Origin of the sequence: Streptomyces sp. CB01635, assembly GCF_002803065.1 — a bacterium.
Taxonomy (GTDB): Bacteria; Actinomycetota; Actinomycetes; order Streptomycetales; family Streptomycetaceae; genus Streptomyces.
The window spans coordinates 1-55989 of sequence record NZ_NNBL01000018.1 but is presented as its reverse complement, the minus strand read 5'-3'; the positions used below and the strand labels follow the sequence as shown (position 1 = coordinate 55989).

At 70.5% G+C, this 55989-nt stretch carries 55 protein-coding genes and 7 tRNA genes (1 of these 62 only partly in view); 45 read left to right on the top strand and 17 right to left on the bottom strand.

Annotated elements, in window-relative coordinates; genetic code table 11:
* A protein-coding gene (locus CG723_RS32285) for a GNAT family N-acetyltransferase (RefSeq protein ID WP_100597038.1) crosses the window boundary here: on the top strand, nucleotides 1-342 show its 3' portion. It extends 156 nt beyond the left edge of the window; only the last 342 of its 498 coding nucleotides appear in the window; its start codon lies off the left edge, out of view; its stop codon occupies nucleotides 340-342.
* Between the two features lie 30 nt (nucleotides 343-372).
* Here the strand turns inward: CG723_RS32285 and CG723_RS32280 are convergent, their stop codons facing one another.
* Nucleotides 373-798, bottom strand: coding sequence for a hypothetical protein (locus tag CG723_RS32280; protein ID WP_100597131.1), 426 nt, complete (start codon nucleotides 796-798; stop codon nucleotides 373-375).
* A gap of 7 nt (nucleotides 799-805) precedes the next feature.
* Nucleotides 806-1165: a hypothetical protein gene (locus CG723_RS32275; RefSeq protein WP_100597037.1), complete on the bottom strand. Its 360-nt coding sequence runs from the start codon at nucleotides 1163-1165 to the stop codon at nucleotides 806-808.
* 540 nt (nucleotides 1166-1705) lie between these two features.
* On the opposite strand from CG723_RS32275, the gene CG723_RS32270 reads away from it, so the two are divergent.
* The 9 genes from CG723_RS32270 (at nucleotide 1706) to CG723_RS32230 (ending at nucleotide 13440) form a co-directional block, all read left to right on the top strand.
* Nucleotides 1706-2752, top strand: coding sequence for a methionine ABC transporter ATP-binding protein (locus CG723_RS32270; protein WP_199841982.1), 1047 nt, complete (start codon nucleotides 1706-1708; stop codon nucleotides 2750-2752).
* Entirely contained in the window at nucleotides 2749-3501 is a 753-nt protein-coding gene (locus tag CG723_RS32265) for a methionine ABC transporter permease (protein WP_100597035.1), read from the top strand. The genes CG723_RS32270 and CG723_RS32265 overlap by 4 nt, the downstream gene beginning before the upstream one ends.
* Before the next feature lie 72 nt (nucleotides 3502-3573).
* Nucleotides 3574-4404: a MetQ/NlpA family ABC transporter substrate-binding protein gene (locus CG723_RS32260; protein WP_100597034.1), complete on the top strand. Its 831-nt coding sequence runs from the start codon at nucleotides 3574-3576 to the stop codon at nucleotides 4402-4404.
* 8 nt (nucleotides 4405-4412) lie between these two features.
* A complete protein-coding gene (locus CG723_RS32255) occupies nucleotides 4413-5246 on the top strand; it encodes a MetQ/NlpA family ABC transporter substrate-binding protein (protein WP_100597033.1) in 834 nt (277 codons plus the stop codon).
* Nucleotides 5247-5376: 130 nt separating this feature from the next.
* Nucleotides 5377-6024, top strand: a complete 648-nt coding sequence (locus CG723_RS32250) for a GNAT family N-acetyltransferase (protein ID WP_100597032.1) — start codon at nucleotides 5377-5379, stop codon at nucleotides 6022-6024.
* A gap of 80 nt (nucleotides 6025-6104) precedes the next feature.
* A complete protein-coding gene (gene cbiE / locus CG723_RS32245) occupies nucleotides 6105-7316 on the top strand; it encodes a precorrin-6y C5,15-methyltransferase (decarboxylating) subunit CbiE (RefSeq protein WP_100597031.1) in 1212 nt (403 codons plus the stop codon).
* Between the two features lie 355 nt (nucleotides 7317-7671).
* Entirely contained in the window at nucleotides 7672-11121 is a 3450-nt protein-coding gene (cobT, locus tag CG723_RS32240) for a nicotinate-nucleotide--dimethylbenzimidazole phosphoribosyltransferase (protein WP_100597030.1), read from the top strand.
* A gap of 167 nt (nucleotides 11122-11288) precedes the next feature.
* Entirely contained in the window at nucleotides 11289-12524 is a 1236-nt protein-coding gene (gene cobA / locus CG723_RS32235) for a uroporphyrinogen-III C-methyltransferase (RefSeq protein WP_100597029.1), read from the top strand.
* An 88-nt stretch (nucleotides 12525-12612) separates the two neighbouring features.
* Complete coding sequence (locus CG723_RS32230) at nucleotides 12613-13440, top strand: TrmH family RNA methyltransferase (protein WP_100597028.1); 828 nt, start codon at nucleotides 12613-12615, stop codon at nucleotides 13438-13440.
* A gap of 10 nt (nucleotides 13441-13450) precedes the next feature.
* Here the strand turns inward: CG723_RS32230 and CG723_RS32225 are convergent, their stop codons facing one another.
* Complete coding sequence (locus CG723_RS32225) at nucleotides 13451-14716, bottom strand: serine/threonine-protein kinase (protein ID WP_100597027.1); 1266 nt, start codon at nucleotides 14714-14716, stop codon at nucleotides 13451-13453.
* Nucleotides 14717-14912: 196 nt separating this feature from the next.
* Between CG723_RS32225 and CG723_RS32220 the strand changes: the two genes are divergently transcribed.
* The 4 genes from CG723_RS32220 to CG723_RS32205 all read left to right on the top strand — a co-directional run bounded on the left by CG723_RS32220 (nucleotide 14913) and on the right by CG723_RS32205 (nucleotide 17105).
* The gene (locus CG723_RS32220) at nucleotides 14913-15200 is read left to right on the top strand and encodes a hypothetical protein (RefSeq protein WP_100597026.1); all 288 of its coding nucleotides are present in this window, start codon (nucleotides 14913-14915) and stop codon (nucleotides 15198-15200) included.
* 197 nt (nucleotides 15201-15397) lie between these two features.
* The gene (locus CG723_RS32215) at nucleotides 15398-15604 is read left to right on the top strand and encodes a hypothetical protein (protein WP_100597025.1); all 207 of its coding nucleotides are present in this window, start codon (nucleotides 15398-15400) and stop codon (nucleotides 15602-15604) included.
* A gap of 199 nt (nucleotides 15605-15803) precedes the next feature.
* The gene (locus CG723_RS32210; RefSeq protein ID WP_100597024.1) at nucleotides 15804-16751 is read left to right on the top strand and encodes an aminoglycoside phosphotransferase family protein; all 948 of its coding nucleotides are present in this window, start codon (nucleotides 15804-15806) and stop codon (nucleotides 16749-16751) included.
* Between the two features lie 69 nt (nucleotides 16752-16820).
* Nucleotides 16821-17105 (top strand): TFIIB-type zinc ribbon-containing protein, encoded by a 285-nt coding sequence (locus tag CG723_RS32205; RefSeq protein ID WP_100597023.1) that lies wholly within the window; start codon nucleotides 16821-16823, stop codon nucleotides 17103-17105.
* A gap of 54 nt (nucleotides 17106-17159) precedes the next feature.
* Here the strand turns inward: CG723_RS32205 and CG723_RS32200 are convergent.
* The 5 genes from CG723_RS32200 to CG723_RS32180 all read right to left on the bottom strand — a co-directional run bounded on the left by CG723_RS32200 (nucleotide 17160) and on the right by CG723_RS32180 (nucleotide 17645).
* A tRNA-Val gene (locus CG723_RS32200) sits at nucleotides 17160-17231 on the bottom strand.
* Between the two features lie 42 nt (nucleotides 17232-17273).
* Nucleotides 17274-17345: transfer RNA gene (locus CG723_RS32195), tRNA-Val, on the bottom strand.
* Between the two features lie 43 nt (nucleotides 17346-17388).
* Nucleotides 17389-17460, bottom strand: a tRNA-Val gene (locus tag CG723_RS32190).
* A 1-nt stretch (nucleotide 17461) separates the two neighbouring features.
* Nucleotides 17462-17535, bottom strand: a tRNA-Cys gene (locus tag CG723_RS32185).
* A 37-nt stretch (nucleotides 17536-17572) separates the two neighbouring features.
* Nucleotides 17573-17645 (bottom strand) — tRNA-Gly (locus CG723_RS32180).
* A 145-nt stretch (nucleotides 17646-17790) separates the two neighbouring features.
* On the opposite strand from CG723_RS32180, the gene CG723_RS32175 reads away from it, so the two are divergent.
* The 3 genes from CG723_RS32175 to CG723_RS32165 are packed head-to-tail and all read left to right on the top strand — an operon-like array spanning nucleotide 17791 to nucleotide 20547.
* Nucleotides 17791-18846: a chorismate-binding protein gene (locus CG723_RS32175; protein WP_100597022.1), complete on the top strand. Its 1056-nt coding sequence runs from the start codon at nucleotides 17791-17793 to the stop codon at nucleotides 18844-18846.
* Nucleotides 18843-19664: an aminotransferase class IV gene (locus CG723_RS32170; protein WP_100597021.1), complete on the top strand. Its 822-nt coding sequence runs from the start codon at nucleotides 18843-18845 to the stop codon at nucleotides 19662-19664. Before CG723_RS32175 ends, CG723_RS32170 begins: the two co-directional genes overlap by 4 nt.
* A gap of 58 nt (nucleotides 19665-19722) precedes the next feature.
* Nucleotides 19723-20547: a GNAT family N-acetyltransferase gene (locus CG723_RS32165; protein WP_100597020.1), complete on the top strand. Its 825-nt coding sequence runs from the start codon at nucleotides 19723-19725 to the stop codon at nucleotides 20545-20547.
* Between the two features lie 24 nt (nucleotides 20548-20571).
* Here the strand turns inward: CG723_RS32165 and CG723_RS32160 are convergent, their stop codons facing one another.
* On the bottom strand, nucleotides 20572-21093 hold the full coding sequence (locus tag CG723_RS32160) for a DsbA family protein (protein ID WP_199841981.1): 522 nt from the start codon (nucleotides 21091-21093) through the stop codon (nucleotides 20572-20574).
* 209 nt (nucleotides 21094-21302) lie between these two features.
* On the opposite strand from CG723_RS32160, the gene CG723_RS32155 reads away from it, so the two are divergent.
* The gene (locus tag CG723_RS32155) at nucleotides 21303-21740 is read left to right on the top strand and encodes a hypothetical protein (RefSeq protein WP_100597018.1); all 438 of its coding nucleotides are present in this window, start codon (nucleotides 21303-21305) and stop codon (nucleotides 21738-21740) included.
* 169 nt (nucleotides 21741-21909) lie between these two features.
* Nucleotides 21910-22089 carry a hypothetical protein gene (locus CG723_RS32150; protein WP_100597017.1) on the top strand — a complete coding sequence of 60 codons (180 nt, stop codon included), beginning with the start codon at nucleotides 21910-21912 and terminating at the stop codon, nucleotides 22087-22089.
* 13 nt (nucleotides 22090-22102) lie between these two features.
* Here CG723_RS32150 and CG723_RS32145 read toward each other — a convergent pair whose 3' ends face one another.
* A complete protein-coding gene (locus CG723_RS32145) occupies nucleotides 22103-22663 on the bottom strand; it encodes a CGNR zinc finger domain-containing protein (protein WP_100597016.1) in 561 nt (186 codons plus the stop codon).
* Nucleotides 22664-22910: 247 nt separating this feature from the next.
* Nucleotides 22911-23324, bottom strand: coding sequence for an SsgA family sporulation/cell division regulator (locus CG723_RS32140; RefSeq protein WP_003959770.1), 414 nt, complete (start codon nucleotides 23322-23324; stop codon nucleotides 22911-22913).
* A 190-nt stretch (nucleotides 23325-23514) separates the two neighbouring features.
* Between CG723_RS32140 and CG723_RS32135 the strand changes: the two genes are divergently transcribed.
* From CG723_RS32135 to CG723_RS32120, 4 genes are all read left to right on the top strand, one after another.
* Nucleotides 23515-23961, top strand: a complete 447-nt coding sequence (locus CG723_RS32135; RefSeq protein WP_100597015.1) for a TIGR02611 family protein — start codon at nucleotides 23515-23517, stop codon at nucleotides 23959-23961.
* Between the two features lie 84 nt (nucleotides 23962-24045).
* Nucleotides 24046-24117 (top strand) — tRNA-Val (locus tag CG723_RS32130).
* A 325-nt stretch (nucleotides 24118-24442) separates the two neighbouring features.
* On the top strand, nucleotides 24443-24889 hold the full coding sequence (locus CG723_RS32125) for an SRPBCC family protein (RefSeq protein ID WP_100597014.1): 447 nt from the start codon (nucleotides 24443-24445) through the stop codon (nucleotides 24887-24889).
* A 53-nt stretch (nucleotides 24890-24942) separates the two neighbouring features.
* A tRNA-Val gene (locus tag CG723_RS32120) sits at nucleotides 24943-25014 on the top strand.
* A 75-nt stretch (nucleotides 25015-25089) separates the two neighbouring features.
* Here CG723_RS32120 and CG723_RS32115 read toward each other — a convergent pair.
* Nucleotides 25090-25815 (bottom strand): 3'-5' exonuclease, encoded by a 726-nt coding sequence (locus CG723_RS32115; protein WP_100597013.1) that lies wholly within the window; start codon nucleotides 25813-25815, stop codon nucleotides 25090-25092.
* Nucleotides 25816-25984: 169 nt separating this feature from the next.
* Between CG723_RS32115 and CG723_RS32110 the strand changes: the two genes are divergently transcribed.
* The 3 genes from CG723_RS32110 to thrS all read left to right on the top strand — a co-directional run bounded on the left by CG723_RS32110 (nucleotide 25985) and on the right by thrS (nucleotide 29988).
* Nucleotides 25985-26551, top strand: a complete 567-nt coding sequence (locus tag CG723_RS32110) for a DUF4365 domain-containing protein (protein ID WP_100597012.1) — start codon at nucleotides 25985-25987, stop codon at nucleotides 26549-26551.
* A 78-nt stretch (nucleotides 26552-26629) separates the two neighbouring features.
* A complete protein-coding gene (locus CG723_RS32105) occupies nucleotides 26630-27847 on the top strand; it encodes a hypothetical protein (protein ID WP_100597011.1) in 1218 nt (405 codons plus the stop codon).
* Nucleotides 27848-28011: 164 nt separating this feature from the next.
* The gene (gene thrS / locus CG723_RS32100) at nucleotides 28012-29988 is read left to right on the top strand and encodes a threonine--tRNA ligase (protein ID WP_100597010.1); all 1977 of its coding nucleotides are present in this window, start codon (nucleotides 28012-28014) and stop codon (nucleotides 29986-29988) included.
* A gap of 31 nt (nucleotides 29989-30019) precedes the next feature.
* Here the strand turns inward: thrS and CG723_RS32095 are convergent, their stop codons facing one another.
* A complete protein-coding gene (locus CG723_RS32095) occupies nucleotides 30020-30688 on the bottom strand; it encodes a potassium channel family protein (RefSeq protein ID WP_100597009.1) in 669 nt (222 codons plus the stop codon).
* Between the two features lie 66 nt (nucleotides 30689-30754).
* Between CG723_RS32095 and CG723_RS32090 the strand changes: the two genes are divergently transcribed.
* Complete coding sequence (locus CG723_RS32090) at nucleotides 30755-31321, top strand: HIT family protein (RefSeq protein ID WP_100597008.1); 567 nt, start codon at nucleotides 30755-30757, stop codon at nucleotides 31319-31321.
* Nucleotides 31322-31374: 53 nt separating this feature from the next.
* On the opposite strand, the gene CG723_RS32085 is transcribed toward CG723_RS32090, so the two are convergent.
* Entirely contained in the window at nucleotides 31375-33042 is a 1668-nt protein-coding gene (locus CG723_RS32085) for a hypothetical protein (protein WP_100597007.1), read from the bottom strand.
* A 191-nt stretch (nucleotides 33043-33233) separates the two neighbouring features.
* A complete protein-coding gene (locus CG723_RS32080) occupies nucleotides 33234-35441 on the bottom strand; it encodes an elongation factor G-like protein EF-G2 (RefSeq protein ID WP_100597006.1) in 2208 nt (735 codons plus the stop codon).
* A gap of 269 nt (nucleotides 35442-35710) precedes the next feature.
* Between CG723_RS32080 and pgsA the strand changes: the two genes are divergently transcribed.
* From pgsA to CG723_RS32005, 15 genes are all read left to right on the top strand, one after another.
* Nucleotides 35711-36385, top strand: coding sequence for a phosphatidylinositol phosphate synthase (pgsA, locus tag CG723_RS32075; protein WP_100597005.1), 675 nt, complete (start codon nucleotides 35711-35713; stop codon nucleotides 36383-36385).
* A complete protein-coding gene (locus CG723_RS32070) occupies nucleotides 36382-37287 on the top strand; it encodes a phosphatidylinositol mannoside acyltransferase (protein ID WP_100597004.1) in 906 nt (301 codons plus the stop codon). The genes pgsA and CG723_RS32070 overlap by 4 nt, the downstream gene beginning before the upstream one ends.
* Nucleotides 37284-38444, top strand: a complete 1161-nt coding sequence (locus CG723_RS32065; protein ID WP_100597003.1) for a glycosyltransferase family 4 protein — start codon at nucleotides 37284-37286, stop codon at nucleotides 38442-38444. The genes CG723_RS32070 and CG723_RS32065 overlap by 4 nt, the downstream gene beginning before the upstream one ends.
* Before the next feature lie 99 nt (nucleotides 38445-38543).
* On the top strand, nucleotides 38544-39089 hold the full coding sequence (locus tag CG723_RS32060) for a hypothetical protein (RefSeq protein WP_100597002.1): 546 nt from the start codon (nucleotides 38544-38546) through the stop codon (nucleotides 39087-39089).
* A 204-nt stretch (nucleotides 39090-39293) separates the two neighbouring features.
* Nucleotides 39294-40142: a pyridoxal 5'-phosphate synthase lyase subunit PdxS gene (pdxS, locus tag CG723_RS32055; protein ID WP_234374648.1), complete on the top strand. Its 849-nt coding sequence runs from the start codon at nucleotides 39294-39296 to the stop codon at nucleotides 40140-40142.
* The gene (gene pdxT, locus CG723_RS32050) at nucleotides 40142-40747 is read left to right on the top strand and encodes a pyridoxal 5'-phosphate synthase glutaminase subunit PdxT (RefSeq protein ID WP_100597000.1); all 606 of its coding nucleotides are present in this window, start codon (nucleotides 40142-40144) and stop codon (nucleotides 40745-40747) included. Before pdxS ends, pdxT begins: the two co-directional genes overlap by 1 nt.
* 75 nt (nucleotides 40748-40822) lie before the next feature.
* Nucleotides 40823-41575 (top strand): YebC/PmpR family DNA-binding transcriptional regulator, encoded by a 753-nt coding sequence (locus CG723_RS32045; RefSeq protein ID WP_100596999.1) that lies wholly within the window; start codon nucleotides 40823-40825, stop codon nucleotides 41573-41575.
* A 104-nt stretch (nucleotides 41576-41679) separates the two neighbouring features.
* Entirely contained in the window at nucleotides 41680-42228 is a 549-nt protein-coding gene (gene ruvC, locus CG723_RS32040; RefSeq protein ID WP_100596998.1) for a crossover junction endodeoxyribonuclease RuvC, read from the top strand.
* Entirely contained in the window at nucleotides 42225-42833 is a 609-nt protein-coding gene (ruvA, locus tag CG723_RS32035) for a Holliday junction branch migration protein RuvA (protein ID WP_100596997.1), read from the top strand. Before ruvC ends, ruvA begins: the two co-directional genes overlap by 4 nt.
* Before the next feature lie 52 nt (nucleotides 42834-42885).
* Nucleotides 42886-43959 (top strand): Holliday junction branch migration DNA helicase RuvB, encoded by a 1074-nt coding sequence (gene ruvB, locus CG723_RS32030; RefSeq protein WP_100596996.1) that lies wholly within the window; start codon nucleotides 42886-42888, stop codon nucleotides 43957-43959.
* A gap of 165 nt (nucleotides 43960-44124) precedes the next feature.
* Complete coding sequence (gene yajC, locus CG723_RS32025; protein WP_100596995.1) at nucleotides 44125-44625, top strand: preprotein translocase subunit YajC; 501 nt, start codon at nucleotides 44125-44127, stop codon at nucleotides 44623-44625.
* Between the two features lie 139 nt (nucleotides 44626-44764).
* Complete coding sequence (gene secD, locus CG723_RS32020; RefSeq protein ID WP_100597130.1) at nucleotides 44765-46546, top strand: protein translocase subunit SecD; 1782 nt, start codon at nucleotides 44765-44767, stop codon at nucleotides 46544-46546.
* 1 nt (nucleotide 46547) lies between these two features.
* The gene (gene secF, locus CG723_RS32015; protein WP_100596994.1) at nucleotides 46548-47669 is read left to right on the top strand and encodes a protein translocase subunit SecF; all 1122 of its coding nucleotides are present in this window, start codon (nucleotides 46548-46550) and stop codon (nucleotides 47667-47669) included.
* Nucleotides 47666-48205, top strand: coding sequence for an adenine phosphoribosyltransferase (locus CG723_RS32010; protein ID WP_100596993.1), 540 nt, complete (start codon nucleotides 47666-47668; stop codon nucleotides 48203-48205). Before secF ends, CG723_RS32010 begins: the two co-directional genes overlap by 4 nt.
* Nucleotides 48206-48374: 169 nt before the next feature.
* Entirely contained in the window at nucleotides 48375-50966 is a 2592-nt protein-coding gene (locus CG723_RS32005) for a RelA/SpoT family protein (protein WP_100596992.1), read from the top strand.
* 66 nt (nucleotides 50967-51032) lie between these two features.
* On the opposite strand, the gene CG723_RS32000 is transcribed toward CG723_RS32005, so the two are convergent.
* Together CG723_RS32000 and CG723_RS31995 are read right to left on the bottom strand one after the other, a co-directional pair.
* Nucleotides 51033-52265: a DUF349 domain-containing protein gene (locus tag CG723_RS32000; RefSeq protein WP_100596991.1), complete on the bottom strand. Its 1233-nt coding sequence runs from the start codon at nucleotides 52263-52265 to the stop codon at nucleotides 51033-51035.
* 134 nt (nucleotides 52266-52399) lie between these two features.
* A complete protein-coding gene (locus CG723_RS31995) occupies nucleotides 52400-53212 on the bottom strand; it encodes a peptidylprolyl isomerase (RefSeq protein ID WP_100596990.1) in 813 nt (270 codons plus the stop codon).
* A gap of 216 nt (nucleotides 53213-53428) precedes the next feature.
* On the opposite strand from CG723_RS31995, the gene CG723_RS31990 reads away from it, so the two are divergent.
* The 3 genes from CG723_RS31990 to CG723_RS31980 form a co-directional block, all read left to right on the top strand.
* Nucleotides 53429-54139 (top strand): MBL fold metallo-hydrolase, encoded by a 711-nt coding sequence (locus CG723_RS31990; protein ID WP_100596989.1) that lies wholly within the window; start codon nucleotides 53429-53431, stop codon nucleotides 54137-54139.
* A gap of 12 nt (nucleotides 54140-54151) precedes the next feature.
* The gene (gene hisS / locus CG723_RS31985) at nucleotides 54152-55414 is read left to right on the top strand and encodes a histidine--tRNA ligase (RefSeq protein WP_100596988.1); all 1263 of its coding nucleotides are present in this window, start codon (nucleotides 54152-54154) and stop codon (nucleotides 55412-55414) included.
* 216 nt (nucleotides 55415-55630) lie between these two features.
* Nucleotides 55631-55989, top strand: a 359-nt coding sequence (locus CG723_RS31980) for a vitamin K epoxide reductase family protein (protein WP_199841980.1), incomplete at its 3' end; no start/stop codon positions are given.

Below are 55989 nucleotides of genomic sequence, written 5' to 3'. Positions count from 1 at the left end.
GCGGGCGGCACGGTCCTGGTGGCCCGGCTCGGGGAGGAAGTCGTGGCCGCGGTGCGGGGCGCCGTGGATGCGGACGGCACGGCCCGGATAGGCAAGCTCGTCGTGCACCCGCGCATGCAGCGCCACGGCCTGGGTGGACGGCTCCTCGACGCCGTCGAGGCGAAGCTCGGCGTCGACGGCGCCGCCAAGCGCTTCCAGCTGTTCACCGGCCACCGCAGCGAGCACAACCTGCGGCTCTACCGGAAGCACGGCTACGCGGCCGTGTCCACGAAGCGCGTCGACGAGCGGCTCACCGTGGTGACGCTCACCAAGGAGGCGGAAGCGGGCGCCTTCGTCGCCTAGTTGCTGTCGCCCGGTTCCTGTCGGCAGGCGCTAGCGCGTAGCCCGGCGCGCCTTGTTGAGCCAGAACATCGCGGTCACCGGGAGCAGTACCGGAATGAACAGATAGCCCATGCCGTAGTCCGACCAGACCGTGGCGTCCGGGAACGCCGACGGGTCCGCCAGCGTCCAGGTCCCCACGGTCAGTACGCCCACGAGCTCGGCGGCGCAGCACACCAGCGCCGCCTTGCGGGCCTTCTCCCCGCCGCGCACGAGCGAGTACGTGATGAAGCCGTACACGATGCCCGCGAGCGCCGACAGCGAGTAGGCGAGCGGCGCGTGGTCGAACTCCGTGGAGATCTGGACGGCCGAGCGCGAGACCGCGCCGACCACCATCACGCCGTACAGCCACACCAGCAGCGTGCCGGGGCCGCTGGTCAGTTTCTGCGGCTTGCCGCCGCTCTCGCTCTGTGAGGTCACGGACACCTCAGCCTCCCCAGATGTCGTAGAGCCGCACTTGCAGGACGGCCAGCACGATGCCGCCGGCCGCCACCGTCACCGAACCCCAGCGGGTGCGCTCGGCGAGCGACATGAAGCCGGCCGCCGGGATGCACGCGAACGCGCCGATCAGGTAGGCCACGAAGATCGTCGTGCCCTGGTCGGGCTTCTCGCCGCGTGCCAGGTGCACGATGCCGACGATCAGCTGGACCGTGGCGAGCAGCGACACCACCGCCATGCCGATGAAGTGCCAGTCCTTGGTCGGCTGGTCGCGGTAGGCGGCGAAGCCGCACCAGGCGGCGAGCGCGAGCGCGGCAACAGCGGTCGCGACCGTCAGGGCATCAAGCATGCCGAGACCCTATTACGGCCGAAAAGGCCCGGTGCGCGCGGCCCCGCCACCGTGGCGTTGGCCACAGCGCGCCGGGTTCCGGGCCCGGCTCGTACGAGGGCGGGAACCACCTCCTGCCCCTGTCCGCACTGGCCGCACGGGGTACCGGGTGCGGCTCGGACCGGGGCGGGCACCGTCCAGGGCTGTCCGCTATTCGGACAGCGGTTCGGGGATCCCGGCGCACTTCTGCTTTACTTTTCGCATGACCACGACGAGCAGCCGCACCCTTGCGACCGAGGCGACGATGACGCCCGGTGCTCGTTGTATGTGTCGAATGTGCGCCTTCTGAGGGCCCCCGCACCGCCTGTTTCTCGCGCCCCGAAGCGAAACGCCGTGCCCAGTACGTACTTACGCCGTACGTGACCGGGCCGCCCCGCGCACAGTCTCCCCCCGGTTCCACCGCCACAGCGAGAACCGTGCTGCGTCCAGGCCGATCCCGACCATGAATGCCCGCCGCAGGCGCTCACCCGCGCCGCGCAATCGACAGTGACGGAATCCCACGTGATCACCACCCAGGGCCTCACCAAGGTCTACCGCTCGCGCGGTCGAGAGGTCACCGCCCTCGACGGCGTCGATCTGCACGTCCGCGAGGGCGAGGTGTACGGCGTCATCGGCCAGTCCGGCGCCGGCAAGTCCTCGCTCATCCGCTGCGTCAACCTCCTGGAGCGTCCCACCTCCGGCACGGTGACGGTCGCCGGTCAGGACCTCACCGCCCTCGTCGGCCGCGGCTCCCGCGCCGGCAAGGAGCTGCGCGAGGCACGCAGCCGCATCGGCATGGTCTTCCAGCACTTCAACCTGCTGTCCTCGCGCACCGTCCAGGACAACATCGAGCTGCCGCTCGAAATCCTCGGCAAGTCGGGGAAAGAGCGGTCCCGCAAGGCGCTGGAGCTCCTCGACCTGGTCGGCCTCGCCGACAAGGCCAAGTCCTACCCGGCCCAGCTCTCCGGCGGCCAGAAGCAGCGCGTCGGCATCGCCCGCGCCCTGGCCGGCGACCCGAAGGTGCTGCTCTCCGACGAGGCCACCAGCGCCCTCGACCCCGAGACCACCCGCTCCATCCTCCAGCTCCTGCGCGACCTCAACCAGCAGCTCGGCCTGACCGTCCTGCTCATCACGCACGAGATGGACGTCGTCAAGACGGTCTGCGACTCCGCCGCTCTCATGGAGCGCGGACAGATCGTCGAGTCCGGCACGGTCAGTGAGCTCCTCGCCACTCCGGGATCCGAGCTCGCCGCCGCGCTCTTCCCGGTGAGCGGCGACGCCAGCGGCGCGGACCGCACGGTCATCGACGTCACCTTCCACGGCGAGTCGACGACCCAGCCGGTCATCTCCCAGATGTCGCGCACGTACAACATCGACATCTCGATCCTCGGCGCCGCTATGGACACCGTCGCCGGCAAGCAGGTCGGCCGCATGCGTATCGAGCTGCCCGGCCGCTTCGACGAGAACGTCGTGCCGATCGGCTTCCTGCGCGAGCAGGGCCTCCAGGTCGAGATCCACGGACATCAGGGCGGCGCGCCCGTACTGCTGAAGGAAGGTGTCACCAAGTGACCTGGTCGGAGATGCAGCCGCTGCTGTCCCAGGCATGTTGGGACACCCTCTACATGGTCGGCTGGTCCACGCTGATCGCCGTCGTCGCGGGCCTGCCCCTCGGCGTCCTGCTGGTCCTCACGGACCGCGGCGGTCTGCTGCAGAACGCCGTGGTGAACAAGGTCATCGGGCAGATCGTGAACATCGTCCGCTCGATGCCCTTCCTCATCCTGATGGTCGCCCTGATGGGCTTCACCCGCTGGATCGTCGGCACCACCATCGGCCGTGAGGCCGCCATCGTGCCGCTGGCGATCGGCGCCATCCCGTTCTTCGCGCGGCTCGTCGAGACCTCCGTACGCGAGGTGGACGGCGGGCTGATCGAGGCCGTGCAGTCGATGGGCGGCAACACCTGGACCGTGGTCCGCAAGGTCCTCGTGCCCGAGTCGCTGCCGTCGCTGATCTCGGCCACCACCACGACGATCATCGCGATCATCGGCTACTCCGCGATGGCCGGCACGGTCGGCGCGGGCGGCCTCGGCGACCTCGCGATCCGCTACGGCTACCAGCGCTTCGAGGCCGAGCTGATGTGGATCATCGTGGCGGTCCTCGCCGTCACCATCGCCGTCATCCAGTTCGCGGGCGACAGCGGAGCCCGCGTCCTGCACCGCCGGGCAGGCAAGGGCGGCGAACCGCTCCGCTTCCGCGCCTTCACGGGCCTGCTGCCCGGCGGCCCCGTCACCGCGGACGCCACCCCGGCCAAGACCCGCTGACCCGCTGACCGCTGTCCCTGTCTCCCCGTCCCACCCGGCGGGTTGCACCACCCATGGAGAAAGGCACTTTTCGTGCGTAACACCACCAAGATCACCGCTGCTGTCCTCGCCACCGGCGCCCTCACCCTGGGCCTGACCGCCTGCGGCTCCGACAAGGGCGACACGAAGGCCAAGGCGTCCGACCCGCTGGTCGTCGCCGCGACGCCCGTCCCGCACGCCGAGATCCTCGAGTACGTGAAGGACCACCTGGCGAAGAAGGCCGGCCTCAACCTCGAGGTCAAGGAGTTCACCGACTACGTCACGCCGAACACGGCGACCGAGGACGGGTCGGTGGACGCCAACTACTTCCAGACCCAGCCGTACCTGGAAGACTTCAACAAGAAGAACGCCACGCACCTCGAGTCGGTCGCCACGGTCCACCTCGAGCCGCTCGGCCTCTACTCCCAGAAGGCCAAGAAGCTCGGCGACCTGAAGAAGGGCGGCACCATCGCCCTCCCGAACGACGCCGACAACGAGAGCCGCGCCCTGCGCTTCCTCGCCGCCAACAAGCTCATCACGCTCAAGAGCGGCTCCGAGGCCACCGCGACCCCGCAGGACATCGCGAAGAACCCGAAGGACCTCCAGTTCAAGGAGGTCGAGGCGGCCCAGACCCCGCGCTCCCTGCAGGACGTCGACGCCGCGGTGATCAACGGCAACTACGCGATCGGTGCCCACCTCAACCCCGCCAAGGACTCCCTCGCCCTGGAGTCCACGAAGAACAACGCGTACAACAACGTCCTCGCCGTGAAGAAGGGCAACGAGGACGACCCGCGAGTGGAGAAGCTCGCGAAGCTGCTGACGTCGCCCGAGGTGAAGAAGTTCATCGAGGACAAGTACGCCGGCTCCGTCCTTCCCTCCTTCTGATCGCCGCGATGCGCACCGCCACGATTCCCGCCGCCGTCATCGCCGGAGCCCTCGCGCTCGGCCTGACGGCCTGCGGGTCCGGCGACTCGGGGTCCGGCTCCGGCGACACGAGCGGCAAGCTCGTCGTCGGCGCCACCCCGACGCCGGCCGGTGAAGTCCTCACGTACGTACAGCAGCACCTGGCGAAGAAGGCCGGACTCGACCTGGAGATCAAGGAGTTCACGGACTACGTCCTGCCGGACACCTCTCTCCAGGACGGCTCCCTCGACGCCAACCTGTACCAGCACAAGCCCTACCTGGACGACTTCAACAAGTCCAAGGGCACCACCTTGAGCGCGGTCACCGAGGTGTACCTGCCGCCCATGGGGGTCTACTCCAAGAAGGTCGACGACGTCACGAAGCTCCGCAACGGAGCGACCGTGGCACTGCCGAACGACACCACCAACGAGGGCAGGGCGCTCGAACTCCTCGCCTCCAAGGGCGTCATCGGGCTCAAGAAGGGCGCCGGCGCGAACGCGAGCCCGCAGGACATCGCGTCCAACCCGAAGAAGCTCGTCTTCAAGGAGCTCGAACCGGCCCAGCTGCCGCGCTCGTTGGCCGACGTCGACGCGGCCGTCATCAACAACAACTACGCGCTCGACGCGAAGTTGAGCCCCAAGAAGGACGCCATCCTCGTGGAGTCCGTGAAGGGCAACCCGTACAACAACGTCCTCGCCGTCAAGAAGGGCAACGAGGACGACCCCCGGGTCAAAAAGCTTGCCACGCTGCTGACTTCACCCGAGGTGAAGAAGTTCATCGAGGACAGGTACCAGGGCTCGGTACTTCCGGTCACCGCCGGCTGACACCACCCGCAGCGACCGCACCTACACGGGGTCCTCTTCCGCACCGGGAGAGGACCCCGTGGTGCAGTTACGTGCCTTCATGCTGCATGCTGGGCACTTCACCAGGCCATGAAGGTTACGGAGCGGCGCCATGACTACTGGTACTCGGGGCTTCCCGGACATCTCCATCAGCACGGATCGGCTGGTCCTGCGCGCCCTCGAGGAGGACGACGCCCCCGCCCTCGCCGAGATGATGAACGACGAGATGGTCGCCGCCTGGACCTCCGTGCCCCAGCCCTTCACCGAGGACCAGGCCCGCACCTGGATCACTCAGTACGCCCCCACCGAGCGCATCGCCGGCCGCGGCCTCGACCTGGCCGTCACCGAGTTCCTCACCCAGCGCCTGGTCGGCATCGTCCAGCTCGGCAAGACGAACTGGCACGTGAGCTCCACCGAGCTGTCGTACATCATCGCGCCCTGGGCCCGCGGCGAGGGCTACGCGTCCGAGGCGGCGCTCGCCACCGCCCGCTGGCTCTTCCGCGAGCAGGGCCTCGAGCGCCTGGAGCTGCGCACCGCGGCCGACAACACCGCCTCCCAGCAGGTCGCCCAGAAGATCGGCTGCATCAGCGAGGGCGTCCTGCGCAACGCGTGCATAGCGCGCACCCGTACCGAGGACGGCGGCTGGGAGGACCTGCGGACCGACTTCATCGTGTGGAGCCTGCTGCCCGAGGACCTCGACGGCGTCTCCGACGAGTTCGCCGAAACCAGTGGATACACGTCCTTCTCGGACTGGAACTGACCCCCAAGGTCGCACCCAGGTACACCAGGTACGCTCACCGAGCCCGTTCGACCCGCAAGAACCCCCAGGAGACTGACACGATGGCCGACCGGGTCACGGTGATCGGCTGGGACGGCTCGCCCCTGACCGCGGCGGCACGCTCCGCCCTCGGTGCCGCAACTCTCGTGGCGGGCGCCGGCCACCACCTCGCTCTTCCCGAGGTTCCGGGCCGCGCCGAGCGGATCAGGCTCGGCAGCGTCTCGCTCGCCGCCCGCCGCATCGCCGCCCACCGCGGCACCGCCGTCGTCCTCGCCGACGGAGACCCCGGCTTCTTCGGTGTCGTACGCACGCTGCGCGCGCGCGAGTTCGGCCTCGAGGTCGAAGTGGTCCCCGCCGTCTCCTCCGTGGCACAGGCGTTCGCCCGCGCCGGCATGCCCTGGGACGACGCCCAGGTCGTCGTCGCCCACCGCCGCACCCTGCGCCGCGCCGTCAACGTCTGCCGCGCCCACCCGAAGGTCGCCGTCCTCACCTCGCCCGGAGCCGGCCCCGCCGAGCTCGGACTGCTCCTCGAAGGCGTCCACCGCACCTTCGTCATCTGCGAGGAACTCGGCACCGACCGCGAGCAGGTCACCGTCGTGACCAGCGACAAGGCAGCCGATCACACCTGGCGCGACCCGAACGTCGTCATCGTCATCGGCGGCACCACCGCCCCGTCCGACGAAAGCGCCTGGCTCGCCGGAGGCGCCCCCTCGGCCGGCGTGCGCGGCTGGGCCCTTCCCGCCGCCGAGTACGGCGGCGGCCTCGGCGAGGGCGAGACCGAGCCCCTGCGCGCGGCTCAACTCGCCCGCACCGGACCGCGCGTGGGCGACCTCGTCTGGGACATCGGCTGCGGCAGCGGAGCCTTCACAGCGGAGGCCGCCCGCTTCGGCGCCGCCGTCATCGCCGTCGACCGTGACCCCGACGCCTGCGCCCGCACCCTCGCCACCGCTCGCCGCTTCGGCGTGCAGCCGCAGATCGTGCACGGCACGGCGCCCCACATCCTCGAAGACCTGCCCGAACCCGATGTCGTACGCATCGGGGGCGGGGGAGCGGCCGTCGTCTCCGCCGTCGCCGACCGGCGTCCCGAGCGCATCGTGACGCACGCCGCGACACGCGATGCCGCCGAACTCATCGGCAGGGACCTGACGGAGCACGGCTACCGGGTCGAGTGCTCGCTCCTGCAGTCCGTCGAGCTGGACACTCGCGCCTGGACCGAGAAGGAGCGGACCGTGGGGTTCCTGCTCTCCGGGGAGTTGCCCGACCGCAACCCGTGACCCCGTCGCTCCGGGGCGCGCGGTAGGCTGGCCGATCGTTGTACTGCACCCGGACGTCCGGCTTTCCGTCGGTCAATGTCCGGAAAACGCGCCACTTTTGGGGTACGTGTGGTACGGCAGGACCGGAGGACGCGCAACGTGGCGCAGTCCACAGCGGGCCGTGCCCGATCCAGGTGCGGTGGCAGCCGGCCGACCGGGACAATACCTGTTGTCCTCAGCCGGCTCGTGCCGCACGGCACTCACGCTCGTTCTTCATGACGGGCGGTCGGTGCGCCGCTCCGGTCACTGGGGTCGCATCCCCGGCCGACGGCCGGGGGCTGCCGAAGAAGCACTAACCGATGGGCGAGGGGTACGCATGACCGACACCGGCCAGGTTCCGGGCGAGGGGCTGCCGGAGAACGCAGGCACGGTGGAACAGCCGGGCGTCCCCGCCCCGGGTGCGTACACCTTCCTCGACCCCTCCGAAACCCCCACCGAAGAAGACGATCTGCTGCTGATGCCGGGTTCGCAGGGAGCCTGGGGCGAGCCGCAGGCCGCCCCGATGCCAGCCCCGCACGAGCCGGGCCCGCACGAGACGGCGGGCCGGGACAGTGGCCACGTCGACCTGAACGGCGTCCGAGTGCCGGGGCCCTCGCCCGCCCCGCACCCCGGGCCCGCGCGTCGCCCGCTGCACATGGGCCCGCCGGTGCCGGACGGCACGGGCAGCCCCGTCCGCTCGCTCGCCGACCGCGGCCCCGCGCACACACCGCCGAACCCGATGCCGGTACGTCAGGCGGGCCCGCCCACCACGGAACCCGAGTACCTCGACATCCCGCGCGACGAGACGGGCGCCCCGGCGCCGCAGCTCGGTGAGATCCCGCCGCTGGGTGCCGCTGCCTGGGGCGCACAGCCGCCGCAGCAGGGCTTCGAGGCGCCGGCCGCAGTAGCGGAGACCGCCGCGGAGGCAGCCCCCGACGTCGCAGCAGAAACGGTCGTCCCGGACGCCACTCCTGTCGCACCGGCCGCCCCGACCCAGCAGACCGTCGGCGACGCCCCCGTGTTCGCCCAGGCGCCGCAGCATCCGCAGGACGTGCATGCCGCGCAGGCCGAGCCGGCTGAGCTGACGCCGGAGGCCTTGGCGGCCCCGGAGTTCGCCGCACCCGAGGAGGTGCCGGTGTACGCCGCGGCTCCCGACGGTGGCCTGTTCGCCGAGGAGCAGGCCGCGCCGGCCGAGTACGCCGTCGACTACTCCTCCGCTCCGAACGGTGTGCAGTTCGCGCCGGTCGCGCAGGGCCCCGAGGGCGCCCAGTTCGCGGTGCAGCCCGAGCCGGTGGCTGCCTATGCAGGGCACCAGCGCGTGGCCGCGCACCCCGGTGAGCTGCCCCTCGACCCGCACTCCGGCCAGTTCGCCATGGCGCCCGAGGCGGTCCAGGGCCAGCACTTCCCGCAGGCGCCCGCCGAGGGCCAGGCGGACCAGGCGCCGCAGCCGCTCGGCCAGTTCGTGCCCGTCGAGGGGAACATCCCCACCACGCCGCACCTGGCGCCGACGCCGCCGCAGCACATGGTCGTGCCGCCGCTGCCCGAGCCCGCGGCCGAGCTGCCCGAACCGGCGGCGCCCGCCGCCCCGGCCCCCGTCCTCATCGACGAGACCCCCGAAACACCCGCCGCGGACCAGGTCCCCCAAGCGCAAGAAGCACACGAAGTCCACGTGGTACCCGAGACACACGAAGCGCACGCGATGAACGACGCGGCGCACGCGATGAACGAAGCGCACGCGATGAACGAGCCGCAGCTGACGCACGAGACCGCTGCCATCCCCGAGGCCACCGAGCTCTCCGGGACCGCTGAGGCGCCCGAGGCGCCCGCCGAGCCCTCGCCCGTACTCGCCGAGACCCCCGTCCCGGCCGAAGCGGACGCGGCGGAGCGGGAGATCGCTCCCGAAGCCGCCGAGCCCGTCACCGCCGAGGCGGAGCAGGCGCTCGCAGTGTCTGAGCCGGAAACCCTCGTCCCCGCCCCCCGCGAGTCCGAGCCCGCCATCCAGGACATGGCGGACGCGGCCCCCGAGACGCTGGCCCCGGCCGACGACCTCGCGGGCCCGGCCGCTCCCGGCTACGACGAGGCCGAGCGCGAGGCCGTCCTGCGCGTCATGCGCGAGCGCCGCGACATCCGTAACGGCTTCCGCAGCGACCCGATCCCGCACGACGTGCTGCTCCGCGTCCTGGAGGCCGCGCACACGGCGCCTTCCGTCGGCCACTCGCAGCCCTGGGACTTCGTCGTCATCCGCTCCGCGGAGACCCGGCGCACGATGCACGAACTGGCCATGCGCCAGAAGGACGCGTACGCCAAGTCCCTGCCCAAGGGCCGTGCGAAGCAGTTCAAGGAACTGAAGATCGAGGCCATCCTCGACACCCCGGTGAACATCGTCGTCACCGCCGACCCGACGCGCGGCGGCCGCCACACCCTCGGCCGCCACACGCAGCCGCAGATGGCCCCGTACTCCTCCGCGCTCGCGGTCGAGAACCTGTGGCTCGCGGCCCGCGCCGAGGGCCTCGGCGTCGGCTGGGTCAGCTTCTTCGACGAGCGCGAGATGGTCCGCACCCTCGGCCTGCCCGACCACCTCGAGGTCGTCGCCTACCTCTGCGTGGGCTACGTCGACGAGTTCCCGGACGAGCCCGAGCTGATGCAGGCCGGCTGGTCCAAGCGCCGCCCGCTGTCGTGGGTCGTCCACGAGGAGACGTACGGCCGCCGCGCCCTGCCCGGCGAGGACCCGCACGACCTGCTCGCCGAGACCGTCTCCAACATCCGCCCGCTGGACGCCAAGGCGCTCGGCGAGGCGTGGGAGCGGCAGAAGCGGATGACGAAGCCCGCCGGTGCGCTCGGCATGCTGGAGATCATCTCTGCCCAGCTCTCCGGCCTGTCCCGGATGTGCCCGCCCCCGATCCCGGAGCCCGCGGCCGTCGCGATCTTCGCGGGTGACCACGGCGTGCACGCCCAGGGCGTCACCCCGTGGCCGCAGGAGGTCACGGCCCAGATGGTCGCCAACTTCCTCGGCGGCGGCGCGGTCTGCAACGCGTTCGCGAACCAGGTCGGCGCCGAGGTCTGCGTCATCGACGTGGGCGTGGCGAGCGAACTCCCGGCCACCCCCGGCCTGCTGCCCCGCAAGGTCCGCGCCGGCACCGCCGACATGACCACCGGTCCCGCCCTCAGCCGCGAAGACGTCAAGGCGGCCATCGAGGTCGGCATCGAGACGGCCCGCGACCTCGTCGCGGCCGGCAACAAGGGGCTCCTCACCGGCGAGATGGGCATCGCCAACACCACGGCGTCGGCCGCCCTGATCTCGGTCTACACGGGCGTCGACCCGTCCGAGGTGACCGGCCGTGGCACGGGCATCAACGACGAGACCCACGCCCGCAAGGTCGAGGTCGTCCGCCGCGCGCTCGACCTGCACCAGCCGGACCCGGCCGACCCGATCGGCGTCCTCGCCGCGGTCGGCGGCCTGGAGCACGCGGCGATGGTCGGCCTCCTCCTGGGCGGCGCGTCGCTGCGGACCCCGGTGATCCTGGACGGCGTCAGCGCCGGAGCGGCCGCCCTGGTCGCCCGCGCCATCGCCCCCGAGGTCCTCGCGGCCTGCATCGCGGGCCACCGCAGCGCGGAGCCCGGCCATGTGGCGGCCCTGAACAAGCTGGGTCTGCGCCCCCTGGTCGACCTGGACCTCCGCCTCGGCGAGGGCACGGGAGCACTCCTCGCCCTGCCGATCGTCCAGAGCGCGGCCCGTGCGATGCACGAGGTGGCGACGTTCGACTCGGCGGGCGTCACGGAGAAGTAGCAGGGCCGAGGGCGGCAGCCCTCAATGCCACAGGGGCGGGCCGGGACAGTGGTCCCGCCCGCCCCGTACGCTGAACCCGCACGTCAAAGGCCCGCTCCAGCGCCGAAGCGAGCCCCGTACAGGCATCACCCGTCACACGCGCCACCCGCACGAGGAGCCGCACGCCCATGGCCGCAGAACACCCCGCGTACCCCGTAGGCCTCCGTCTCACCGGCCGCCGCGTAGTCGTACTCGGCGGCGGCCAGGTGGCCCAGCGCCGCCTCCCGGCCCTCATCGCGGCGGGCGCCGACATCCACCTGGTCTCGCCCACCGCGACACCCTCGGTGGAGGCCATGGCGGACGGCGGTGAACTCACCTGGTCGCGGCGCCCGTACGCGGACGGAGACCTCGCCGACGCCTGGTACGCCCTCATCGCCACCGGCGACCGCACCGCGAACGAGGCGGCCTCTGCCGAGGCCGAGCGCCACCGTGTCTGGTGCGTCCGCTCCGACGACGCCGACGCGGCCACCGCCTGGACGCCGGCCACCGGCCGCTCCGAAGGCGTCACGGTCGCCGTCCTGACCACCGACGCCGCCGGCCGCGACCCCCGCCACACGGCGGCCGTGCGCGACGCGATCGTCGAGGGCCTGCGCGACGGCACGCTCGTCGCCCCGCACCACCGCAAGCGCACCACCGGCGTCTCCCTGGTCGGCGGCGGCCCCGGCGACCCCGACCTGATCACGGTCCGCGGCCGTCGCCTCCTCGCCGAGGCGGACGTCGTCATCGCGGACCGGCTCGGCCCCCGCGACCTGCTCGACGAACTCCCGCCGCACGTCGAGGTGATCGACGCGGCGAAGATCCCGTACGGCCGCTACATGGCCCAGGAGGCCATCAACAACGCGCTCATCGAGCACGCCAAGCAGGGCAAGGCCGTCGTACGCCTCAAGGGCGGCGACCCGTACGTCTTCGGCCGCGGCATGGAAGAGGCCATCGCGCTGGAGGCCGAGGGCATCCCGTACACGGTCGTCCCCGGCATCTCCAGCTCGATCTCCGTGCCCGGCGCGGCCGGCATCCCGGTCACCCACCGCGGCGTCGCTCATGAGTTCACCGTGGTCAGCGGCCATGTCGCGCCCGACGACGAGCGCTCGCTCGTCGACTGGCCCGCACTCGCCAAGCTGCGCGGCACCCTCGTCGTCCTGATGGGCGTCGACAAGATCGGCAGGATCGCCGAGACCCTCATCGCGCACGGCAAGTCCGCGCAGACGCCGGTCGCCCTGGTCCAGGAGGGCACCACGGCCGCCCAGCGCCGCGTGGACGCGACCCTGGAGACCGTCGAGGACGCCGTCCGCACCCACGAGGTGCGGCCCCCGGCCGTCATCGTCATCGGCGACGTCGTCGCGGTGGGCCCGCAGCACACCGCGTGACCCGTCACCAACCCCCACACGTAACCAGCGGTAACAGAACTCGCTCCGAGCCGTTGGCACCGCACCCAGGACAAGGCAGTATCAACCTGTGGCTGAAGCTCAAGGTCTCATCACCATCGAAGATCCCGACGACCCGCGCCTGCGCGACTACACGGGCCTGACCGACGTCGAGCTCCGCCGCAGGCGCGAGCCCGCCGAGGGCCTGTTCATCGCCGAGGGCGAGAAGGTGATCAGACGGGCCAAGCAGGCCGGGTACGAGATGCGCTCCATGCTGCTCTCGGCCAAGTGGGTCGACGTCATGCGCGACGTCATCGACGAGGTCCCGGCCCCGGTCTACGCCGTGAGCCCGGACCTCGCCGAACGTGTCACCGGCTACCACGTGCACCGCGGTGCTCTCGCCTCGATGCAGCGCAAGCCGCTCCCGACCGCCGACGAACTCCTCGCCACGCAGCGCCGCGTCGTCGTCATGGAAGCGGTGAACGACCACACGAACATCGGCGCCATCTTCCGCAGCGCGGCAGCGCTCGGCATGGATGCGGTCCTGCTCTCCCCGGACTGCGCCGACCCGCTCTACCGCCGCTCGGTGAAGGTCTCCATGGGCGCGGTCTTCTCCGTCCCGTACGCGCGCCTCGAATCCTGGCCCAAGTCCCTGGAGTCGGTGCGCGAGGCGGGCTTCAGCCTGCTCGCGCTCACCCCCGACGAGAAGGCGAAGAGTCTCGACGAGGTGGCCCCGCACAAGATGGACCGCGTGGCCCTGATGCTCGGTGCCGAGGGCGACGGCCTCTCCACCCAGGCCCTGGTCGCCGCCGACGAATGGGTCCGCATCCCGATGGCCCACGGCGTCGACTCGCTCAACGTGGGAGCGGCGGCCGCCGTCGCGTTCTACGCGGTGGCCACCGGCCGCCCCCAGTCCTGACCTCGGAACCTCAGAGGTAGGGACGGGGCAGGGTCTCCTGCGCGTGCACGCCGTCGCGCGGCTCGCCGAGCCCGCGCGACGGCCCCTGACAGCCCTGCGCGGCCGCGATCGCCAGCGCCACGAGCAGCGTCACCACCACGAACACGAACAACCGCTGGCGCAGCAGCCGCGGATTGGCGGGCCGGCGCTTCCCGGTCCCCGTCGTACGCGGCCCCTGCCGCCCGCCGTTGCTGCGGGGCGCGGGGCGCGAGCCCGAACGCGTCGTGTTGCGGGGCGTACCCGGGCGCGTGTTGCTGCCGGTCCGTGAGGAACCGTTGCTCGGCCGCGGCGGGGGAGTGCCCTGTGGTGCCCGGCGCTGCGTGCGCTGCTCCGCGTACTGCTCGGCGAGCCGCCCCGTGGGCCGGTCGGTGTCGGCGCGCGGGGCGGGCGGCCTGGCGTCGCCGAGGCCATGCGCCTCGCGGGCCGCGATCTCCTTGAGCCGCAGCGACAGTTGAAGCGTGCTGGGCCGCTCCCCGGGATCCTTGGCGAGGCACGCCCGGATCAGCGGGGACAACGCGTCCGGTACGCCGTGCAGCTGGGCCTCCTCGTGCACGACCCGGTACAGCATCACTTCGGAACTGCCTTGCCCGAAGGGCGAGTCGGCCATCGCGGCGTAGGCGAGGGTGGCGCCGAGCGCGAAGACGTCCGTGGCGGGCGTGACGGCCGCGCCCCGCACCTGCTCGGGAGCGAGGAACCCGGGGGAGCCGACCGCCGTCCCGACATGGGTGAGCGTGGAGGCGCCGGTCGCCCAGGCGATGCCGAAGTCGATGATGCGCGGGCCCTTGGGCGACAGCAGGATGTTCGACGGCTTGAGGTCGCGGTGCACGACTCCCGCCTCGTGCACGGCGACGAGCCCCTCGGAGAGCGCCGCACCGACCGAGGCCACGTCGGAGGCGGCCAGCGGCCCCTCCTCCGCGACCTTGTCGTGCAACGAGGGCCCGGGAACGTACTGGGTGGCGAACCACGGCTTGTCGGTGTCGAGATCGGCCGCGACCAGGCGAGCCGTGCAGCCACCCCTGATCCTGCGGGCCGCGGAGACCTCACGCGCGAAGCGCGACCTGAACTCCTGGTCCTCCGCCAGATCGGGCCGGATCACCTTCAACGCGACTCGCTGGCCACGGCGGTCGGAGCCCAGATAGACGACGCCCATCCCGCCCGCGCCGAGCCGCCGGTGAATCCTGAACGAGCCGACGACACGCGGGTCCTCGCGCCTCAGGCGCATCATCGCCATGTCCATCCCCGCTGCCCGGTCCGTTTGACGAGCGACAGCTTACGTTTCCACGGCCGGGTGCGCGCATAGGCCGCGCCCTCGCGATCCGATCGATTGTCAGTGCCCGGTGGGAAACTTGAGAGGTGATCAGGGAAAGCGGGAGCGGTGCGGCCCGCAGCGGCCCTGATCGCCAACCATCCGTCGTAGAAGGGGGATTGGGCCTGTGAAGGGTGACCGAGTGGAGATAGTCGTGGACGCGGGGGACACGACGCGCACGTACGAGGTGGTGGCGAGCCGGGCGGGCCGCCGGGTCGAGACGGCGGTCCGCAGAGGCGTGGTGGAAGTGAGCGAAGTCACCCGCTCCGGCTCTGTCGTACGTACGGCACGTTTCATGGCGACCCGGGTGCTCGCCCTGGTCGAGCAGCCAGTACCCAGGGAGGAGCCCTCGGAGGCGGCGGCCCGCGCCGCACGTCCCCTCCGGGAAGACCCCGAGATCCAGCCCAGGACCTAGGTCCTCTTCTCCACCCAGGGGAGTAGGCGAGGGGGCGGCGGTCATCCTCCGGGAGGCCCGGCAATCGGTACGAGGGCATGACGACCGTGGCTCCCCACGCGCCTAGATTTGAGGTCAAGCGGCGGGTGCAAGCACTCGTCCCCCGAGGTCAGGTACCCGCCGCTGCCAAACCGAAAATCTTGACCGGGAGAGGAACCATGGCGGACACGGCACCGCGGACGATGGTCCGCACGCAGGGACGCAGGGCATTCGCCGCGTTCGGCGGCCGTCGTTCCGAGCGCCGTCACCCCTTGGTGGCGGCGGCCATGGTTCTTCCCCTGGCGGCCCTGCTCGTAGTCGTTTTCGGCGGCTGGGAAGCAGTGGTCACACAAGCGTCGTCCGTGGGCGTGATGCTGGGGCGCTGAGCGGCGCCCCAGGCCCGGAAGAGCGGTCCGGGCGGGGACATCCGGCCATGAAACCCCGTGGGGACGGGGGTGCGGCGGACGGCACATGATGGCCGCGCAGCTGGGGAGCTGCGCGGCCATTGTTCTGCCCGCGCACCGGTAAGACCCATTGCCGGTTTCTGCGTACGCTCGCGGTGACACGACCCGGGGGGATCCACCGATGACCGCACCCGTCCTGCTGCCCGCGCTCACCGCCACGGCACGCGGCGCGGCGCACCGCACCCAGGGCCCCTGCGCCTGCCCGGCACCAGGCGCCGTACTCGCCGACCGCGCGGACGGGACGGTCGTCCGCCACGGAGACATCGTCGCCAAGGCCCACGCCCCGGGCACGGATCCCGCCGAGCTCAACGCCCGCCTCGCCGCGGCGGCCGCACTCCCCGGCGTCCTGCTGCCGCCGCTCACGCCGGTCGCGGCGGATCTGCACGACCGGCTCGTCACGTTCTGGCCGCACGGCAGCCCTGTGGACCCCGACGCCCCCGAACACGCGCCGTGGGAGGACGCGGCCACGCTCCTGGCCCACCTCCACGCGGTGCCCGTGGCGGAACTCCCGGGCCCGCTCCCGCCGATGCGCGGCCCGGCCAAGGCGGCCCTCGCCGTCGCGCGCCTCCTGGCAGCCGGTCCCCATCCGGCGTCCGCGCCGATCCTGCGCGCCTGGTCGGGCCTGCCGCCCTGGGCCCGCGCCGAGGCCCCCGGAGGTCACGCGTCCGCCCTGTGCCACGGAGACCTGCACCTCGGCCAGCTCGTCCGCCGCCCCGCCGGCACCGGCCCCTGGCTCCTGATCGACGTCGACGACCTCGGCACCGGAGACCCGGCCTGGGACCTCGCGCGGCCCGCCGCGTGGTTCGCGTGCGGCCTGCTTCCGGCACAGGAGTGGACGAGGTTCCTCACCGCGTACCAGGAGACAGGCGGCGCTCCGTCGCTCCAGGGCGACCCCTGGCCCGCCCTGGACGTCCCGGCCCGCGCCCTCACCGTCCAGACCGCGGCCCTCGCCGTGGCCAAGGCAGCCGCGGCCGGCCGGGCGCTCGACGAGGCGGAGGAGGCGTTGGTCGATGCCTGCGACCGAATGGCAGCGGTACCGGCCGAGTTGGCACACGGCGCCGCGAAGTAGGGTGCAACGGACCGATGCCGGGAAGTGTTCCGGCGAAGAAGTGCCGAACGGCGAGGAGTTGAGCCGACCATGCAGTGCCCCAAGTGTCATGCACCGATGCACACGTACAACCGCAATGGCGTCCAGATCGAGCAGTGCAGCGGCTGCCGGGGGATATTCCTCGACTACGGCGAGCTGGAGTCCCTGACCCGGCTCGAGTCCCAGTGGCAGCAGCAGGCGCCGCCGGCGCCTCCGGCCCCGCAGGCGTACCCGTCGGCTCCCGCCCCGGCCTGGGGTGCCCCGCACCACGGCGGGCACCACGGTCACCACGGCCACCACAAGGGCGGCTTCGGCCGGATGCTCTTCTCCTCCTGAGCCGCCCAGCACATGAAGAAGCCCCCGGCCGAAAGGCTGGGGGCTTCTTGAGTGTGCGCGATACTGGGATTGAACCAGTGACCTCTTCCGTGTCAGGGAAGCGCTCTCCCGCTGAGCTAATCGCGCGGGACGGGCCAGACTGTATCAAGACCCGTGAGTCGTACTGCGTGCGCGATACTGGGATTGAACCAGTGACCTCTTCCGTGTCAGGGAAGCGCTCTCCCGCTGAGCTAATCGCGCGGGGTTTCGGACCGTCGGGAAGGTGACCTTCGCGATGATCCAGTGGACGATACTGGGATTGAACCAGTGACCTCTTCCGTGTCAGGGAAGCGCTCTCCCGCTGAGCTAATCGTCCTTGGAGGTGGAGACGGGATTTGAACCCGTGTAGACGGCTTTGCAGGCCGTTGCCTCGCCTCTCGGCCACTCCACCAGGAGTGTGGGGGTTCGGGAAGATCCCCCACTTCCTGAGCGGACGACCAGGTTCGAACTGGCGACCTCAACCTTGGCAAGGTTGCGCTCTACCAACTGAGCTACGTCCGCTTGTCGTTTCCGATTCGCTTGCGCGTCCCGGCGACGTGTTGAACTCTAGCGGATTCCCGGGCCAGTACAAAAACGCGTTTGCGCAGCGTGCTGCGGTGCGACCGCCCCAGGTCACACGGGGGACACCCGCCATAGACTCGAAGACGTGCGCGACCTCCCTCACGACCTGCCCCCTCTGGCCCGCTTCGGCGGTCTCGTAGCGACCGAGTTGCGCGACGTGACCAGCGATCCCGAGGCCCTGGACTCGGCCGGCTTCTGGGCCGTGTCCGCCGACTTCGAGGGGCGTCTCGTGTGCGCCCGCTTCGACTCCGTGCGGGAGGAGCCCGTGCCCGCTCCGGTCCCCGGCGCCTGGCAGGGGCCCGCGGCCGGTGACTGGACGTCGTCCCTCGACCGGGCCGCGTACACCGAGGGTGTGCGCAGCATCCGCACCCACATCGCGGCCGGCGAGGTCTACCAGGCCAACCTCTGCCGCGTCCTGTCCGCGCCCCTTCCCCCGGGCGCGGACGTGGACGCCCTCACAGCGCTCCTCGCGCGCGGCAACCCGGCCCCCTACGCGGGGACCGTCCGCCTGCCCGCGCACGGCGTGGAGATAGCCACCGCGTCCCCCGAGCTGTTCCTGAGGCGCACCGGGCGGACCGTCGAGTCCGGGCCCATCAAGGGCACGGGCCGCACCGAGGCGGACCTCCTGGAGAAGGACTACGCGGAGAACGTGATGATCGTGGACCTGGTCCGCAACGACCTCGGACGCGTCTGCGCGACCGGTTCCGTGACCGTCCCGGAGCTGTGTGTGGTCGAGAAGCATCCGGGCCTTGTCCACCTTGTCTCCGCCGTCCGCGGGGAACTGCCCGAAGGTGCCGGCTGGCGCGACCTGCTCGACGCCGCGTTCCCGCCCGGCTCCGTCACCGGAGCGCCCAAGTCCAGCGCCCTGCGCATCATCGGGGCCCTGGAGACGGCGCCCCGCGGTCCGTACTGCGGCGGCATCGGCTGGGTCGACGCCGACCGCGGCACCGGCGAGCTGGCCGTCGGCATCCGCACGTTCTGGGCCGACCGGGCCGAGGGCGTCCTGCGGTTCGGCACCGGCGCCGGCATCACCTGGGGCTCCGACCCCGAAGGTGAGTGGCGGGAGACCGAACTGAAGGCTTCCCGGCTGCTGGCGGTAGCGTCGGGTACGTACGAGGAAAGTGAAGGGATCCCTACGTGAAGATCTGGCTCGACGGCGCACTGCAGGAACCCGAGGCCGCCCGTGTCTCGGTGTTCGACCACGGCCTGACCGTGGGCGACGGCATTTTCGAGACCGTGAGGTCGGTCGACGGGAAGCCGTTCGCGCTGACCCGCCACCTCGACCGGCTCGCCCGCTCCGCGCGCGGTCTCGGTCTGACCGAGCCCGACCTCGACGAGGTGCGCAGGGCCTGCGACGCCGTCCTCGAGGCCAACCCGATGCCGCTCGGCCGGCTGCGGATCACGTACACCGGAGGGCTGTCCCCGCTGGGGTCCGACCGCGGTGAGCACGGGACGACGCTGGTGGTCGCGCTCGGCGAGGCCGGCCGGCGTCCCGACTCCACCGCCACGGTCACGGTCCCGTGGACGCGCAACGAACGCGGCGCGCTCACCGGCCTGAAGACCACCTCGTACGCGGAGAACGTCGTCGCGCTCGCCCGCGCACGCGAACAGGGCGCGTCCGAGGCGCTGTTCGCCAACACGGTGGGGCAGCTCTGCGAGGGCACGGGGTCGAACGTCTTCGTCGTCCTCGACGGTGAGGTCCACACCCCGCCGGTCGCCTCCGGCTGTCTGGCGGGCATCACTCGCGCGCTGGTCGTCGAGTGGACCGGCGCCAAGGAGACCGACCTGCCGCTGGACGTACTGGAGCGCGCCGACGAGATCTTCCTGACGTCCACGCTGCGCGATGTGCAGGGCGTGCACCGGGTCGACGGACGCGAGCTGCCGGGCGCGCCCGGGCCCGTCACCGCCAAGGCGATGCGCGTCTTCGACGAGCGCGCGGCGGACGACCTCGATCCGTAGTCCGGGCGACTCCTAATCCGGGTGACGGGGTGGTCACAGGGCGGGTAGAACACCTCTGATGACCACCACTCTGCGGCCGACCGAGCCGCTTCAGCGCGACGCCGACGGGACGCGGTCACGCCACTACCAGGTGTGTGTGAACAGCCGCCCTGTCGGCGAGCTGCGCCTGGGCACCCATCCCGTCTACGGCGAGCGGGTGGCCCGGATCCGTGATCTTCGGATCGACGAGCCGGACCGCGGGCGGGGCCGCGGCACCGTCGCCGCCCTCGCCGCCGAGGAGGTGGCGCGCGGCTGGGGTTGCGGCCGGATCGAGGTCTCGATCCCCGCACCGGCCGAGCGTGCCCTCGCCCTGGCCACCGCCCTCGGCTACGTCGAGCGCAACCGGAACATGGAGAAGGACCTCCCCGCCGAGCCCTCCGCGCTTCCCGCGGGCAGCGCGGGGCGGCGTATGACCGGCCCCGAGTTCACGGCGTGGGAGGCGCATACGCGCGTCGGGTACGTGCGCAGCCTGGTCGAGCGCGGTGTCCCGGAAGCCCAGGCGCGCGCCAAGGCCGAGGTCGATCACGCCGCGACGCTCGGGGAAGGGCTCGCCACGCGGGACACCGTCCTGAGCGTGCTCGAGGCGGACGGCGCGGTCGTGGGCACGCTGTGGGTCGCGCTGCGCGGCGAGAGCGCCTACGTCTACGACGTCGAGGTCGCGGCCGAGCACCGAGGGCACGGCCACGGACGCTCGCTGATGCTCCTCGCGGAGGCCGAGTCGCGCGCCGCGGGCACCGCCCGCCTGGGGCTCAACGTCTTCGCGGGCAACACCCCGGCCGTCCGCCTGTACGAGTCGCTCGGATACCGGGCGACCGAGTTCCACCTGTACAAGCCGCTGCTCTGAGCGGCTCGCGGGCAAGGGCTGGAGCTACGAGCCGAGCAGCCGGTCGGCGATCTCCTCGACGCGCTCGCGCAGGCCGTCCTGGCTCTTCCCGCCGTCGAGCCGCTCGCCGTCGATGACGTACGTGGGTGTGCCCGTCACACCGATCGCCTTGCCCTCGGCCTGGTCGGCGTCGACGATCAGGATGTGCCGGCCGTCGACGAGCGCGGTGTCGAACTCCTCGGCGTCCAGACCGAGTTCACCCGCGACCTCGACGAGGAACGGCTCGCCCTTGCGGCCCAACTCCTCGACGCGGCCGAGCACCGCTTCCACGTACGGCCAGCCCTGCCCCTGCTCGAAGGCCTCCTCCGCGGCCTGCGCGCCGGCGAAGGCGTGCTTGTGCTTCTCCAGCGGGAAGTGCCGCAGACGCAGGTCGATGCGGTCGCCGTAGCGGGCCCGCAGCGCGCGCACGTCGTCGAGAGCGGTGCGGCAGTCGGGGCACTGGAGCTCGCACCAGACGTCGAGGACGGGGCGGCCCTGAGGGGCGGAGGCGGGAGAGGCGTCGTTCATGCGACCAGTCTTCCAGTCAGGCGCCGGGGACCCCAACCGGCACCTGCTGAACGCGCCCCCTGATCAGACCCCGGACCGGGACCTGCGGAGGAGGCCGTACCCGGAAATGTCCCTGAGGTCCGCCCGGATCGTGGCCTCCGGACCCCAGGCGGTGCACGATGGAGGGGACGGAATGCTCCGTCGCCCGCTGCCTGTGCCAGGAGGACCGGATGATTGCCGAGACCGTCTGTTCCGCCGTTTCCGTGGCCGGGCTGGGCATCGCCGCGGTCACGGCGTACCGGAAGCGTTTCCTCGCGGCGGCACGCATAGCCGCCTATTCGCTGGTGCCGATCGGTCTGGTGATGACCGGTGCGGTCGGCTGGCTGGCGGACACTGCGTTCAGCCCGACGGCGTGGGCCGGCTTCGTCGTGCTCGGCGGCTCCTGGCTCCTGTTCATGGTGACCCGCGCGCTCGAGCGCCGCAGCGGTGGCACCCGTAAGGAGCGCAAGGCGGCCAGGGCCGCCGCTGAGGCCCAGGCCGTCGCGCCCGCCGCCTCGGCCCCCTCGTTGGGCCAGACCACCCGGCCCGCGGCGGCCCGCCCCGCCGCGAAGCCCGCCTCCGAGGACTTCAGCGACATCGAGGCGATTCTGAAGAAGCACGGGATCTGACCCGAGGACCCCTGGACCGCGGTCGGTCGGCCTCGGCCCGAAAACGGAAGCTGCTGGACTCCTTCCGGTCGACCTCGTACCACCCTCGTCACGAGATCCGGCGAACCCCCGCTTCTTTTGAGCGTGTTGATCGACTGCGGTGCGCCGACTGCGTCATCATCGCCGCGAGATGCTGGACACAACACAGGGCGGTTCCGCCCCGCAGGCCGACGAGCGACACGACGCCTTCACGGCCGACGAACGCCGAGGCTGCCTCTTCGCACTGTCGCAGCCGCCCTTGATGATCTTTCTGGCGGTGATCGGCTGCCTGCTGCTCCTGGCTTCGCTGCACGATCTGTTCGTGCTGTGAGAGCGCGGGCGGGTCAGCCCGCCGCCTCCTTGCGGCGCGCCCGGTACGCCGCCACGTGCAAGCGGTTTCCACAGGTGCGGCTGTCGCAGTACCTGCGGGACCGGTTGCGCGAGAGGTCCACGAAGGCCCGCCGGCAGTCCGGGGCCTCGCAGCGCCGCAGCCGCTCCTGTTCCCCGGCGACCACGAAGAAGGCGAGCGCCATCCCGCAGTCGGCCGCGAGGTGGTCGGCGACGGTCGCGCCAGGCGCGAAGTAGTGCACGTGCCAGTCGTAGCCGTCGTGGTCGGTCAGACGCGGCGTGGTGCCCGCGGCGGCGACCAGCTCGTTGATGAGCGAGGCCGCGGCGTGCGGATCGGGCGCCGCGAACACGGCGGCGAACCGTCCCCTCACGCTCTGTACGGCGTCGAGGTCACGCTCTGCGAGCATCCCGACGTCGCTGATGTCGTTCTTTCGTACGAATTCGCCCAGGGCTGCCAGATCGGCCAGCCCGTCGGCGGCCTGTTCGTCGTCCGGTGCGGTGTTCACCAGATCGACCACGGTGTCGAGGGCGCACCGGGTGTCGTGGGTGATCAGCACGATTTGCTCCCTGGCCTGGGGGGTCGGGCCTGTGCCCGCCGATGCTGGCCGATGTTATAGGTCCGGTCGGCCGTGTGGCGCCTGTCCGCGGACGCGCCGACGCCGCCCCCGTGGAAGATCCCACGGCGGCGGCGCCGGTGTATGCCATATGCAGTTGTTGTGGCTCGGTCCGTCTCCCCGAGTGGACGGCATCGAGCGGCTCTCGCGGTGCGTGACTCCGGCGGTGTGCCGGCGTCGGCTCCAGGCCTTAGCTTTCGGCCAGGATGTGTGAGAGCTCCGTGTCGAGATCGAAGTGGCGGTGTTCCGTGCCGGGTGGCACGGCCGCGTCGGTCCTCTTCAGGAACGACTCCAGCGCCCTCGCAGGGGCTTCGAGCAGAGCCTCGCCCTCAGGAGAACTCAGAGCGATGCAGACGACGCCTTGGCCGTGACTACGGGATGGCCAGACTCGGACGTCGCCGGTGCCGGTGGGCCGGTGTAGGCCCTCGGCGAGCAGATCGCGGGCGAACACCCACTCGACCGTCTCTTCTGCTCCGGTGTGGAAGGTGGCGTGCACGGCGTAGGGATCGGCCGTGTCATACCGCAGTCCTGCGGGTACAGGCAGTGAGGACTCGCTCGACACAACGAGGCGCAGGTGCAGCTCGCAGCTGACCGTGGTGTTCATAAGCGCCAGGGCCTTTCGCTCAGTGTGCGCTCGGGGATTCGCACGTCGGCGAAATCGACATGCCACCTACGGTGCCGTTGTAAACCCCTCTGAGTGTTTTGAGTGCCTTTAGGTAGCTCGGACGGCGGAGTGTTTCTTGTTCCGGAGCGTCCATTCCGGTGACGGGATTCCGTCGGGTAGGTTTGGTTGTATGAATACGGGGAGTGACGAGGCGGCCGAGTCTGAATCCGTGTCCGCGACGACGGGGGACGGGGCGAAGGCCGAGCCGGAGCTCGGTTCGCGGGCGCCGGAGTTCATCAAGGCCCGCAGGGCCCTGCACCTGAGCTGGCAGGTCGGCGTCTTCGTGGTCGGGCTCGCGGTGGTGGTGGCGGGCGTGATCATGCTGCCGCTGCCGGGTCCGGGCTGGCTGGTGATCTTCGGCGGCATGGCGATCTGGGCGACCGAGTTCGTCTGGGCGCAGCTCGTGCTCCGCTGGACGAAGCGCAAGGTCACCGAGGCCACGCAGCGCGCACTCGACCCGGCGGTGCGCCGGCGGAACATCATCCTGACGTCGATCGGCGTGGTGATCATCGCGGTGCTCGTGGGGATCTACGTGTGGAAGTTCGGCTTCGAGATGCCGTGGAAGATCAAGGAGTGAGCGGGGTGGCCCGCGAGGGTCGTACCCGGGTGTCAGGGCTGGTCGGAGCACCTGCTGACATGCGGTAATGTTCTCTCTGCGCCCGGGCGATTAGCTCAGTGGGAGAGCGCTTCGTTCACACCGAAGAGGTCACTGGTTCGAACCCGGTATCGCCCACCCCGGACCGAGGGCCCCGGAGGCTTCAAGCCTCCGGGGCCCTCGGCGTTTCCGTGTGTGGCCACCATGATCGGCAAGCGCTTTCTGGTGGCGGACGCCCCTGGTGTCCGGCGACCGGAACAGGAATCCCATAATCCATTCGGATGCATGGGATAACCCGGCGAGACCCCTTGGTCAATTCCAAGACCGGACGAACCTGACCCCGTTTCAGAGTTCCCGGACTTCGCTCGCGGAATCCGGAAGTTCTGACGGTGAATCAATGACCGGCGCCATCGTGCCAATTCACGTTCACGTGAGCCGCCGCGTATCGGGGGAGACTCGCACCATGGACTGGAGCCACTACCGCTTCCGCAGTGTCTGGGATCTGCCCGCACGGCCCGCCGACGTGTTCGCGGTCCTCGAGCGCGGCGAGGACTACCCCCTGTGGTGGCCCCAAGTGCGCGAGGCGACCCCACTCGACGAGCGGCGCGGCACCGCCCGCTTCCGCTCGCTCCTGCCGTACGACCTGTTCGTGACGGCCACCGCCCTGCGCGGCGACCCCGGGGCCGGGGTCCTGGAGATCGCCATGTCCGGCGACCTGGAGGGCTGGGCGCGGTGGACCATGCGCGCGCACGAGGGCGGGACGCGTGCGCAGTACGAGCAGGAGGTGGAGGTGTGCAAACCCCTGTTGCGGCGCTTCGCCCTCGTCGGCAGGCCGGTGTTCCTCGTCAACCACGCGCTCATGATGCGGGCCGGGCGGCGCGGACTCGTCGCGTATCTGCGGCGGCGCTGACCGAACCGGTTTGATGGAAACCCGCCGGGGCCTGTATGGTTCAACCCGTTCCCGGGCGATTAGCTCAGTGGGAGAGCGCTTCGTTCACACCGAAGAGGTCACTGGTTCGAACCCAGTATCGCCCACCCGGAAGAAAGCCGGTCCGTCAGCAGACGGACCGGCTTTTCTGTGCCCCGGGCCCGAGCCCGGACGGGCAACTCTCAGGCGGCCTCCCGCAGTTCCGTGCGCATCGGCCACGCCGGATCCACCGTCTCGGGATTGCCGCTGCGCGCGAACCACGCCTGCAGCCCACGCGCCTGCGCGGCGTGCCAAACCGCCTGAAGGGTGTGCAGTTCGGCAGGGGACAGCCGCTCCAGACGGGACGCGAAACGGCGCCCCACAGCCCGTACGACATCCAGGGAGGCCTGCGCGTCAGCGGCCGCATCGTGTGCGCCTTCCAGCTCCACCTCGTACTGCGCGCACAGGTCCGTCAGGGTGCGGCGGCCCTTGCGGTAGCGGTCCAGGTGTTTGTCGAGGACGCGCGGATCGAGAACGCACAGCGATGAGCTCTCCATGTAGCGGCCGAGCGCGGACGCGCGATGGCGCCGCAACTCCCGGTCCAGGAGCGTCAGATCGAACGGCGCGTTCATCACCACGAGCGGGCGGCCCGCCGCGGCCTGTTCGCCCAGCAGCCTGGCTATCTCCTCCATGACGGGGGCCGGCCAGCGGCCGTTGCGCTGGAGGTGCTCGTCCGTCAGGCCGTGCACCTCCGTCGCCCCGGCCGGCACCGGCACCCCCGGATTCACGAGCCAGCGTGAGACGCGCGGTCGGCTGCCCGCAGCGTCCTGCACCACTATCGCGGCCGACACGATGCGGTCGCTCTCCACGTCCACGCCGGTGGTCTCGGTGTCGAAGGCGGCCAGAGGACCCTCATACCAGCACGTCATGTCAATGCAACTCCTCGTTCACACCTGGCAGATGGCCCCTCGCGGCTGCCCGTTTCGGTGATACCCGGGCTGTTTGCGTCGTACGCCGACCGGAGACAACACAGATACGGGTCACGGCAGTTCAGAGACCCGCCCAGGGGATTCACCTGTTTCGGAAGGTCAGTTGGACATGGCGCTCGCGCAGCCCGAACAGGGTGGGCTGCTGCCCGAGCGGATCGCACCGCCGCGCGGCACACTCGCCACCACCGCCTGCATGGAGACACTCCAGGTGGGCTATCTGCACGCCGTAGCGGCAGCCGCGGGCTGTTCGCTCTCTCAGCCATTCCCCGACAACGGAATCGACTGGCACGTCAGCCACAGTGCCCCCGGGCACACGGTCGACGACGAGGTCACCATCAAGGTGCAGCTCAAGTGCACGTACCAGATCCCGCCGAAGCCGCCGGGGCCGTCCTTCTCCTTCACGCTCGACAACGCGCATCTGGAGAAGCTCGCCCGCACACCGGTGTCGGTGCACAAGATCCTGGTCGTGATGATCGTGCCGCGCTCGCAGGACGACTGGCTGCGGGCCGGCCACGACCGGCTCGACCTGCGGCACTGCTGCTACTGGATCAACCTGGCCGGCCAACCCGTGACAGGCCGGCGCCGCACCACCGTGCGCATCCCGACCTCGCGGATATTCGACGACCGTGCGCTCTGCGAGATCATGACGCGGATCGGGACGGGTGGAAGGCCCTGAAACGCGTGACGCCCTGAGGGCGCGGGACGCCTGAAGGCCACACGCGGGAGGCCCTGACGGACAGGGAGGGAGACCCTGATGCAGCACCGCCCGACCGACGAGCGCCTGCGCGCCCTGAACACCGCCCGATCCCACCCCACCGACCTCGAAGGCCCCGGCCCGGAGCAGGTCGACCCGGTCGTGCTCAACGCACTGCTCGACCGGCACGGCTGGGAGCGCCGCGGTGGCGCCACCGGGCGCTATGTGCGCTGGACGCTGCCCGGCGCCTCGGGACGCACCAGCCTGCTCGTACCGGAGAGCCGCGCCTTCCCCGACAGCGACGACCTGCTCGGCGAGGCGCTCGAGGCGCTGGAGCGCAGCGGGTCGCACTCCGCGCGGGAGGTCCTCGTCTCGCTCGCCGTGCCGAGCGACGAGATCCGCTGGTGGCGCGATGTGCCGGCCGGGCCCGCGGGAAGCGCCGCATGGCCGGTGGAGGAGCAACTGCGCGCCGCCGCCCGGCGGATGCTGCTGGCCGCCGCCCTCGCCGCCCGGGGCAAGGCCGGGTACTACGGCGCGCGCCACCGCAGGCCCGCCGCCGCGTCGCTGGAGACCGTCCTCGTCGGTGACGCCCCAGGCGGCCGCAGGCTCACCGCGTTCGTCCCCGTCGCCGCGGGCCGCACGCTCGCCGTCCGTCTCCACCAGGCGCTGTACGCGGCCCGCGAGGCCATCGACTACCGACGGGCCACCGGCGGCATGGACGCCTTCGACGGCGCCGTCGAGGCGGGGGTGAGCCACGAGCTCGTCGAAGCGCTCGTCGCCCTCGTCCGCGGCACGGAGGGAGCCCGGGTCGGCGTCGAGTGGTCACCGGCGGCCGGAGTGCCCGACGAGTGCACGGCCGGGGACGAGCCCGTCGAGTTCTCGCCAGGCGACCTGACAGTGCTGCGGGAGGCGAGCGCCCGCTATCTGCAGTCCGAGCCGTCCATCGCCGTCCGCATCACCGGCACCGTCGTGCGCATGCGCAGATCACGGCCGCGCGGCGAGGGCACGGTGCGGCTGCACGTCATAGCGGGCGCCGATGTGCCGCACGTACGGATGACGCTGGACGAGGAGGCGTACCGGACGGCGGGGCACGCGCATCTCGTGGGGCTGCCGATCAGGGTGCACGGGAGGCTGGAGAGCCGGGGCGGCTTCCGGCGGCTGACCGGGGCGAGCGGCGTGGTGCCCGTACAGGTCGAGGAGGCCGAGCGGGACCGGCTGATGAAGTCGCTCCAGGAGAATCTGGACTTTTTCGAGGAGGCGTGCAGCGGGGACGACTGAGTTCACGGGCTCGTGAGCAGGGGGGTTCCCGGCGTGTGCGCGGGGAACGTGGCGCGGGCGGTGACGATACCGTTTCGCTAGTCGGGCCCCGGGCTCGGTACGATCCCCTGTGTATTGCGCGCGTGGCCAGAACATCGCGCGCCCCCTTCAGGCAGGAGAGTCCGGTGTCAGACGTCCGTGTGATCATCCAACGCGATTCCGAGCGGGAAGAGCGCGTGGTGACGACGGGCACTACGGCGGCCGAGCTCTTCGCCGGCGAGCGCACCATCGTCGCCGCCCGTGTGGCCGGCGAGCTGAAGGACCTCGCGTACGCCGTGCAGGACGGCGAGGAGGTCGAGCCCGTCGAGATCTCCTCCGAGGACGGCCTCAACATCCTGCGCCACTCCACCGCGCACGTGATGGCGCAGGCCGTGCAGGAGCTGTTCCCCGACGCCAAGCTGGGCATCGGCCCGCCGGTGAAGGACGGCTTCTACTACGACTTCGACGTGGAGAAGCCCTTCACGCCCGAGGATCTCAAGGCCGTCGAGAAGAAGATGCAGGAGATCCAGAAGCGCGGGCAGCGGTTCTCGCGCCGCGTCGTCACCGACGAGGCCGCCCGCGAGGAGCTGGCCGACGAGCCGTACAAGCTGGAGCTCATCGGCATCAAGGGCTCCGCGTCCACCGACGACGGCGCGAATGTCGAGGTGGGCGGCGGCGAGCTGACCATCTACGACAACCTCGACGCCAAGACCGGTGACCTGTGCTGGAAGGACCTCTGCCGCGGTCCCCACCTGCCCACCACCCGTAACATCCCGGCGTTCAAGCTCATGCGGAACGCGGCGGCGTACTGGCGCGGCAGCGAGAAGAACCCGATGCTCCAGCGCATCTACGGCACCGCCTGGCCGTCGAAGGACGAGCTGAAGGCGCACCTGGAGTTCCTCGCCGAGGCCGAGAAGCGCGACCACCGCAAGCTGGGCAACGAGCTGGACCTGTTCTCGATCCCCGACCAGATCGGTTCCGGTCTGGCCGTCTTCCACCCCAAGGGCGGCATCATCCGCCGGGTCATGGAGGACTACTCGCGCCGCCGGCACGAGGAGGAGGGGTACGAGTTCGTCTACACCCCCCACGCCACGAAGGGGAAGCTCTTCGAGACCTCGGGCCACCTGGACTGGTACGCCGACGGCATGTACCCGCCCATGCAGCTCGACGAGGGCGTGGACTACTACCTCAAGCCCATGAACTGCCCGATGCACAACCTGATCTTCGATGCGCGCGGGCGGTCCTACCGTGAACTGCCGCTGCGCCTCTTCGAGTTCGGCACCGTGTACCGGTACGAGAAGTCGGGCGTCGTGCACGGCCTGACCCGCGCCCGTGGCTTCACGCAGGACGACGCGCACATCTACTGCACCAAGGAGCAGATGGCGGAGGAGCTCGACAAGACGCTCACCTTCGTCCTCGGGCTGCTGCGCGACTACGGCCTGACCGACTTCTACCTGGAGCTCTCGACCAAGGATCCGGAGAAGTTCGTCGGCTCCGACGAGATCTGGGAAGAGGCCACCGAGACGCTGCGCCAGGTCGCCGAGAAGCAGGGCCTCCCGCTGGTCCCGGACCCGGGCGGCGCCGCCTTCTACGGCCCGAAGATCTCCGTCCAGGCGAAGGACGCCATCGGCCGTACCTGGCAGATGTCGACCGTGCAGCTCGACTTCAACCTGCCGGAGCGCTTCAACCTGGAGTACACCGGCCCCGACGGCACCAAGCAGCGCCCGGTCATGATCCACCGCGCGCTGTTCGGCTCCATCGAACGGTTCTTCGCGGTGCTCCTCGAGCACTACGCGGGCGCCTTCCCGGCCTGGCTGGCGCCGGTTCAGGCGGTCGGCATCCCGATCGGTGACGCGCACATCCCGTACCTGGAGGAGTTCGCGGCCAAGGCGAAGAAGAAGGGCCTGCGCGTCGACGTGGACTCCTCTTCGGACCGCATGCAGAAGAAGATCAGGAACGCGCAGAAGCAGAAGGTGCCGTTCATGATCATCGCGGGCGACGAGGACATGGCGGCCGGCGCCGTCTCCTTCCGCTACCGCGACGGCTCGCAGGAGAACGGCATCCCCGTCGACGAGGCGATCGAGAAGATCGTCAAGGTCGTCGAGGAGCGCGTGCAGGTCTGACGCCCGCCGCTCACGGCACGGACGTACGACATCAGGGGGCCCCCGGGAAGTTTCCCGGGGGCCTCTCGTCGCCGTCGCGCCGGAACACCTGGAACATCCAGGACGAGAACGAGCCCGTGATCGCGCCGAGCAGCGCCAGACCGCAGGCCATCAGCGCCACCGCCACCAGGCGCCCGGCCGGGGTCACCGGGACCATGTCGCCGTATCCGACGGTCGACAGCGTCGAGCAGGCCCACCACACGGAGTCCCCGAAGGTATGGATCGTGGCGTGCGGCCGTCCGCGCTCGACCTGGTACATGGCCAGGGATGCGGCGAATCCGAGCAGCAAGGCGGACATGCCCGCATAGGTAGCCACGCGCGCGTGCAGGCTGAGCCGCGGCTGTTCGTGCCGGCGCTGCACGGCGTCGTAGGTCCGCACGACCTGCAGCGGGCGCAGCAGAGGCAGCACCACGACCACCGCGTCCAGCCAGTGGCGATGCACGAACGAGAACCCCTTGCCGCTGTGGCGCCACCTGACGGCGAAGTCCAGCGCGAAGACGGCCCAGGCGGCGGCGGTCACCGCGAGACACGCGTCGCGCACCGCCTGCGGAAGCCCGTGCCCCAGGACTCTGATCGCGTACGACGCGAGGAACAGCAGGGCCGCCAGCGACAGCGGGGTCTCCATCCGGTGCTCCCACGGCGTCCGCCGTCTCTCGTCCATCGGTCAAGGATCGCGGCCGGGGACCGGGACCTGCCCCGCCGACACGCTCCGAACGGGCGAAGCCATATGCTGCATCTCATGACGAGTGAGCCGGAGCAGCACACGGGGCCGGTGGGTGAGCCGGACGGGTTCGGGCGCCTTTGGACGCCGCACCGGATGGCCTACATCCAGGGGGAGAACAAGCCGACCGGACCGGGAGCCGACGACGGCTGTCCCTTCTGCGCCGCACCCGGCATGACCGACGAGGAAGCGCTGATCGTGGCGCGCGGCGCGAGCGTCTACGCGATCCTCAACCTCTACCCGTACAACGGCGGGCACTTGATGGTGCTGCCGTACCGGCACGTCGCCGACTACACGGACCTGGACGACGGCGAGACCGCCGAGCTGGCCCTCTTCACCAAGCACGCGATGGCCGCACTGCGCACCGCGTCCGGGGCGCACGGCTTCAACATCGGCATGAACCAGGGCGCGGTCGCGGGGGCCGGCATCGCCGCGCATCTGCACCAGCACATCGTTCCTCGCTGGGGCGGCGACACCAACTTCATGCCCGTCGTGGGACACACCAAGGTGCTGCCGCAGCTGCTCGGCGACACCAGGACCGCGCTCGCCAAGGCATGGCCGGACGCCGACTGAGCCGATCGTGACCGGCCGGCCGGGCTCGCACGCCCCGGGCCGGCCGGGCCCGGCTACGCGTCGTACGCGTCGGCGTTCATGGGCGTCGGGGCCTGGACCAGGTTGCTGAGGAACGACGACCGTGTACCGAACTTCTCCGTGTCCACGCCGTTCTCCTCAAGGACCTTGATGGCCGCCGCGTGCACCACACGCAGGACCGGGGTGGCCGTGCGCAGCGCGTCGTCCGCCATGAAGCGGTGCCGCCACGGCTTGTCCGCCCAGGCGTGCCGCAGTCCGAAGGGCTCGGGCAGGATCAGCTTGCCGCCTATGAAGTCCAGGAGCGGCGGATACCAGGTGAAGGGCGCGCGCACCGCGAGGCGGACCACCTCGTCGGGCTCGATGAGGGGGAGCTTCTTCTCCACCGTCTCCCAGAACTTGATGGCCTTGGCGACTTCCTTCACCTTCGGCTCGGGCTTCGTCGTGAACAGGGAGTGCACCGGGCCGAGCGCATGGCCCGTGATCTCGATGCGCAGCGTCTCGTGCAGCACCGTCACCGTGATCAGCATCGTGATCACCAACTGGCCGTCCCAGAGTGTGAACTGCACGCCCAGATAGTGGCGGTCGCCGCTGCCGAACTGCTGCTCGTTGCAGATCCGCTGTATCTCGTGGTTCTTGATCTGGAAGGCCTCGACGTCGGTGCCGCTGGGGCGCGCCACCTTCTTCGCGTTCTCCCCGATCGGCGAAACGATCCAGTGCTTTATCGACGGCGTCGGGAACCCGCCCGTGTGCAGCGGGCCGCGCTCCAGGAGCCGCAGCTTGTCGTGGACCGCCCGAATGACGTCCCAGCTGCGGAACGGGTGGATCTCCGCCCCCTCGTCGCGGGGGATCAGCTCCTCGGCGAGCTGCCAGCTGCCCCAGCGGGTGCCCATGCCGAGGATGCCCTTGGGCCCCGCGTAGAACACGGAATTCGACTGCTGCTCCGCGGTCAGCTTGGCGAGGCTCTGGCGCAGCCGCTCGGCGGCCGTCTCGCCCGGGCTGCCGGGTACCGCCTCCGGGATCTTGGCGCCGATGCCGCCGCCCGCGAGCAGGCTGTCCCAGCGCTCCCGCATGTCCTGCGCCGTGCGCTCGCAGATCTGCCGGGCCCACAGCCAGCCGATCACGGGCGCCACGATCGCCCCCCGCAGATACCAGGCCCAGAAGCCCGTGAACGGCAGCTTGACCATGAAGATCACGGCGACGGCGGCGACCGCCACCATCAGCGTCGTGAACAGCGCGGCCATGCGCTTGTTCTCCTGGCTGCCGATCATGCGGCGGACCTGGAAGACGAGCAGCCAGACGATCAGGCCGGGCAGGAAGAGCAGGCCGCACAGCGCCATCACGGCCGTGAGCCAGCTGTCGCGCTGCTTGCGGATCCGGTTCGCCGCGAGACAGTGCTCCACGACGACCTGCGGCTCGGTACCGAAGGACTGGATGAGCGGCTTACGGGCACCGCCGAGCAGCCGGCCCTGGACGGCCCGCGAGAACGCCTCGCCCAGATTCGGCGCGGCCAGGGACCAAATGCCCTTCTTCACATCGGACTTGTGCCACTCGCTGTTGGCGGCGAGCAGATCGTCCACCTTCGCGTCCCGGTACGCCGCCGAAGCGAGGGCGTAGGTGGCCGCGGTCTGGCCCGCGGAGCCGTGCAACGGCACCTGCGCCCCGGGCCTGAAGTCGAATACGTCGTCCGCCACTGCCGCCCCCATCGCCGCGCGCCTTCGCTCCTGCGGCTTTTCCCGACTTCCTTGCTCCGCACACCTGTTGATCAGGTCATCGGCTTGATCAGGTCTTCAGCGTATCCGGGCGCACCGACATCCGTCAGGGGACGGCCGAAGCCGCCCGTCCGGAAGGGGACCGGGCGGGCGGCCTGGCTGTCGGGTGGCCGCGGGACGGCCAACTACGAGACGTCCTCGGCCTGTTCACGCATCCTGTCGCCCAGCTGCGGGGGCATCGGCTCGTGCCGCGCGTACGCCCGGCTGAACCGCCCCGTGCCGTGCGACAGCGACCGCAGGTCCACCGCGTACCGGCCGATCTCGATCTCCGGGATCTCGGCCCGCACGAGTGTGCGAGACCCCGGTGTCTGTTCCGTGCCGACCACGCGGCCGCGCCGTCCCGACAGATCGCTCATCACCGCGCCCACGTAGTCGTCGGCGACGAGCACCTGCACCTCGGCGACCGGCTCCAGGAGATGGATCCTCGCGTCCGCGGCCGCCTCCCGCAGTGCCAGCGCGCCCGCCGTCTGGAACGCCGCGTCGGAGGAGTCCACCGAGTGCGCCTTCCCGTCGAGCAGTGTGATCCGCACATCGATGAGGGGATGGCCCGCGGCCACACCCTTCGCGGCCTGCGCCCGTACGCCCTTCTCCACGGACGGGATGAACTGCCGCGGCACCGCGCCGCCGACGACCTTGTCCACGAACTCGATGCCGGAGCCGTTCGGCAGCGGCTCCACCTCGATCTCGCAGATCGCGAACTGTCCGTGCCCGCCGGACTGCTTCACATGGCGCCCGCGGCCCGCCGACCTGTCGGCGAAGGTCTCCCTGAGCGAGACCTTGTGCGGGACGACGTCGACCTGGACGCCGTACCGGTTGCGCAGACGCTCCAGGGCGACGTCGGCATGCGCCTCACCGAGGCACCACAGGACGACCTGGTGGGTGTCCTGGTTCTGTTCGAGCCGCATCGTGGGGTCTTCGGCGACCAGCCGGGACAGGCCCTGCGAGAGCTTGTCCTCGTCCGGCTTGCTGTGCGCCTGGATAGCCAGCGGGAGCAGCGGGTCCGGCATGTCCCACGGCTCCATGAGGAGCGGGTTGTCCTTGGCGGAGAGGGTGTCGCCGGTCTCCGCCCGGCCGAGCTTGGCGACGCACGCCAGGTCGCCGGCGATGCAGTGGGAGAGCACCCGCTGCTGCTTCCCGAACGGCGACGACAGGGCGCCGATGCGTTCGTCGACGTCGTGGTCCTCGTGGCCGCGGTCGGCGAGGCCGTGTCCCGAGACATGCACCGTGTCGTCGGGGCGCAGGGTTCCGGAGAAGACCCGTACCAGCGAGATGCGGCCCACGTACGGATCGGATGCCGTCTTCACGACCTCGGCGACCAGAGGACCGTCCGGATCGCAGACGTTCACCGTGCGCGCCTCGCCCGACGGGGTGGTGACCAGCGGGGCCGCGCGCTCCAGGGGAGTGGGGAAGCCGCCCGTGATGAGTTCGAGCAGCTCGACCGTGCCGATGCCCTGCCGGGCGCCCTGCGCCGCGGGCGCAGCGGCCAGCACCGGGTGGAAGACACCGCGCGCCACGGCCCGCTCCAGGTCCCCGACCAGCGTCTTGTAGTCGATCTCCTCGCCGCTCAGATAGCGGTCCATGAGGGTCTCGTCCTCGCTCTCGGCGATGATCCCCTCGATCAGACGGTTGCGTGCCTCCTCGATGAGCGGCAGCTGATCGGAGTCGGGCTCGGACTCCTTGCGCTCGCCCGACGCGTAGTCGAACACACGCTGCGACAGGAGGCCTACGAGACCGGTCACGGGCGCGTGCCCGTCCGGCCCCGGCTCGCCGTGCAGCGGCAGGTAGAGCGGGATGACGGCGTCCGGGTCGTCGCCGCCGAAGAACGTCTCGCAGGTCCGCGTCATCTGTTCGAAGTCGGAGCGCGCCGCCTCCAGATGCGTGACCACGATGGCGCGTGGCATGCCGACCGCCGCGCACTCCTCCCACACCATGCGCGTAGCGCCCGCCATGGTCTCGGGCCCGTCGGACGCCGAGACGACGAAGAGGGCCGCGTCCGCAGCCCGCAGACCGGCCCTCAGCTCCCCCACGAAATCCGCGTATCCGGGGGTGTCCAGAAGATTGATCTTGTACCCGTCCCATTCGAGGGGCACCAGTGAGAGCTGCACCGACCGCTGCTGCCGGTGCTCGATGTCGTCGTAGTCGGAAACGGCGGTGCCGTCCTCCACCCGGCCCGCCCTGTTCACCGCCCCCGCGGTCAGCGCGAGAGCCTCCACCAATGTCGTCTTGCCCGATCCGCTGTGGCCGACCAGCACCACATTCCTCACGGACGAGGGGTGGTCGGCCGCCGTAGCCCTGCCGGCGGCTCCGGGGTGTGTATTCGCCTTGTCGCCCATGCCTTGCCTCCCGGTTACTTGCACGGTGAGGTGGCACCCCTGCTGAAGAGGGGGTCCCATTGGGCGCGGACATGCGGGACCCGCGACGGCGGCTCCGACGACGCCCGCGGTGTCTTCGAGCTTTGCACTCCGGTCATGGCGCGTCCATACGTCGTACGCGGTTCCCCGGGGCGCGCGGGTGCCCGTCGGTCGTCCACGCGCGCGCGTGACTACGATGGGCCAGCCGGTGGCCAGAAGGGCCGCGCGGCCATCCGACCCTCGGGAAGGCCATGCTGAACAAGTACGCGCGTGCATTTTTCACGCGTGTCCTCACACCGTTCGCCGCGTTTCTCATCCGTCGCGGGGTCAGCCCCGACGCGGTCACGCTCATCGGCACGGCCGGGGTCGTGGCGGGCGCACTGGTCTTCTTCCCCCGCGGGGAGTTCTTCTGGGGCACGATCGTCATCACGCTGTTCGTGTTCTCGGACCTCGTGGACGGCAACATGGCGCGCCAGCTCGGCCGCACCAGCCGCTGGGGCGCGTTCCTCGACTCCACGCTCGACCGCGTCGCCGACGGCGCGATCTTCGGTGGCCTCGCCCTCTGGTACGCGGGATCCGGCGACAACAACATGCTGTGCGCCGTCTCCATCTTCTGCCTCGCCAGCGGCCAGGTCGTGTCGTACACCAAGGCCCGCGGCGAGGCCATCGGCCTGCCCGTCGCGGTGAACGGCCTGGTGGAGCGCGCCGAGCGGCTCGTGATCACCCTCGTCGCCGCGGGCCTCGCGGGGCTGCACAAGTTCGGCGTCCCCGGCATCCAGATCGTGCTGCCGATCGCCCTGTGGGCCGTCGCCGCGGGCAGCCTCGTGACGCTGATCCAGCGGATGGTGACCGTCCGCAGGGAGTCGGCCGAGGCCGACGCGGAGGGCGCGGCAGAGGCTTCCCAGGAGAGCGGGACCGCATCGTGAGCAACGCGCGCGAACGACTCGTCGACGCCCTTTACGGAGCGGGCTGGAGCACGGTCAAGAAGCTCCCGGAGCCCGTCGCGGTCCGCCTGGGCCGCACCATCGCCGACCTCGCGTGGAGGCGGCGCGGCAAGAGCGTCCTGCGCCTGGAGTCCAACCTCGCGCGCGTGGTGCCCGACGCCTCACCGGAGCGGCTCAAGCAGCTCTCCCGGGCGGGCATGCGCTCGTACCTGCGGTACTGGATGGAGTCGTTCCGGCTGCCGTCCTGGAGCGCCGACCGCGTACGGAACGGGTTCGACGTCGACGACGTCCACCACCTCACCGACGGCCTCGCCTCCGACAAGGGCGTCATCATCGCCCTGCCCCACCTGGGCAACTGGGACCTCGCGGGCGCCTGGGTCACCGCGAAGCTGGAGACCCCGTTCACGACGGTCGCCGAGCGGCTCAAGCCCGAGACCCTCTACGACCGCTTCGTGGCGTACCGCGAGAGCCTCGGCATGGAGGTGCTGCCGCACGAAGGCGGATCCGCCTTCGGTACGCTCGCCCGCCGGCTGCGCGCCGGCGGCCTGGTCTGTCTCGTCGCCGACCGCGATCTGTCCGAGTCCGGCGTCGAGGTGAAGTTCTTCGGCGACACCGCGCGCATGCCCGCGGGCCCCGCGATACTCGCCCAGCAGACCGGCGCCCTGCTCCTCCCGGTCACCCTCTGGTACGACGGGTCGCCCGTCATGCGCGGACGCATCCACGGGCCGATCGAGGTGCCCGAGACAGGTACCCGCGCCGAAAAGACGTCTGTCATGACACAGGCGCTGGCCGATGCCTTCGCCACCGGCATCGCCGACCACCCGGAGGACTGGCACATGCTGCAGCGCCTGTGGCTCGCTGACCTCGAGGAGCGCCGACCGTGAAGATCGGCATCGTCTGCCCGTACTCCTGGGACGTGCCGGGCGGCGTCCAGTTCCACATCCGCGACCTCGCGGAGCACCTCATCGCCCTGGGGCACGAGGTGTCCGTCCTGGCCCCGGCCGACGACGAGACCCCGCTGCCGCCGTACGTCGTCTCGGCGGGCCGCGCGGTCCCGGTGCCGTACAACGGCTCGGTCGCCCGGCTCAACTTCGGCTTCCTGAGCGCCGCGCGGGTGCGGCGCTGGCTGCACGACGGCACGTTCGACGTGATCCACATCCATGAGCCGGCCTCGCCCTCGCTGGGGCTGCTCTCCTGCTGGGCGGCTCAGGGCCCGATCGTCGCCACGTTCCACACGTCGAACCCGCGGTCCCGCGCCATGATCGCCGCGTATCCGATCCTCCAGCCCGCCCTGGAGAAGATCAGCGCGCGCATCGCGGTGAGCGAGTACGCGCGCCGCACGCTCGTGGAGCACCTCGGCGGGGACGCCGTCGTCATCCCGAACGGCGTCGACGTCGACTTCTTCGCCCGCGCCGAGCCCAAGGCCGAGTGGCAGGGCGGTACCATCGGCTTCATCGGGCGCATCGACGAGCCCCGCAAGGGTCTTCCCGTACTGATGAAGGCCCTGCCGAGGATCCTGGTCGAGCGGCCCGGGACCCGGCTGCTCGTGGCCGGACGCGGCGACGAGGAGGAGGCCGTCGAGAGCCTGCCCGCCGAGATGCGCGAACGTGTCGAGTTCCTCGGCATGGTCAGCGACGAGGACAAGGCCAGACTGCTGCGCAGCGTCGACCTGTACGTGGCCCCCAACACCGGCGGCGAGAGCTTCGGCATCATCCTCGTCGAGGCCATGTCGGCGGGCGCGCCGGTCCTGGCCTCGGACCTCGACGCGTTCGCGCAGGTCCTCGACCAGGGCGGCGCGGGCGAGCTGTTCGCCAACGAGGACGCGGACGCCCTCGCGGACTCGGCCGTCCGGCTCCTGGGCGACGCGGACCGGCGCGAGGAGCTGCGGGAGCGCGGCAGCAAGCACGTGCGGCGCTTCGACTGGTCGACCGTGGGGGCGGACATCCTGTCCGTGTACGAGACGGTGACCACCGGCGCGGCGGCCGTCGCCACCGACGAACGCAGCGGCCTGCGGGCCCGGTTCGGGCTCGCCCGCGACTGACGGGACGTACCGGCGTGCCACGCGCACAAACCGGTACGTCCCTCCCGTCCCGTACGCGGCTGATCGCCGCTGCGGGGCACGGCTGTAGCCTTTGCGCCCGTGACCTCCACTTTGATCTGGATCGCGGTCTTCCTCATCGCGGTCGGCCTCTACCTGAGCTGGACCGCCGGCCGCCTCGACCGGCTGCACGCCCGGATCGACGCGGCCCGCGCCGCCCTCGACGCCCAACTGCTGCGCCGCGCCTCGGTGGCGCAGGAGCTGGCCACCTCCGGAGTGCTCGACCCCGCCGCCTCGATCGTCCTGTACGAGGCCGCGCACGCGGCACGGCAGGCCGAGGAGGACCACCGTGAGGTCGCCGAGAGCGAGCTGAGCCAGGCGCTGCGGGCCGTGTTCGGCGAGGCAGGGCAGATGGAGGAGGTGCGCGCCGCCCCGGGCGGCCCCGACGCGGCCGAGGAGCTCGCTCAGGCCGTCCGCAGGGTGCCCATGGCCCGGCGCTTCCACAACGACGCCGTACGGGCCGCACGCGCCCTGCGCAGGCATCGCAAGGTGCGCTGGTTCCGGCTCGCGGGCCATGCGCCGTTCCCGCTGGCCTTCGAGATGGACGACGAGCCGCCCGTCGCGCTCGCCGACAGGCCCACCACGTAGGCCGACAGGCCCGCCACATAACAGGGGGACCAGGCGCGTTCGCGAAGAATGAGCCACCGGTCAGATATTGGCCCTTGATGTGGACTGGTCGCGGGGCGTTTCCTCTGTGGAGTAGCAAGCCCCCCTTTCCACCGAGCGAGGTCACCCGTGTCCAGCACCCCCCAGTTCGTCGAAACCACCGGCACCGCGCGCGTGAAGCGCGGCATGGCCGAGCAGCTCAAGGGCGGCGTGATCATGGACGTCGTCAACGCCGAGCAGGCGAAGATCGCCGAGGACGCCGGCGCGGTGGCCGTCATGGCGCTCGAGCGGGTGCCGGCCGACATCCGCAAGGACGGCGGAGTGGCCCGGATGTCCGACCCGAACATGATCGAGGAGATCATCGAGGCCGTCTCCATCCCGGTCATGGCCAAGTCCCGGATCGGCCACTTCGTGGAGGCCCAGGTCCTGCAGTCGCTCGGCGTCGACTACATCGACGAGTCCGAGGTTCTCACCCCGGCCGACGAGGTCAACCACAGCGACAAGTTCGCGTTCACGACCCCCTTCGTGTGCGGCGCCACCAACCTGGGCGAGGCCCTGCGCCGCATCGCCGAGGGCGCGGCCATGATCCGCTCGAAGGGCGAGGCCGGCACGGGCAACGTCGTCGAGGCCGTCCGCCACCTGCGCCAGATCAAGAACGAGATCGCCAAGCTGCGCGGCTTCGACAACAACGAGCTGTACGCCGCTGCCAAGGAGCTGCGCGCCCCCTACGAGCTCGTCAAGGAGGTCTCCGAGCTCGGCAAGCTGCCGGTGGTGCTGTTCTCCGCCGGTGGTGTCGCCACGCCCGCCGACGCCGCCCTGATGCGCCAGCTCGGCGCCGAGGGTGTCTTCGTCGGCTCCGGCATCTTCAAGTCCGGCGACCCGGCCAAGCGCGCCGCCGCCATCGTGAAGGCCACCACCTTCTACGACGACCCCAAGATCATCGCGGACGCCTCGCGCAACCTGGGCGAGGCCATGGTCGGCATCAACTGCGACACCCTCCCCGAGACCGAGCGCTACGCGAACCGGGGCTGGTAATGACCTCTCCCGTAGTGGGCGTCCTCGCGCTCCAGGGCGACGTACGGGAGCACCTCGTCGCCCTGGCCACGGCGGACGCCGTGGCCAGGCCCGTGCGGCGGCCCGAGGAACTGGCCGAGGTGGACGGCATCGTCCTGCCCGGCGGGGAGTCGACCACCATCTCCAAGCTGGCCGTCCTGTTCGGGCTCATGGAGCCCCTTCGTGCGCGCGTGCGTGAAGGCATGCCGGTGTACGGCACCTGCGCGGGGATGATCCTGCTCGCCGACAAGATCCTCGACCCGCGTTCGGGCCAGGAGACGGTCGGCGGGATCGACATGATCGTGCGCCGCAACGCCTTCGGACGTCAGAACGAGTCCTTCGAGGCGGCGGTCGACGTACGCGGCGTGGAGGGCGACCCCGTGGAGGGCGTCTTCATCCGCGCCCCCTGGGTGGAGTCCGTGGGCGCCCGTGCCGAAGTACTCGCGGAGTACGACGGGCACATAGTCGCTGTACGGCAGGACAACGCCCTCGCCACGTCCTTCCACCCCGAGCTGACCGGCGACCACAGGATGCACGCACTGTTCGTCGACATGGTGCGGGCGAAGCAGGTGGCCGGGTCCTTGTAGGATCTCGGGGGGTCCCCCGGCCCTTGAGGCCAGGGGGAGTTCGTACTGGGTTGGTTACGCGAAGGAGACAGGCAGATGTCCGGCCACTCTAAATGGGCTACGACGAAGCACAAGAAGGCCGTGATCGACGCCAAGCGCGGCAAGCTCTTCGCGAAGATGATCAAGAACATCGAGGTCGCTGCCCGCACGGGTGGCTCCGACGTGTCCGGCAACCCGACGCTCTTCGACGCCATCCAGAAGGCCAAGAAGAGCTCGGTCCCTAACAAGAACATCGACTCCGCGGTCAAGCGCGGTGCCGGCCTCGAGGCCGGTGGCGCCGACTACGAGACGATCATGTACGAGGGCTACGGTCCCAACGGTGTCGCGGTGCTCATCGAGTGCCTCACCGACAACCGCAACCGTGCCGCGTCCGACGTGCGTGTCGCCATGACCCGCAACGGCGGCAACATGGCCGACCCCGGTTCCGTCTCGTACCTGTTCAACCGCAAGGGTGTCGTGATCGTCCCCAAGGGTGAGCTGTCCGAGGACGACGTCCTCGGTGCCGTGCTCGACGCGGGTGCCGAAGAGGTCAACGACCTCGGTGAGTCCTTCGAGGTGCTCAGCGAGGCCACCGACCTGGTCGCGGTGCGCACCGCGCTCCAGGAGGCCGGCATCGACTACGACTCGGCCGACGCCAACTTCGTCCCGACCATGCAGGTCGAGCTGGACGAGGAGGGCGCCCGCAAGATCTTCAGGCTCATCGACGCGCTCGAGGACAGCGACGACGTGCAGAACGTCTTCGCCAACTTCGACGTGAGCGACGAGGTCATGGAGAAGGTCGACGCCTGACACGCAGGCAGCGCACGGGCCGACGGGACACAGACCCGTCGGCCCGTCGCATTGTCAGCGGTACCCGATAGCCTGCACAAACTGGCTATCGAAGGAGGGGCGGGGTGCGCGTACTCGGCGTGGACCCGGGGCTGACCCGGTGCGGTGTCGGCGTGGTCGAGGGGGTCGCGGGGCGGCCTCTGACGATGCGCGGTGTCGGCGTCGTACGGACCCCGGCCGACGCGGAGTTGGGCCACCGCCTCGTCGCCATCGAGCAGGGCATCGAGCAGTGGCTGGACGAGTACCGGCCCGAATTCGTCGCCGTGGAGCGGGTGTTCAGCCAGCACAACGTGCGGACGGTCATGGGGACGGCCCAGGCGAGCGCGGTCGCGATGCTCTGCGCCAGCCGCCGCGGCATCCCCGTGGCCCTCCACACGCCCAGCGAGGTCAAGGCCGCCGTGACGGGCAGCGGACGGGCCGACAAGGCTCAGGTGGGCGCCATGGTGACGCGCCTGCTGAGACTGGACGCTCCTCCCAAGCCCGCCGACGCGGCCGACGCTCTGGCCCTCGCCATCTGCCACATCTGGCGCGCCCCCGCGCAGAACAGACTCCAGCAGGCCGTCGCCCTGCACGCATCGAAATCAGCCACAGCACCGAAAGGCCGTATCGCATGATCGCCTTCGTCAGCGGCCCGGTGGCCGCGCTCGCCCCTGACACCGCGGTGGTCGAGGTCGGCGGCATCGGCATGGCCGTCCAGTGCACTCCGAACACGCTCTCCGGCCTCCGCATCGGCCAGCAGACCAAGCTCGCCACCTCCCTCGTCGTACGCGAGGACTCGCTCACGCTGTACGGCTTCGCCGACGACGACGAGCGGCAGACCTTCGAGCTGCTCCAGACCGCCAGCGGCGTCGGCCCGCGCCTCGCGCAGGCGATGCTCGCCGTGCACAGCCCCGACGCGCTGCGCGGCGCTGTCGCCTCCGGTGACGAGAAGTCGCTCACCGCCGTGCCCGGCATCGGCAAGAAGGGCGCCCAGAAGCTGCTCATCGAACTCAAGGACCGGCTCGGTGCGCCCCTCGGCACCGGTACGCGCGTGGGCGCCCCCGTGACGTCAGGCTGGCGCGACCAGCTGCACGCCGCCCTCATCGGGCTCGGCTACGCCACGCGCGAGGCCGACGAGGCCATCGAGGCCGTCGCCCCGCAGGCCGAGGAGGAGGGCGGCACGCCGCAGGTCGGCAAGCTCCTCAAGGCCGCGCTCCAGACGCTGAACCGCACCCGCTGACCGGGCCGCGCCCGCTCCCCGCCCGAACCACCACCACCGCGAGGCACACCTCATGAACTGGGACGACACGACCGACGCGACGCCCGACACCGAGCGGCTCGTGGGCTCTGTCGCCGACGGCGAGGACCAGGCGGTCGAGGCCGCCCTGCGCCCCAAGGACCTGGGCGAGTTCATCGGCCAGGAGAAGGTCCGCGAGCAGCTCGACCTGGTCCTCAGGGCGGCGCGCGCGCGTGGTGCCACCGCCGACCACGTCCTGCTCTCCGGCGCGCCCGGCCTCGGCAAGACCACCCTCTCCATGATCATCGCGGCCGAGATGGGCGCCCCCATCCGGATCACCAGCGGCCCGGCCATCCAGCACGCCGGCGACCTGGCCGCGATCCTCTCGTCCCTCCAGGAGGGCGAGGTCCTCTTCCTCGACGAGATCCACCGCATGTCCCGCCCCGCCGAAGAGATGCTCTACATGGCGATGGAGGACTACCGGGTCGACGTCATCGTCGGCAAGGGCCCCGGCGCCACGGCCATCCCGCTGGAGCTGCCCCCGTTCACCCTCGTCGGCGCCACCACGCGCGCGGGCCTCCTGCCCCCGCCGCTGCGCGACCGCTTCGGCTTCACGGCGCACATGGAGTTCTACGAGCCGGCCGAGCTGGAGCGCGTCATCCACCGCTCCGCGAACCTCCTCGACGTGGAGATCGACTCTCAGGGCGCCGCCGAGATCGCCGGTCGCTCCCGCGGCACCCCCCGTATCGCCAACCGCCTGCTGCGCCGGGTCCGCGACTACGCGCAGGTCAAGGCCGACGGCCACATCACCCGTGACATCGCCGGGGTGGCCCTCGGCGTCTACGAGGTGGACGGCCGCGGCCTCGACCGGCTCGACCGCGCCGTCCTCGAAGCGCTGATCAAGCTCTTCGGCGGCGGCCCCGTAGGACTCTCCACCCTCGCGGTCGCCGTGGGGGAGGAGCGCGAGACGGTCGAGGAGGTCGCCGAACCCTTCCTCGTACGAGAGGGTCTGCTCGCCCGTACGCCGCGAGGCCGGGTCGCCACGCCCGCGGCCTGGGCCCACCTCGGCCTCACGCCGCCCCAGCGGACAAGGGGAACAAGCGGACAAGGGGACCTGTTCGGGGCGTGATCGCGCAGGGTAGTCGCCAGGTCAGGAACCCCGGTGCCATGCTGAGCGTTGTTCCTTGAGTGCGGACTCGCTTAGACTCCGCCGATGCCGCCCATGTGGACGGCGTGCCCACCCCCATCCAACTGGCCGCCTACGTGCGCGGTCGTGCGAAGGAATTTCCGTCCCGTGAATATCGTGACCCTCCTCCCGTTCATCGTGCTCATCGGGGCCATGTTCCTGATGACCCGCTCCGCCAAGAAGAAGCAGCAGGCGGCAGGCCAGATGCGGGACCAGATGCAGCCCGGTTCCGGCGTCCGCACGATCGGGGGCATGTACGCCACCGTCAAGGAGGTCCACGACGAGATGGTCCTTCTGGAGGTGGCCCCCGGCGTCCACGCCGTCTACGCGAAGAACTCGATCGGCGCCGTCCTGGCCGACGACGAGTACAACCGCATCGTCCACGGCACCGAGAGTGACGACAACGATGACCACGACGCCCTCGGCGCCGATGGTGCGGTCGTGCCGGACGACGCTTCCTCCCTCACCGAGACCGACGAGCCCGCCGACGCCTCGGACGACTCGCGCATCGACCTCGACAAGAAGGACGAGGCTGCTGCCACTGACGTAGCCTCCGAGGCCGACGGCGCTGAGCCGAAGAAGACCGACGGCGAGTCCGACGCGAAGTAGTCACGCCCCCAGGACCGCGCGCGCCCGCTCGCGCTCCGCGGTCCCGGACGTGTGATTTCCGCACGGATTCTCGACACCATTTCATGGCCGTCCGGGCACGTACCCCGCTGCGGGACGGATGGAGAGGGAGAACGAGAAGGTGGCAGCACCCAAGAAGGGCCGAAGTCACGGCGCCCAGAGCAGGCCGGGCCGCACACTGGCCTTCATCCTGATCGCGATGGTGGCGCTGACCGGCGGGATGTTCCTGTCCGGCCACACCACGCCGCGCCTGGGCATCGACCTCGCCGGTGGTACGAGCATCACGCTCAAGGCGAAGAGCGAGCCGGGTCAGAAGAACGCGGTCAACCAGACCAACATGAACACGGCCGTGAGCATCATCGAGCGCCGCGTCAACGGTCTGGGTGTCACGGAGTCCGAGGTCCAGACACAGGGCTCCGACAACATCATCGTCAACATCCCCAAGGGGACGAACGAGGCGCAGGCGCGCGAGCAGGTCGGCACGACCGCCCAGCTCTACTTCCGCCCCGTGCTCACCGTGGCCGCCGGTGCGCCCACTCCCGAGCCCTCCGCCAGCCCTTCCGGCTCGGACAAGGGCAAGGCCACCGACAAGGCGACCGACAAGGCCACGGACGGCGGCAACGGCAAGGCGTCCAGCACGCCGACCGCCTCGCCGACCTCGTCCGCGACGTCGCAGGGCCGCGCCGTCACCGACGGTCTGAAGGCCGACTCCTCGCCGTCGCCGAGCGCCAGCGCCTCCGCGAGCGGCAAGCCCACCCCCTCGGCCAGCTCCACCCCGGACCCGGCCACCGCCGCACTGCAGAAGAAGTTCACGGACCTCAACTGCACCGACAAGGCCGCCCGCAGCCAGGTCGCGTCGGGCGTCAAGCCCGAGGACCCCGCCGTGGCGTGCGGTAAGAACTCGTCCGGCCAGTGGGAGAAGTACGTCCTCGGCCCCGCCGAGGTGAACGGCAAGGACGTCGACAAGGCGCAGGCCACGATCAACCAGCAGACCGGCGCCTGGGTCGTCAACATGGACTTCACGGGCGGCGGCTCGAAGAAGTTCGCGAAGATCACCAGCAAGCTCTCGCAGCAGCAGCCTCCGATGAACCAGTTCGCCATCGTGCTCGACGGCGACGTGGTCTCGGCTCCCAGCGTCAGCTCGACCCTGAGCGGCAGCGCGGAGATCTCCGGCAGCTTCGACCAGCAGTCCGCCCAGGATCTCGCCAACGTGCTGTCCTACGGTGCCCTCCCGCTCTCCTTCCAGGAGCAGAGCGTCACGACGGTCACCGCGGCCCTCGGCGGCGAGCAGCTGCACGCCGGCCTGATCGCCGGCGCCATCGGCCTCCTGCTGGTCGTGATCTACCTGGTGGTCTACTACCGCGGCCTGTCGCTGATCGCGCTCGCCTCGCTCATGGTGTCCGCGATCCTCACCTACGTGATCATGACGCTCCTCGGCCCGGCCATCGGCTTCGCGCTGAACCTGCCGGCGGTCTGCGGCGCGATCGTGGCGATCGGCATCACGGCCGACTCGTTCATCGTGTTCTTCGAACGCATCAGGGACGAGATCCGTGAGGGTCGCTCGCTGCGGCCCTCCGTCGAGCGCGCCTGGCCGCGAGCCCGGCGCACGATCCTGGTCTCCGACTTCGTGTCGTTCCTCGCCGCCGCGGTGCTGTTCGTCGTCACCGTCGGCAAGGTCCAGGGCTTCGCGTTCACGCTCGGCCTGACCACCGTGCTCGACGTGGTCGTCGTGTTCCTGTTCACCAAGCCGCTGATGACGATCCTGGCCCGCAAGAAGTTCTTCGCGAGCGGACACCCGTGGTCCGGGCTCGACCCGAAGCGCCTCGGCGCCAAGCCGCCACTGCGCCGCACGCGCCGTGCTCCCGGCTCTCCCGTAGGCCCTGTCGACACGAAGGAGGCGTGAGATGTCGAAGCTCGGCCATCTCGGCGCCCGGCTCATCCGCGGTGAAGTCGGCTACGACTTCATCGGCAAGCGCAAGATCTGGTACGGCGTCTCGATCCTGATCACCATCACGGCCATTGTCGGCCTGGCGGTGCGTGGTCTGAACATGGGCATCGAGTTCGAGGGAGGCGCGGTCTTCACCACCCCGAAGACCAGCGTCTCCGCGGGCACGGCGGAGCGGTCCGCCGAAGCGGCTTCCAGCCACGACGCGATCGTCCAGGAGCTCGGCACCGGCGGTCTGCGCATCCAGATCTCCGGCGTGGACACCGCGAAGTCCGACCAGATCAAGACCCAACTCTCGAAGGACCTCAACGTCCCCGAGGCGAAGATCAACGCCGACCTCGTCGGACCCAGCTGGGGCGAGACGATCGCCAACAAGGCATGGACCGGCCTGATCGTGTTCATGATCCTCGTGGTGATCTATCTGGCCATCGCCTTCGAGTGGCGCATGGCGATCGCGGCCCTGGTAGCACTGATCCACGACCTCACGATCACGGTCGGGATCTACGCGCTGGTCGGCTTCGAGGTCACCACGGGCACCATCATCGGTCTGCTGACCATCCTCGGTTACTCGCTCTACGACACGGTGGTCGTCTTCGACTCCTTGAAGGAGGGCACGAAGGACATCACCAAGCAGACCCGCTTCACGTACAGCGAGGTCGCCAACCGTTCCATCAACGGCACGCTGGTGCGTTCGATCAACACCACGGTCGTCGCGCTGCTGCCGGTGGCGGGCCTGCTGTTCATCGGCGGCGGCTTCCTCGGCGCGGGCATGCTCAACGACATCTCGCTGTCGCTGTTCGTAGGCCTCGCGGCCGGTGCGTACTCGTCGATCTTCATCGCCACTCCGCTCGTCGCCGACCTCAAGGAACGCGACCCGCAGATCAAGGCCCTGAAGAAGCGCGTGCTCGCCAAGCGCGCGGCGGCGGCCGCCAAGGGCGAGTCCGCCGAGGCCCCGGAGCCGCAGGACGACGACTACGACGACCCGTCGGACGACGAGGCCACGACCGCGGTCGTCGGCCCGCGGCACCAGCCCGCGTCGCGCAACCGGGGCCGCGGGCGGCCTTCGGGGAAGCGCCGATGACCGACATCAAGGAGCTGCTGCTCAGCCGCATCCGCGATGTGCCGGACTACCCGGAGCCGGGCGTGATGTTCAAGGACATCACCCCGCTCCTGGCGGACCCGTCGGCCTTCACGGCACTCACGGACGCCCTCGCGGAGCTCTGCGTCGCGAACGGCGCCACCAAGGTCGTCGGCCTGGAGGCGCGCGGGTTCATCCTGGGCGCCCCCGTCGCCGTACGCGCCGGGCTCGGCTTCATCCCCGTACGCAAGGCCGGCAAGCTCCCCGGGGCGACGCTCAGCCAGTCGTACGACCTGGAGTACGGGTCGGCCGAGATCGAGGTGCACGCCGAGGACCTGGTCGCGGGTGACCGGGTCATGGTGATCGACGACGTCCTCGCCACCGGTGGTACGGCCGAGGCGTCGGTGCGGCTCATCCGGCGCGCGGGCGCCGAGGTCGCCGGCATCGCCGTCCTGATGGAGCTGGGTTTCCTGAGCGGCCGCGAGCGGCTGCTCCCGGCCCTCGACGGCGCCCCGCTGGACTCACTGCTCATGGTCTGAACACCTGGTCACAGGCGTAAAGGCGGGCCCGGAGGAATCCGGTGCCCGCCTTTTGCGTTTCCGCACTTGAAAGCCGTCCCACCGGCCGAAGGCGAGCGAGCGGCCCAGTGTCGATACCATGGGCTCTCCGGGACCTGAACGGGGGACCCGTCGCGCACGAGGAGCGCCGTTGCCAGACGAGGCCAAGCCACTCTCCCCCAGCGCCGAGCGCGTGGGGGTACCCACAGCCGCCAAGCCCGACCAGAAGGCCGACCAGGCCGCGGCTGCCACAGTCGTGCCCGCGAAGCCCGGGAAGACCGGGCAGAGCGCCGCCGGCACGCCGGGCGGCAAGGCGGCCGAGCAGCAGCCGCGCCCCAAGCCTCCCGCCGACAAGCGCCCGGCCCCCGGCCCCGAGGCCGCCGCCCCGGCCCCTGCCGCGCCGCCCACCCCGCCCGTGGTGCGCCCCGCAGCGGGCCAGCCCGCCCGCTCCGGCTCCTCGAACCGCGTCCGCGCCCGCCTCGCCCGTCTCGGCGTCCAGCGCTCGAACCCGTACAACCCCGTTCTCGAGCCCTTGCTGCGGATAGTGCGCAGCAACGACCCGAAGATCGAGACGTCCACGCTGCGCCAGGTCGAGCGCGCCTACCAGGTCGCCGAGCGCTGGCACCGCGGTCAGAAGCGCAAGAGCGGCGACCCGTACATCACGCACCCGCTCGCGGTGACGACGATCCTCGCCGAGCTCGGCATGGACCCCGCGACGCTGATGGCGGGCCTGCTGCACGACACGGTCGAGGACACCGAGTACGGCCTGGACACCCTGCGCCGCGACTTCGGCGACCAGGTCGCCCTGCTCGTCGACGGCGTCACCAAGCTGGACAAGGTCAAGTTCGGCGAGGCCGCGCAGGCCGAGACCGTCCGCAAGATGGTTGTCGCGATGGCCAAGGACCCGCGCGTCCTGGTCATCAAGCTCGCCGACCGCCTGCACAACATGCGCACGATGCGGTACCTCAAGCGCGAGAAGCAGGAGAAGAAGGCCCGCGAGACGCTGGAGATCTACGCCCCGCTGGCGCACCGCCTGGGCATGAACACCATCAAGTGGGAGCTGGAGGACCTCGCCTTCGCGATCCTCTACCCCAAGATGTACGACGAGATCGTGCGTCTGGTGGCCGAGCGCGCGCCCAAGCGCGACGAGTACCTCGCCATAGTGACCGACGAGGTGCAGAGCGACCTGCGCGCCGCCCGCATCAAGGCGACCGTCACCGGCCGCCCGAAGCACTACTACAGCGTCTACCAGAAGATGATCGTCCGCGGCCGTGACTTCGCGGAGATCTACGACCTGGTGGGCATTCGTGTCCTTGTCGACACGGTGAGGGACTGTTACGCCGCCCTCGGCACGGTGCACGCGCGATGGAACCCGGTCCCCGGCCGGTTCAAGGACTACATCGCGATGCCCAAGTTCAACATGTACCAGTCGCTGCACACGACGGTGATCGGCCCCAACGGCAAGCCCGTTGAGCTGCAGATCCGTACGTTCGACATGCACCGCCGCGCCGAGTACGGCATCGCGGCGCACTGGAAGTACAAGCAGGAGGCCGTCGCCGGTGCCTCCAAGGTGCGCTCCGACGCCCCGAAGAGCACGGGCAAGGACGACCACCTCAACGACATGGCGTGGCTGCGCCAGTTGCTCGACTGGCAGAAGGAGACGGAGGACCCGGGCGAGTTCCTGGAGTCCCTGCGCTTCGACCTGTCGCGCAACGAGGTCTTCGTCTTCACGCCGAAGGGCGACGTCATAGCGCTGCCGGCCGGTGCGACCCCGGTGGACTTCTCGTACGCGGTCCACACCGAGGTCGGCCACCGGACCATAGGAGCACGGGTCAACGGGCGGCTCGTTCCGCTCGAATCGACCCTGGACAACGGCGACTTGGTGGAGGTCTTCACCTCCAAGGCCGAAGGCGCGGGCCCGTCCCGCGACTGGCTCGGCTTCGTCAAGTCGCCCCGGGCGCGCAACAAGATCCGTGCCTGGTTCTCCAAGGAGCGCCGCGACGAGGCGATCGAGCAGGGCAAGGACGCCATCGTCCGCGCCATGCGCAAGCAGAACCTGCCGATCCAGCGGATCCTGACGGGCGACTCGCTGGTCACGCTCGCGCACGAGATGCGCTACCCCGACATCTCGTCCCTGTACGCGGCGATCGGCGAAGGCCACGTCACCGCGCAGAGCGTCGTCCAGAAGCTCGTCCAGGCCCTCGGCGGCGAGGAGGCCGCCAACGAGGACATCGCCGAGAGCGCGCCCCCGTCGCGCGGCCGCTCCAAGCGCCGGGCGAACGCCGACCCCGGCGTGGTCGTCAAGGGCGTCGAGGACGTGTGGGTCAAGCTGGCCCGCTGCTGCACGCCCGTCCCCGGCGACCCCATCATCGGCTTCGTCACGCGCGGCAGCGGCGTATCGGTGCACCGCAGCGACTGTGTGAACGTCGAGTCGCTGTCCCGTGAGCCCGAGCGGATCCTCGAGGTCGAGTGGGCGCCCACGCAGTCCTCGGTCTTCCTCGTCGCCATACAGGTCGAGGCCCTCGACCGCTCTCGGCTGCTCTCGGACGTCACCAGGGTCCTGTCCGACCAGCACGTCAACATCCTGTCCGCGGCCGTGCAGACGTCCCGCGACCGGGTGGCCACCTCCCGCTTCACCTTCGAGATGGGCGACCCCAAGCACCTGGGTCACGTCCTGAAGGCGGTCAGGGGAGTGGAGGGCGTCTACGACGTCTACCGCGTGACGTCGGCGCGCAGACCGTAGCCGACAGACATGGGAAGGGCCCCCGGCGCTCAGCGCCGGGGGCCCTTCCCATCATGCGATGACTGCTCAGCCGCCGAACTCGTGCAGGCCCTTGAGCGCCTGGTCGAGCAGCGCCTGACGGCCGTCGAGCTCACGCTCCAGCTTGTCGGCCTTCGCGTTGTTGCCCTGCGCGCGGGCCGTCTCGATCTGGCCCCGCAGCTTGTCGACCGCGGCCTGGAGCTGACCGGTGAGCCCCTCGGCACGCGCGCGTGCCTCCGGGTTCGTCCGGCGCCACTCGGTCTCCTCGGACTCCTGAAGTGCCCGCTCCACGGCGTGCATCCGGCCCTCGACCTTCGGACGCGCGTCGCGCGGCACGTGGCCGATGGCCTCCCAGCGCTCGTTGATCGAGCGGAAGGCGGCGCGGGCCGTCTTCAGGTCCCCGATCGGCAGGAGCTTCTCGGCCTCGTCGGCGAGCTCCTCCTTGAGCTTGAGGTTCTCGCCCTGCTCGGCGTCCCGCTCGGCGAAGACCGAGCTGCGCGCCGCGAAGAACACGTCCTGGGCGCCGCGGAAGCGGTTCCACAGGTCGTCCTCGTGCTCGCGCTGGGCGCGGCCCGCGGCCTTCCAGTCCGTCATCAGCTCGCGGTACCGGGCGGCCGTGGTCCCCCAGTCGGTCGAGCCCGACAGCGACTCGGCCTCGGCGACCAGCTTCTCCTTGGCCTGACGGGCATCCTCGCGCTGCGCGTCCAGCGAGGCGAAGTGCGCCTTGCGGCGCTTCGAGAACGCCGAGCGCGCGTGCGAGAAGCGGTGCCACAGCTCGTCGTCCGACTTGCGGTCCAGACGCGGCAGACCCTTCCAGGTGTCCACCAGCGCCCGCAGCCGCTCGCCGGCCGCGCGCCACTGCTCGCTCTGGGCCAGCTCCTCGGCCTCGGTGACCAGGGCCTCCTTGGCGTGCCGCGCCTCGTCGGACTGCTTCGCCTTCTGGACCTTGCGCTCCTCGCGGCGCGCGTCGACGGTCTCGACGAGCTTGTCCAGGCGCTTGCCCAGCGCCTCCAGATCGCCGACGGCGTGCGCGTCGGTCACCTGCTCGCGCAGGTGCTCGATGGCGGTCGTGGCGTCCTTCGCCGACAGGTCGGTCGTCTGCACCCGGCGCTCGAGGAGCCCGATCTCGACGACCAGGCCGTCGTACTTGCGCTTGAAGTAGGCGAGGGCCTCGTCAGGAGAACCTGCCTGCCACGAACCGACTTCACGCTCGCTGCCGTCGGCCGAACGCACGTACACGGTCCCCGTCTCATCGACGCGGCCCCACGGGTCGCTGCTCACAGCGCCTCCTCCACATGATGCCTGCGGGGCGCCTTGGGCCCCCGGGCATCGTCCACAGTTTCGTCACGGCCAACATAGGCGACCGGCGGGGCGGCTGTCCGCATCCCGCGCGACCGAAATTTCACCGCCGGCGGTCAGGATTTCTTCACGGTCGCCTTGTCGATCACGACGGTGGCGTTCGGGGCGCCGTCACCCTGCCCGGTGCTCTCACCTGCGGCGGCGATCTTCTTGAGCACCTTCATGCCGGAATCGGAAATGGTCCCGAACGGTGTGTAGCTCGGCGGCAACTGACTGTCCTGGTACACGAGGAAGAACTGGCTGCCGCCGGTGTGCTTCTGGCCCGTGTTCGCCATCGCGATCGTGCCCGCCGGATACACGTTCCCCTTCAGGCTTTTGTCCTTCAGGTTCTCGTCCGGGATCGTGTAGCCCGGGCCGCCCGCGCCGGTGCCCTTCGGGTCGCCGCACTGCAGGACGTAGATCCCGTTGGTGGTGAGCCGGTGGCACTTCGTGTGGTCGAAGAAGCCCTTGCCGGCGAGGAAGTCGAAGGAGTTGACGGTGTGCGGAGCCTCCTTCGCCTTGAGCCCGATGCCGATGTCGCCGCACGTCGTCGCGAGGTTCATCGTGTAGCCGGCCGACTTGTCGATGGTGAGCGCCGGCTCCTTCTTCCAGCTGAGCGGCTTCACCTTGCCCGCGGCGGGCTTCTCGCACGGGTCGGCGGCCTTGGAGGGGCTCGCGCTCGGCTTGGAGGCCGCGGAGTCCTTCTTGTCCTTGCCGTCGAAGGCCCCGGCGGCGAACGCGCCGGCGCCCGCCACCACGACCACGGCCAACGCCGACGCGATCACCGTGTTGCGTGTGCGCGCCCTGCGCCGCGCCGACTCCCGCCGCTGCTGCTGCCGCAAGAACTTCTCCCGGGCGAGCTGCCGCCGCCGCTGATCGTTGCTGACCACCGGGTCTACTCCTCGTACGTCGCGAGACCTGATTCCGAACCGATCCGAAGTGATTCGAACGGGACGAACCGGGTCTGAACTGGACCTGTTACGACCGCCTGCTGTGTGCCCCGTACCGTATATGGGTTAGCTGTGGAATCGGCAGCGCCGGTAGGCTCTGATCTGCCGCATTCTTCTGCGGACACACTTCCGCCGGACGACATACGAAGGACGATCGTGCTGATTGCCGGGTTCCCCGCCGGGGCCTGGGGCACCAACTGTTACCTGGTTGCCCCCGCCGCGGGTGAGGAGTGCGTGATCATCGACCCCGGCCACCAGGCCACCCAGGGAGTCGAGGACGCGCTCGAGAAGCATCGGCTCAAGCCGGTCGCCGTCATCCTCACGCATGGCCACATCGACCACGTCGCCTCCGTCGTCCCCGTGTGCGGGGCCCATGACGTCCCGGCGTGGATCCACCCCTCCGACCGCTACATGATGAGCGATCCGGAGAAGGCGCTCGGCCGCTCCATCGGCATGCCGCTGATGGGTGAGCTGACCGTGGGGGAGCCCGACGACGTGCGGGAGCTGAGCGACGGCGCCGAACTGAAGCTGGCGGGTCTCGACCTGACCGTGGCGCACGCGCCGGGTCATACCAAGGGGTCGGTGGCCTTCACGATGCCCGAGAGCGCGGACATCCCGTCCGTGTTCTTCTCCGGGGATCTGCTCTTCGCCGGCTCCATCGGACGCACCGATCTGCCCGGTGGCTCCATGGACGACATGCTCGAATCGCTGGCACGCGTGTGCCTGCCGCTCGACGACCGGACCGTGGTGCTCTCCGGGCACGGCTCCCAGACGACCATCGGCCAGGAACGCGCCACCAACCCGTATCTGCGGCAGGTGGCCGCCGGCCAGGGAACCTCCTTCGAGGCTCCCCGACGAGGAATGTGACGAGAGACTTCCGTGAGCACCTTTCAGGCCCCCAAGGGCACGTACGACCTGCTTCCCCCCGACTCCGCGACGTACCTCGCGGTACGCGACGCCATCTCCACCCCGCTGAGGAACTCCGGCTACGGCTACGTCGAGACGCCCGGCTTCGAAAACGTCGAGCTGTTCGCGCGTGGTGTCGGTGAGTCCACCGACATCGTCACCAAGGAGATGTACGCCTTCGAGACCAAGGGCGGCGACAAGCTCGCCCTGCGCCCCGAAGGCACCGCGTCCGTGCTGCGCGCCGCCCTGGAGGCCAACCTCCACAAGGCCGGCAACCTCCCGGTCAAGCTCTGGTACTCGGGCTCGTACTACCGCTACGAGCGCCCCCAGAAGGGCCGTTACAGGCACTTCTCGCAGGTCGGCGCCGAGGCGATCGGCGCGGAGGACCCGGCGCTCGACGCCGAGCTGATCATCCTGGCCGACCAGGCGTACCGCTCGCTCGGGCTGCGCGACTTCCGCATCCTGCTGAACTCGCTCGGCGACAACGAGTGCCGGCCCGTCTACCGCGCGGCGCTCCAGGACTTCCTGCGCGGCCTCGACCTCGACGAGGACACCCTGCGCCGCGCCGAGATCAACCCGCTGCGCGTCCTCGACGACAAGCGCCCCGACGTCCAGAAGCAGCTCGTCGGCGCGCCCTCGCTGCGCGACTACCTGTGCGACGGCTGCAAGGCGTACCACGAGCAGGTCCGTGAACTCCTGACCGCCGAGGGCGTCGCCTATGAGGACGACGAGAAGCTGGTCCGCGGGCTCGACTACTACACGCGCACCACGTTCGAGTTCGTCCACGACGGTCTCGGCTCGCAGTCCGCGGTGGGCGGCGGCGGCCGCTACGACGGCCTGTCCGAGATGATCGGCGGCCCGTCGCTGCCGTCCGTCGGCTGGGCGCTCGGCGTCGACCGCACGGTCCTGGCGCTGGAGGCGGAGGGCGTGGAGCTCGAACTCCCCTCCACCACCAGCGTGTTCGCGGTGCCGCTCGGCGACGAGGCCCGCCGCGTCCTCTTCTCGAAGGTCACGGAGCTGCGCCGGGCCGGCGTCTCCGCCGACTTCTCGTACGGCGGCAAGGGTCTCAAGGGCGCGATGAAGAACGCGAACCGCAGCGGCGCCCGCTTCACCATCGTCGCCGGCGAACGCGACCTCGCCGACGGCGTCGTCCAGCTCAAGGACATGGAGTCGGGCGAGCAGGACGCGGTGGCGGTCGAGGAGATCGTGGCTGTCCTGAAGGCCAAGCTGGCGTAGTCGGGCCTCAGGAGCAGGAAAGGAGCGGGGCACGCGCGTGCCCCGCTCCTTTCCTGTTCGTGCCATGTGTCGTCATGTCAGGGAGCGCCCCGTCGGAGCGAACGCTTCGGGACCGTCGGCCGTACATGCTTATGTCCATCGAACGGTGGACACACAGGCGCGTGCGGCAGAATAAGGCTGCCAGCAGGCCACCACCTCAAGCGACGGAACGGCGTGATGAGCAAGACGACCACGGCAAGCGACAGCGCCTCTTCCACCGGCGGCGACGGAGCGGGCGCTCCCCGCAGTGCCGGGGGCTCCCTGGGTTTCGCGCTGCTTCTGGTGATCACCGGTGCGGCGGGGCTGCTCGCGGCGTGGGTCATCACGATCGACAAGTTCAAGCTGCTCGAGGACCCGAACTTCACGCCGGGCTGCAGTCTGAACCCGGTCGTGTCGTGCGGGAACATCATGAAGAGCGAGCAGGCGTCGGCGTTCGGGTTCCCGAATCCGATGCTGGGGCTCGCGGCCTACGCGATCGTGATCTGTGTGGGGATGAGCCTGCTGGGGCGGGCGAGCTTCCCGCGCTGGTACTGGCT

What these genes read in the sequence shown, in the direction of transcription:
- cobT (WP_100597030.1), top strand. Translation starts at nt 7,672, where the DNA reads ATGACCGACACCGGCCAGGTTCCGGGCGAGGGGCTGCCGGAGAACGCA.
- CG723_RS32165 (WP_100597020.1), top strand. Translation starts at nt 19,723, where the DNA reads ATGACCACCACTCTGCGGCCGACCGAGCCGCTTCAGCGCGACGCCGAC.
- CG723_RS32090 (WP_100597008.1), top strand. Translation starts at nt 30,755, where the DNA reads ATGCTGCATCTCATGACGAGTGAGCCGGAGCAGCACACGGGGCCGGTG.
- CG723_RS32275 (WP_100597037.1), bottom strand. Translation starts at nt 1,165, where the DNA reads ATGCTTGATGCCCTGACGGTCGCGACCGCTGTTGCCGCGCTCGCGCTC.
- pgsA (WP_100597005.1), top strand. Translation starts at nt 35,711, where the DNA reads ATGCTGAACAAGTACGCGCGTGCATTTTTCACGCGTGTCCTCACACCG.
- ruvB (WP_100596996.1), top strand. Translation starts at nt 42,886, where the DNA reads ATGAACTGGGACGACACGACCGACGCGACGCCCGACACCGAGCGGCTC.
- CG723_RS32225 (WP_100597027.1), bottom strand. Translation starts at nt 14,716, where the DNA reads ATGGACATGGCGATGATGCGCCTGAGGCGCGAGGACCCGCGTGTCGTC.
- CG723_RS32045 (WP_100596999.1), top strand. Translation starts at nt 40,823, where the DNA reads ATGTCCGGCCACTCTAAATGGGCTACGACGAAGCACAAGAAGGCCGTG.
- pdxS (WP_234374648.1), top strand. Translation starts at nt 39,294, where the DNA reads ATGGCCGAGCAGCTCAAGGGCGGCGTGATCATGGACGTCGTCAACGCC.
- CG723_RS32205 (WP_100597023.1), top strand. Translation starts at nt 16,821, where the DNA reads ATGCAGTGCCCCAAGTGTCATGCACCGATGCACACGTACAACCGCAAT.
- CG723_RS32250 (WP_100597032.1), top strand. Translation starts at nt 5,377, where the DNA reads ATGACTACTGGTACTCGGGGCTTCCCGGACATCTCCATCAGCACGGAT.
- CG723_RS32215 (WP_100597025.1), top strand. Translation starts at nt 15,398, where the DNA reads ATGGCGGACACGGCACCGCGGACGATGGTCCGCACGCAGGGACGCAGG.
- CG723_RS32110 (WP_100597012.1), top strand. Translation starts at nt 25,985, where the DNA reads ATGGCGCTCGCGCAGCCCGAACAGGGTGGGCTGCTGCCCGAGCGGATC.
- CG723_RS32010 (WP_100596993.1), top strand. Translation starts at nt 47,666, where the DNA reads ATGACCGACATCAAGGAGCTGCTGCTCAGCCGCATCCGCGATGTGCCG.
- CG723_RS32155 (WP_100597018.1), top strand. Translation starts at nt 21,303, where the DNA reads ATGATTGCCGAGACCGTCTGTTCCGCCGTTTCCGTGGCCGGGCTGGGC.
- CG723_RS32080 (WP_100597006.1), bottom strand. Translation starts at nt 35,441, where the DNA reads ATGGGCGACAAGGCGAATACACACCCCGGAGCCGCCGGCAGGGCTACG.
- CG723_RS32160 (WP_199841981.1), bottom strand. Translation starts at nt 21,093, where the DNA reads ATGAACGACGCCTCTCCCGCCTCCGCCCCTCAGGGCCGCCCCGTCCTC.
- CG723_RS32140 (WP_003959770.1), bottom strand. Translation starts at nt 23,324, where the DNA reads ATGAACACCACGGTCAGCTGCGAGCTGCACCTGCGCCTCGTTGTGTCG.
- pdxT (WP_100597000.1), top strand. Translation starts at nt 40,142, where the DNA reads ATGACCTCTCCCGTAGTGGGCGTCCTCGCGCTCCAGGGCGACGTACGG.
- CG723_RS32135 (WP_100597015.1), top strand. Translation starts at nt 23,515, where the DNA reads ATGAATACGGGGAGTGACGAGGCGGCCGAGTCTGAATCCGTGTCCGCG.
- cbiE (WP_100597031.1), top strand. Translation starts at nt 6,105, where the DNA reads ATGGCCGACCGGGTCACGGTGATCGGCTGGGACGGCTCGCCCCTGACC.
- CG723_RS32115 (WP_100597013.1), bottom strand. Translation starts at nt 25,815, where the DNA reads ATGACGTGCTGGTATGAGGGTCCTCTGGCCGCCTTCGACACCGAGACC.
- CG723_RS32105 (WP_100597011.1), top strand. Translation starts at nt 26,630, where the DNA reads ATGCAGCACCGCCCGACCGACGAGCGCCTGCGCGCCCTGAACACCGCC.
- secF (WP_100596994.1), top strand. Translation starts at nt 46,548, where the DNA reads ATGTCGAAGCTCGGCCATCTCGGCGCCCGGCTCATCCGCGGTGAAGTC.
- CG723_RS32255 (WP_100597033.1), top strand. Translation starts at nt 4,413, where the DNA reads ATGCGCACCGCCACGATTCCCGCCGCCGTCATCGCCGGAGCCCTCGCG.
- ruvA (WP_100596997.1), top strand. Translation starts at nt 42,225, where the DNA reads ATGATCGCCTTCGTCAGCGGCCCGGTGGCCGCGCTCGCCCCTGACACC.
- CG723_RS32150 (WP_100597017.1), top strand. Translation starts at nt 21,910, where the DNA reads ATGCTGGACACAACACAGGGCGGTTCCGCCCCGCAGGCCGACGAGCGA.
- CG723_RS32210 (WP_100597024.1), top strand. Translation starts at nt 15,804, where the DNA reads ATGACCGCACCCGTCCTGCTGCCCGCGCTCACCGCCACGGCACGCGGC.
- cobA (WP_100597029.1), top strand. Translation starts at nt 11,289, where the DNA reads ATGGCCGCAGAACACCCCGCGTACCCCGTAGGCCTCCGTCTCACCGGC.
- CG723_RS32085 (WP_100597007.1), bottom strand. Translation starts at nt 33,042, where the DNA reads ATGGGGGCGGCAGTGGCGGACGACGTATTCGACTTCAGGCCCGGGGCG.
- CG723_RS32095 (WP_100597009.1), bottom strand. Translation starts at nt 30,688, where the DNA reads ATGGACGAGAGACGGCGGACGCCGTGGGAGCACCGGATGGAGACCCCG.
- CG723_RS32125 (WP_100597014.1), top strand. Translation starts at nt 24,443, where the DNA reads ATGGACTGGAGCCACTACCGCTTCCGCAGTGTCTGGGATCTGCCCGCA.